8 protein-coding genes and 3 pseudogenes (2 of these 11 cut by a window edge) are annotated in these 57671 nt (G+C 74.6%); 10 read left to right on the top strand and 1 reads right to left on the bottom strand.

Annotation, left to right across the window (positions count from 1 at the left end; all coding sequences use genetic code 11):
- From J3R08_RS20660 to J3R08_RS20650, 3 genes are all read left to right on the top strand, one after another.
- Positions 1–5864 carry the 3' portion of a type I polyketide synthase gene (locus J3R08_RS20660; RefSeq protein ID WP_209962530.1) on the top strand. The gene continues 9022 nt to the left of window position 1, outside the view, so only the last 5864 of its 14886 coding nucleotides appear in the window; its start codon lies beyond the left edge, outside the window; its stop codon occupies positions 5862–5864.
- Positions 5865–5934: 70 nt separating this feature from the next.
- Positions 5935–7497: a bifunctional 3-(3-hydroxy-phenyl)propionate/3-hydroxycinnamic acid hydroxylase gene (locus J3R08_RS20655; protein WP_209962528.1), complete on the top strand. Its 1563-nt coding sequence runs from the start codon at positions 5935–5937 to the stop codon at positions 7495–7497.
- A gap of 29 nt (positions 7498–7526) precedes the next feature.
- A complete protein-coding gene (locus J3R08_RS20650) occupies positions 7527–8414 on the top strand; it encodes a class I SAM-dependent methyltransferase (RefSeq protein WP_043329884.1) in 888 nt (295 codons plus the stop codon).
- Positions 8415–8484: 70 nt separating this feature from the next.
- Here J3R08_RS20650 and J3R08_RS20645 read toward each other — a convergent pair whose 3' ends face one another.
- On the bottom strand, positions 8485–9246 hold the full coding sequence (locus tag J3R08_RS20645; RefSeq protein WP_043329886.1) for a thioesterase II family protein: 762 nt from the start codon (positions 9244–9246) through the stop codon (positions 8485–8487).
- Between the two features lie 285 nt (positions 9247–9531).
- Here J3R08_RS20645 and J3R08_RS20640 point away from each other — a divergent pair, with 285 nt between their 5' ends.
- The 7 genes and pseudogenes from J3R08_RS20640 to J3R08_RS20625 form a co-directional block, all read left to right on the top strand.
- Positions 9532–15093 (top strand): type I polyketide synthase, encoded by a 5562-nt coding sequence (locus tag J3R08_RS20640; RefSeq protein WP_209962526.1) that lies wholly within the window; start codon positions 9532–9534, stop codon positions 15091–15093.
- A gap of 44 nt (positions 15094–15137) precedes the next feature.
- Positions 15138–20324 (top strand): annotated as a pseudogene (locus J3R08_RS32870) (SDR family NAD(P)-dependent oxidoreductase); the annotation flags it as partial.
- A gap of 147 nt (positions 20325–20471) precedes the next feature.
- Positions 20472–23984 (top strand): annotated as a pseudogene (locus tag J3R08_RS32865) (type I polyketide synthase); the annotation flags it as partial.
- A 115-nt stretch (positions 23985–24099) separates the two neighbouring features.
- Positions 24100–24405 (top strand): annotated as a pseudogene (locus J3R08_RS32505) (KR domain-containing protein); the annotation flags it as partial.
- Complete coding sequence (locus J3R08_RS32500; RefSeq protein WP_374102412.1) at positions 24400–34404, top strand: type I polyketide synthase; 10005 nt, start codon at positions 24400–24402, stop codon at positions 34402–34404. The pseudogene J3R08_RS32505 and the gene J3R08_RS32500, both read left to right, overlap by 6 nt.
- Positions 34405–34646: 242 nt before the next feature.
- Entirely contained in the window at positions 34647–35495 is an 849-nt protein-coding gene (locus J3R08_RS20630) for a metallophosphoesterase (RefSeq protein ID WP_043331321.1), read from the top strand.
- A 325-nt stretch (positions 35496–35820) separates the two neighbouring features.
- Positions 35821–57671, top strand: the 5' portion of a protein-coding gene (locus J3R08_RS20625) for a type I polyketide synthase (protein WP_209962523.1). It continues 718 nt past the right edge of the window; 21851 of the gene's 22569 nt are visible here — the first part of the coding sequence; the start codon lies at positions 35821–35823; the stop codon falls past the right edge of the window.

Here is a 57671-nt window from a genome sequence, read left to right as displayed (position 1 = left end):
TGGTGGCGCTGCACCTGGCCGTCCAGGCGCTGCGCCAGGGCGACTGCGACCTGGCGCTGGCCGGTGGGGTGTCGGTGATGTCCACCCCGGCCGGGCTGACCGGCTTCAGCCGCCAGCGCGGTCTCGCCGCCGACGGGCGGTGCAAGGCGTTCGCCGAGGACGCCGACGGCTTCGGCATGTCCGAGGGCGTCGGGATGCTGGTGGTGGAGCGGCTCTCCGAGGCCCGCCGCCGGGGCCACCCCGTGCTGGCCGTCGTGCGCGGCTCGGCGGTCAACTCCGACGGCGCGTCGAACGGGCTGACCGCCCCGAACGGGCCGTCGCAGGAACGGGTCATCAAGGCCGCGCTGGGCGCCGCCGGGCTGAGTGCCGCCGACGTGGACGTGGTGGAGGCGCACGGCACCGGCACGTCGCTCGGCGATCCCATCGAGGCGGAGGCGATCCTCGCCACGTACGGGCAGCGCCCGGCCGGCGCCGCGCCGGTGCTGCTCGGCTCGGTCAAGTCCAACCTCGGGCACACCCAGGCCGCAGCCGGCGTCGCCGGCGTGCTCAAGATGGTCCTCGCCATGCGGCACGGGCGGCTGCCCCGCACCCTGCACGCCGAGCGCCGCAGCTCGCGGATCGACTGGGACTCGGGAGCGGTGCAGCTGCTCACCGAGGCCCGCCCGTGGCCGGCGGAGGACCGGCCGGTGCGCGCCGGCGTCTCGTCGTTCGGCATCAGCGGCACCAACGCCCACGTGATCGTCGAGTCGGTCGCCGAGGCGCCGCCGGAGGCCGCCGAATCCGAGCCGCCGCAGGAGCGCGCGTTGCCGTGGCTGCTGTCGGCGCGTACCCCGCAGGCGCTCGCCGGCCAGGCGCGGCGGCTGCGGGAGCACCTCGCCGCCCGCCCCGACCAGCGGCCCCTCGACGTGGCGTGGTCACTGGCCACCAGCCGGGGCACCTTCGACTCCCGAGCGGTGCTGGTGGCCGCGTCCGCGCAGCGGGTCGCCGACGCCCTCGACGCGCTGGTCGAGGGCCGGCCCGACCCGGCGGTCACGCGCGGCGAGGCGCGGCCCACCGGCCGGTGCGTCTTCGTCTTCCCCGGGCAGGGCTCCCAGTGGCTCGGCATGGGGTTGGACCTGCTCGACCAGGCCCCCGTGTTCGCCGAACGCATGGCGGCCTGCGACGCGGCGCTGCGGCCGTACCTGGACTGGTCACTGCTGGACGTGCTGCGCCAGGCGCCGGGCGCGCCCGGCCTCGACGAGGTCGACGTCGTGCAGCCCGCCCTGTTCGCGATGATGGTGTCGCTGGCCGAGCTGTGGCGCTCGTACGGCGTGCAGCCGGCCGCCGTGGTCGGCCACTCCCAGGGCGAGATCGCCGCCGCCTGCGTCGCCGGGGTGCTCTCCCTGCCCGACGCGGCCCGGGTGGTGGCGCTGCGCAGCCGCGCGCTACGGGCTCTGGCCGGGCACGGGGCGATGGCCTCCGTCGCGCTGCCGGCCGACACGGTCCGTGATCGGATCGCCCGCTTCGGTGAGCGGATCTCGGTCGCCGCCGTGAACGGGCCGGCCGCCGTCGTGGTCTCCGGCGAGCCGGAGGCGGTCGAGGAACTGCTCGCCGAGCTGGCCGGCGAGCAGGCCCGGGTGCGGCGCATCGCCGTCGACTACGCCTCCCACTCCGCCCAGGTGGAACGCATCCGCGACGAGCTGGCCGAGGTGCTGGCCGGCATCGCCCCCGGCCCGGCCGCCGTGCCGCTGTTCTCCACCACCGACCTGCGCTGGCTCGACGGCGAGGAGATGGGGCCCGACTACTGGTACCGCAACCTGCGCCGGCCCGTCGAGCTGGAACGGGCGATCCGCGCGCTGGCCGCCGAGGGCCACGACGCGTACGTCGAGTGCAGCCCCCACCCGGTGCTCACCGTCGGCGTGGAGGAGACCCTCGCCGACCACGACGGCGATGCCGTGGTGGTCGGCTCGGTGCAACGCGACCAGGGCGGCCGGGAGCGGTTCCTGCTCTCCCTGGCCCAGCTCCACGTGTCCGGGATCGCGGTGGACTGGCGGCCCGCACTGGCCGGCGGCCGGCGCGTCGACCTGCCCACGTACGCGTTCGCCCACCGCCGCTACTGGCCCCGGCCGGTCTCCGGCCCCGGCGACGTCGGCGCCGCCGGTCTGGACGCCGCCGGTCATCCGCTGCTCGGCGCGTCGGTCGTGCTGGCCGAGACGAGGGGCCACCTGTTCACCGGGCGGCTGTCGGCCGACGCGCAGCCGTGGCTGGCCGACCACCGGGTCACCGGCAGCGTGCTGGTGCCCGGCACCGGCCTGGTGGAGTTCTGCCTGCGCGCCGGCGACGAGGTCGGCCACCCGTTCCTCGACGAGCTGGTCATCGAGGCCCCGCTGACCCTGCCCGCCGACGGCGCGACGCAGGTGCAGGTGGCGGTCGGCGCGGGCGCCGGCGACGGACGCCGCCCGGTGACCGTGCACTCCCGGCCCGCCGACGCGCCGGCGGGACAGCCGTGGACCCGGCACGCCAGCGCCACCCTCCGCGCCGACCAGCCCGCGGTGTCGCCGCAGCTCACCGCCTGGCCGCCGCCCGACACCCGGCCCGTCGACCTGACCGGCTTCTACGCCGGCCTGGAAGCCGACGGGTACGCGTACGGGCCGGCGTTCCAGGGCCTGCGCGCGGTGTGGACCGGCGGCGACGAGGTCTACGCCGAGGTGGAGCTGCCGGCGGCCCAGCGGGTCGACGCCGACCGGTACGGCCTGCACCCCGCCCTGTTCGACGCCGCCCTGCACGCCGCGCACTTCGGCGGTCTCGCCGGGGCCGGGGCCGGCCAGCTCCTGCTGCCGTTCGCCTGGAACGGCGTCAGCCTGCACGCCACCGGGGCCACCGCCCTGCGGGTACGGCTGACCCGGGTCGGGCCGCACGCCATCGCGCTGACCGTCGCCGATCCGACCGGCGCCCCGGTGGCCGAGGTGGCCGCCCTGACGATGCGCCCGATCTCCACCACCGAGCTGGCCGTCACCGACGACCGGGCCACCCGCGACGCCCTGTTCCGCGTCGACTGGACGCCGCTGCCGCCCGTCGAGACGGCCACCCCGGTCGACGCCGTGGCCGTCGCCCCCGGCCTGGACGGGTTCCCGCTGCACCACGGGCTGGACGGGCTCGCCGACGCGGTGGACGCCGGACTGGCCCTGCCCGGGGCGGTGCTCGTGCCGCTCGGCGCGCACCCCGCGCAGCCCACCCCCCGCGCGGCGCGCCATGCCGCCGTGCAGGCCCTCGACCTGGTCCGGCGCTGGCTCACCGAGCCCCGCTGGGCGGCGTCGCGGCTGCTGCTGGTGACCCGGGGCGCGGTGGCCGTGCACCACGCCGGCGAGGTGACCGACCCGGCCGCCGCGGCGGCGTGGGGCCTGGTGCGCTCCGCCCAGTCGGAGAACCCGGGCCAGATCGTCGTCGTCGACGTCGACGGCGACGGGATCGGCCCGGACGAGGTGGCCGCCCTCCTGGCGGCGGACGAGCCGCAGGCCGCGATCCGGGTCGGCGCGGCGTACGTGCCGCGGCTGGCGCGGGCCGGGTCGGCCGGCGAGCTGCCCGCACCGCCCGCCGCCGCGTGGCGGCTGGACGCGCCGGTGCGCGGCAGCCTGGAGAACCTCACCCTGGTCGCCACCGACGCCGCCGACGCCGCGCTCGGCCCCCGCGAGGTCCGGGTCCGCGTCCGCGCCGCCGGCCTCAACTTCCGCGACGTGCTCAACGCGCTCGGCCTCTACCCGGGCGACGCGGGCCCGCTCGGCGGCGAGGGCGCCGGCGAGGTCGTCGAGGTCGGCGCCGAGGTGACCGACCTGCGCCCCGGCGACCGCGTCTTCGGTGTCTTCGTGGGCTGCTTCGGACCCGTCGCGGTCACCGACCGCCGCCTGCTGGCCCCGATGCCGGCCGGCTGGTCGTACGTCGAGGCCGCGTCCGTGCCGGTGGTCTTCCTGACCGCGTACCACGGGCTGGTCAATCTGGCCGGGCTCACCCGGGGCGAGTCGGTGCTGGTGCACGCGGCGGCCGGCGGTGTCGGCATGGCCGCCGTGCAGCTCGCCCGCCACCTCGGGGCCGAGGTGTACGCCACCGCCAGCCCCGCCAAGTGGGACGCCCTGCGCGCGCTCGGTCTCGACGAGGAGCACCTGGCCTCGTCCCGGACCCTCGACTTCGAGACCCGCTTCACCGACGCCACCGGCGGCCGGGGCGTGGACGTCGTGCTGGACTCGCTGGCCCGCGAGTTCGTCGACGCCTCGCTGCGGCTGCTGCCGCGCGGCGGGCGGTTCGTGGAGATGGGCAAGACCGACATCCGCGACGCCGCCCGCGTCGCCGTCGACCATCCGGGGGTGGCCTACACCGCCTTCGACCTGACCCTGCAGGAGCCCGACGAGGTGCAGCGCATGCTGGTCGTTCTGCTGGGGCTCTTCGAACGGGGGACGCTCACCCCGCTGCCCACCCAGGTGTGGGACGTCCGCCAGGCGCCGGAGGCGTTCCGGCACGTCAGCCAGGCCCGGCACGTCGGCAAGGTGGTGCTCACCATGCCCCGGGCGTGGAACCCCGACGGCACGGTGCTGCTGACCGGCGGCACCGGGACCCTGGGCCGGCTGGTCGCCCGGCGGTTGGTCGAGACGCACGGCGTACGGCGGCTGCTGCTGGTCAGCCGCCGCGGCGAGCGGGCCCCCGGCGCGACCGAGGCGCTCGACGAACTGCGGGCCCTGGGGGCCGAGGCCACGGTGGTGGCGGCCGACATGTCCGACCGCGACAACCTCGCCGGGGTGCTGGCGGCGGTACCGGAGCGGCACCCGTTGACCGCCGTCGTGCACCTCGCCGGGGTGCTCGACGACGGGGTGGTCACCGCCCTCACCCCGCAGCGCGTCGACACGGTCTTCGCGCCGAAGCTCGACGCCGCGTGGCACCTGCACGAGCTCACCCGCCACCTCGACCTCGCCGGGTTCGTGCTCTTCTCCTCCGGCGCCGGAGTCTTCGGCGTCCCCGGTCAGGCCAACTACGCGGCGGCCAACGCGTTCCTCGACGCGCTCGCCCTGGCCCGCCGTGCGCAGGGGCTGCCGGGCCGGTCGTTCGCCTGGGGGCTGTGGGAGCAGGCCAGCGAGATGACCGCCAAGCTGGACCGGACCGATCCCCGGATCACCGCCCGTGACGGGCAGCTCGCCATCCCGTCCGAGCTGGGGATGGCCCTGTTCGACGCGGGCCTGCGGCTGGCCGAGCCGGTGCTGGTGCCGACGAGGATCGACGTCGCCGCGCTCGGCGAGCGGGCCGAGCGGCCCCCGGCGCTGCTGCGCGGGCTGCTGCGCCGGGAGCGGCCGACGGCGCGGGCGGCCACCCCGGCCGGCGGCGGGCGCACGCTCGCCGACGAGCTGGCGGCGCTGGACGGGCCCGAGCGCCACACCCTCGTGGTCGACCTGGTACGCGAGCAGGCGGCGAGCGTGCTCGGGCACGGCAGCCGGGTGGCGGTGGCCCCGGGCCGGGCGTTCAGCCAGATCGGCTTCGACTCGCTGACCGCCGTCGAGCTGCGCAACCGGCTGACCACGGCCACCGGCCTGCGCCTGCCGGCCACGCTGATCTTCGACTACCCGGATCCGAACGAGCTGGCCACGTACCTGGTGTCCGAGCTGGCGCCGGACACCGGACCGGCGGCCCCGCCGGTCCTCGCGGACCTGGAGAACCTGGAGCGCTCGCTGACCGAGGCCACTGTGGAACCGGAGCTGCACGACCAGATCGGGTCGCGCCTGGAGGTGCTGATCGCCAAGTGGCGGACGATGCGCGCCGGCACGGGCGGCGATCCCGACCTCGATCTCGAACTGGCCAGCGACGACGACCTGTTCGACCTCATCGACTCCGAACTCGGCATCTGATGGCCGTCCGGCCGCCCCGCCCGCCGCAAGCCGACCCCGTGTCCGACCGACCCCTGAGGAACCGATACCGATGCTGACGACCGACGTCCTGATCGTGGGCTACGGCCCCGTCGGTGAGATGCTCACGATCCTGCTGGCGCAGCGAGGGCTCACCGTCACGGCGGTCGAGCGGTGGGCCACTCCCTACAACTTCCCCCGCGCGGTGTCGTACGACGGGGAGGCGAGCCGTGTCCTGGCCGCCGCCGGCGTCGCCGACCGCCTCGGGCCGGTGGTGGAGTCGTCCGGCGAGTACACCTTCAAGAACGGCTTCGGCCGGACCCTGCTGCACGTCAAGGTCACCGGCAACGGCCCGATGGGCTGGCCCGACTCGGTCTCGTTCTACCAGCCGGGACTGGAGGCGCTGCTCGCCGAGCGGGGCGCGGAGCTGCCGGGTGTCACGGTGCTGCGCCCGTACCAGGTGACGGGCCTGGCCGAGCACGACGACCGGGTCGAGGTGACCATCGCCGGCCCGGACGGCGAGGAGGTCCGCGCGGCCCGCTGGGTCATCGGCTGCGACGGGGCCAACAGCTTCGTGCGGGAGCACCTGGGCAGCGGCGTCACCGACCTCGGCTTCACGTACGACTGGCTGGTCTGCGACGTGGTCCCGCACGAGGCCCGCGAGTTCAAGCCGAACAACCTGCAGGTCTGCGACCCGGCGCGGCCCCGCACGGCCGTGTCGGCCGGCCCGGGGCACCGGCGGTGGGAGTTCATGCGGGTGCCGGGGGAGAGCCGCGAGGAGTTCGAGAGCGCCGCCAACGTGTGGCGGCTGCTCGGCCTCTTCGACATCACCCCCGACAACGCCACCCTGGAGCGGTACGGCGTCTACACCACCCAGGCATGCTCGGCCGGGCGCTGGCGTTCCGGGCGGATCCTGCTCGCCGGCGACGCGGCGCACGTGATGCCGCCGTTCATGGGGCAGGGGATGAGTTCGGGCTTCCGCGACGCCCTCAACCTCGCCTGGAAGCTCGACCTGGTGCACCGCGGCCTCGCCGACGAGGCCCTGCTGGACACCTACCAGGAGGAGCGCTGCGCGCACGTGCAGCACGCCATCCGGATGTCCATGGACTCGGGCACGGTGATCTGCGAGACCGACCGCGCCGCCGCGGCCGGCCGCGACGCCGCGATGCTCGCCGAGCTGCGCCGGCGTACCGCCCGCCCGCGCACCCGGTCCCTGCTGGAGCCCCTGTCCGGCGGGATCCTGCACAGCGGCTGCGAGGCCGCCGGCGCCCCGATGCCGCAGGGCCGCGTCGAGGTCGACGGCCGCGCCGGGCTCTTCGACGAGGTCGTCGGCACCGGCTTCGTCCTGCTCTGCGCCGAGGACCCCGACGACCTGCTCGACGCCGACGCCCGGGCCTTCCTGGACACGCTCGGCACGCGGGTCGTCCGGATCGTTCCCGCCGGCGCGCCCGTACCCGGATCCGGCGCCGCGCCGACGGCCTTCGACCTCGACGACGTGTACCTGCCCCACCTCAAGCGGTACGACGCGGTGGCGGTGCTCGTCCGGCCCGACTTCTACGTCTTCGGCACCGCCGCCGACCCGGCCGTCGTGCCCGCGCTCGTCGAGGATCTGCGCCGGCAGATCCGGCGCGGCTGATCGGCATCCACCCACCGGAAGGAACCGACATGTTCGAGAACCTGAAGATCGCCGGCCGGGCGATCCGCACGGTCTTCACCGCCGACCCCATCACCCGGGTCCGGCGCTTCTACGAGATCCAGTCACCCGACGTGGAGTTCGCGGCCCGCCGTACCCACTACATGAACGTGGGCTACTGGTCCGACGGGGTCACCGACATCGACACGGCCGCCGACGCGCTGGCCGACAAGCTGGCCGACGCCGCCGGGCTCAAGCCGGACGACACCGTGCTCGACGTCGGCTTCGGCTACGGGGACCAGGACTTCAAGTGGCTGCGGGAGCGCCAGGTCGCCAAGGTGTACGGCCTGAACATCACCCCGCACCACGTCGAGGCGGCACAGCGCCGGGCGCAGGAGGAGGGGCTCGCCGACCGGACCGACTTCCGGCTCGGCAGCGCCACCGAACTGCCCTTCGAGGACAACACCTTCGACCGGGTCGTCGCCCTGGAGTCCGCCTTCCACTTCTACCCGCGCAGCGCGTTCTTCGCCGAGGCGCTGCGGGTGCTGCGCCCGGGCGGCGTGCTCGCCACGGCCGACATCATCCCGGTCAGCGGCGACGTCGTTCGCGCCGCCATCCAGTCCGGCCCGCTGAGTTTCGTCAAGTTCAGCATCCCGAAGGAGAACTGGCACGACCGGGACACGTACCGGCAGCAGTTGGTCGAGGCCGGCTTCGCCAACCCGGAGGTCCGCTCGATCAAGGAGCAGACCTGGGAGGGCTGGCGGGCGTACATGGCCGAGCGGACCAACGACCCCGCGTTCCGGGCCGTCGTCAAGCCGGCCGTCCGCAAGAGCATGGCGGCCCACTGGAAGAACCAGGACCTCATGAAGCGTGAGCTGGCGCAGATGGACTACGTGATCGCGGTCGGCCACAAGCGGTGACACCGCGCACGGACGAGGGGCCCGCCGACCGGTCGTGACGACCGGCGGACGGGCCCCTCGTCCGGTGGGATCAGACCGCCGGCGCCGCGCTCAGTGCCGTCGAGATGGCCCGCAGGATCGCCGGCTGGTGCTCGGCGAGGAAGAAGTGCCCGCCCGGGTAGACCTTCAGGTCGAACGCCGCGGTGGTGTGGTCCGACCACGCCCGGGCCTCCTCGACAGTCGTCTTCGGGTCGTCGTCACCGGTGAGGACGGTGATCGGGCAGCTCAGCGGCGGCCCCGGCCGGTAGGTGTACCGCTCGGCGGCCCGGTAGTCGTTGCGGATCGCCGGCAACGCGGCGCGCAGCATCTCCGGATCCCCGAGGACGGCGGAGTTGGTGCCGCTCAGCTTCCGGACGTCGGCCAGCAGCCCCTCGTCGTCGAGCAGGTGCACCGTCTCGTGCCGTGACTTCGACGGCGCCCGGCGCCCGGAGGCGAACAGGTGCGCGACGCTGCCGCCGTCCTGCTCGATGAGCCGGGCGAGTTCGAAGCCGAGGCTGGCCCCCATGCTGTGCCCGAAGATGGCCAGCGGCTCGTCCCGCCAGGGCCGCAGCACGGTGAACACCTCGCGCGCGAGGTCGTGGATGTCGCCGATGCACTTCTCGTGGCGCCGGTCCTGCCGTCCCGGGTACTGGATCGACAGCACCTCCACGGCGGGGGAGAGAGCGCGGGACACCGGGAAGTAGAAGCTTGCCGACCCGCCGGCGTGGGGCAGGCACACCAACCGCCTCGCGCCGCCCGGAGCGGGGTGGAAGCGTCGCACCCACAAGCCGTTGTCGGTATCTGGCGTCGTCATCCTCTGGTGGTCCTTCCGGCGGCTGCGGTTGCCGACCGGATCGGCGCGGACCCGGTCGAGGCGACGCTAGTGCGACGGGTCGGGACCGGACACCCCTAGCTGGTCGGTTGCCTGGTTAGGGGTTGTCCGCGCTCGCGCGCAACCAATAACTTCTCCCGGCAGATGGGGATCTGCGTGGCTCTCGGCCGAGCGAGCCGAACGACAGATACAGGTGTCGCCTGAGACTTCTGCGCATTCGTACCGTCGCTTACGTCGAGTCTCCGCCGTGAATCGCGATGGGCTGGGTTGATGGACACCGAAGAGAAGCTCCGGGAGTACCTGAAGAGAGTCACCGCCGACCTGCGGCGGACCCGGCAACGGCTCCGGGACGTCGAGGCCGACGCGCAGCAGCCCATCGCGATCGTCGGCATCGGCTGCCGGTTCCCCGGCGGGGTGCGCACCGCCGAGGAACTGTGGGATCTCGTCGCGTCCGGCGGTGACGCGATCGCCTCCTTCCCCACCGACCGCGGCTGGGATCTCGACGCGCTCTACGACCCGGAGCGGTCCCGGCCGGGCACCTCCTCGGTCCGGGAGGGCGGATTCGTGGCCGACGCCGCCGAGTTCGACCCTCGGCTGTTCGGGGTCTCGCCGCGCGAGGCCCTCGCCATGGACCCGCAGCAGCGGCTGCTGCTGCAGACCTCGTGGGAGGCCGTCGAGACGGCGGGGATCGACCCCACAAGCCTGAAGGGCGCCCGGGTCGGGGTCTTCGCCGGCATGACCCACAGCGGGTACGCCCACCCGCCGGAGACCCCGCCGGCGGGCGTGGAGGACTACCTCGGTCTCGGCAACGCGGGCAGCATCGCCTCGGGCCGGGTGGCGTACTCGTTCGGGTTCGAGGGGCCGGCGGTGACTGTGGACACGGCGTGTTCGTCGTCGCTTGTGGCGTTGCACCTGGCGGTGCAGGCGCTGCGGTCGGGGGAGTGCGATCTCGCGCTGGCCGGTGGCGTGACGGTGATGCCCACTCCCGCGGTGTTCGTCGACTTCACCCGGCAGGGCAACCTGTCCCCGGTGGCCCGGTGCCGGGCGTTCGCCGACGCGGCCGACGGCACGGCGCTCGCCGAGGGCGTCGGTGTGCTGCTGGTGCAGCGCTTGTCGGACGCGCGACGCGACGGGCGTCGGGTCCTGGCGGTGGTGCGGGGTTCGGCGGTGAACCAGGACGGCGCGTCGAATGGTTTGACGGCGCCGAACGGTCCGTCGCAGCAGCGGGTGATCCGGCAGGCGCTCGCCAACGCCCGGCTGGGCGTCGCCGACGTGGACGTGGTGGAGGCGCACGGTACGGGTACGACGTTGGGTGATCCGATCGAGGCGCAGGCGCTGCTCGCCACGTACGGGCAGGGCCGGGATGTGCCGTTGTTGCTCGGGTCGGTGAAGTCGAACATCGGTCACACGCAGGCGGCTGCGGGGGTGGCTGGGATCATCAAGATGATCTTGGCGATGCGGTACGGGACCGTGCCGGCGACGCTGCATGTGGATGTGCCGTCGTCGCATGTGGATTGGTCGTCGGGTGCGGTGGAGCTGGTGACCCAGGCGCGCGAGTGGCCGGGCGTCGAGCGCCCTCGGCGGGCGGGTGTGTCGTCGTTCGGCATCTCGGGGACCAATGCGCACGTGGTCCTGGAACAGCCGGAGGCCGAAGCCGATCCCGAGCCCGTCGCGGCGCCGGTGGGTGTGCCGGTGCCGTGGGTGGTGTCGGGGCGTTCGGAGCGTGCTCTGGTGGGGCAGGCGTCGAGGTTGGCGTCGTTCGTGCCGGGATCTGGCGTGTCGTCGTGGGACGTGTCGTGGTCGTTGGTGACGTTGCGGGCTGCGTTGGAGCATCGCGCGGTGGTGTGGGGCTCGGACGTGGACGAGCTGGTGGCCGGGCTGTCGGCTGTTGCCGAGGGCCGGTCTGCGGGTGTGGTGTCGGCGGGTCGTCGGGCGGTGTTGTTCACGGGTCAGGGTTCGCAGCGTGTGGGTATGGGCCGGGAGTTGTACGAGGCGTTCCCGGTGTTCGCGGCGTCGTTCGACGAAGTGTGCGCGGAGATTGATCCGCGTCTGCCGCGTGCGTTGCGCGAGGTGGTGTTCGCGGAGCCGGGTTCGGAGACTGCGGCTCTGGTGGATCAGACGGTGTTCGCGCAGGCGGGGTTGTTCGCGGTGGAGGTGGCGTTGTGGGAGTTGCTCGCGTCGTGGGGTGTGCGGGCGGATTTCCTGGCGGGTCATTCGATCGGTGAGGTGACGGCCGCGTACGTGTCGGGGATGTTGTCGCTGTCGGATGCCTGTTCCCTGGTGGCGGCGCGGGGTCGGTTGATGCAGGCGTTGCCGGCCGGTGGCGTGATGGCGGCGGTCGGTGCGTCGGAGGAGGCTGTCGCCGAGCTGCTCGGTGCGTCGGGCGTGGCGGTGGACGTGGCGGCGGTGAACGGTCCGGCGTCGGTGGTGGTGTCGGGTGCCGTCGGCGAGGTGGCTTCGGTGGTGGCGGCCTGCCGTGAGCGGGGTTGGCGGGTCAAGGAACTGGCGGTCAGTCACGCGTTCCATTCGCGGTTGATGGATCCGATGCTGGACGAGTTCGCGTCGGTGGTGGCGGGGCTGGACTGGCAGCCGCCGCGGGTGCCGGTGGTGTCGAACGTGACCGGCGCGGTCGCGGACGCGGCGGAGCTGACCGACCCGGGCTACTGGGTGCGGCACGTACGCCAGCCGGTGCGGTTCGCCGACGCGGTGCGCACCCTCCACCAGCAGGACGTCACCCAGTTCCTGGAGGTCGGCCCCGACGCCGTACTCACCGCCATGGCGCAGGACTGCGTCGAGGCGGCCGGCGAGGTCCGGTTCACCGCCACGATGCGCGCCGGGCACTCCGAGGCCGACACGCTGCGCACCGCCCTCGCCGAGTGGTACGTCACCGGCGGCCACGTCGACTGGACCGGATACCTCGCCGCCCTGGACGGGTCCGGCCCCGAGCGGGCAGCCGAGGCACGCCCCCGCGCCATCGCCCTGCCCACGTACGCCTTCGACCAGCAGCGCTACTGGCTCAATGCCAGCGCGGGGGTCGAGACGGCGCCCGGGCTCGGTGTCCGCCCCGTCGACCACGCGCTGCTCGGCGCCGCCGTACGCGTCGCCGACGACGACGTACGGGTCTTCGGCACCGAACTCTCCGTACTGACACACCCGTGGCTCGCCGAACACGTCGTCTGGGACTCGGTGGTGGTGCCCGGCGCCGCCCTGGTCGAGATGGTCCTGCACGCGGGCGCGCAGGTCGGCTGCGACACCCTCGACGAGCTGACCCTCCAGGCCCCGCTGGCGCTCGCCGAGGACGGCACCCGGGCGGTGCAGGTGAAACTGGGCGCGGCGGATGAGGACGGTCGCCGTACGGTCGCCATCCACTCCCGCGCCGCCGCCGACCCGGACGGCGAGTGGGACCGCCACGCGGCGGGCGTCCTCGCCCCCGCCGTACCGCAGCCCGACCGGTCCGATCCGGCGCCGTGGCCGCCCAGCGCCGCCACCGCCGTCGCGGTCGACGGGATCTACACCGAGCTGTCCCGTCTGGGCGTCGAATACGGCCCCCTCTTCCGTGGCCTGCGCGCCGTCTGGCGCACCGGCGACGAGGTGTGCGCCGAGGTGGCGGTGCCCGACGGCACCGAGGTCGCCGGCTTCAGCCTGCATCCCGCCCTGCTGGACGCTGCGCTGCACGTCGTCGGCCTGCTCGACTCCGACGCGGAGGATGCCTCCGGCGTACGCCTGCCCTTCGCCTGGACCGGCGTCACCCTCTCGGCGGTCGGCGCGACCGCGCTGCGGGTACGCGCCCGGCGCAGCGGCGGCGGCGTGGCCCTGACCCTGACCGACCCGGCCGGCGCCCCCGTCGCCCGGATCGACTCCCTGGTCTCCCGCCCCGTCACCGCCGACCAGGTGCGCGGCGGTGACTCCGCAGCCGACCCGCTGTACGCCGTCAACTGGCAGAGCGTGCGGCCGGGTACCCCGGCGACCGTCCGGGTGGTGCTCCTCGGCGACGCGCCGTCCGACCTGTCCGAGATCGCCAGGTACAGGCTCGCCGAGCTGGCGGAGGCGGTCGACTCCGGCCGGATCGACCCGGAACTGGTGCTGCTCGCCGCGTACACCGACGACGAGGACGCCCCGGTTCCCGCCGCGACGCGGAGCCGGCTCACGGCGGTGCTGGCCGCCGTCCAGGGCTGGCTCGCCGACGACCGGCTGGCACAGCGGCGGCTGGTCGTGCTGACCCGCGGGGCCGTCGCCGCCGGCGACACCTGTCGTACGGGCGACCTGCCCGGCGCGGCGGTCTGGGGCCTGCTGCGCTCGGCCCAGGCGGAGCACCCCGACCGCTTCGTGCTCGTGGACCTCGACGAGGCGCGGCAGCCGGAGTCCTGCACCGTGGACCTGGTGGCCCGTGCGGTCGCCACCGGCGAACCCCAACTGGCGGTCCGGGACGAGCAGGTGCTGGCGCCCCGGCTCGCGCCAGCCGTCCTCGACCCGGCGCCGGCCACCGCCCTCGACCCCGACGGGACGGTCCTGGTCACCGGGGCCACCGGCGCCCTCGGCGGTCTGCTGGCCCGGCACCTGGTCAGTACGCACAAGGTGCGCCACCTGCTGCTGGTCAGCCGCCGCGGAACCGACGCCCCCGGCGCGGCGGAGCTGCTCGCCGAGCTGACCGCGCTGGGTGCGCAGGCCCGCCTGGTCGCCGCCGACGTGGCGGACCGGGACCGCCTGGCCGCGGTGCTGGCCGACGTTCCCGCCGAGCACCCGCTCACCGGCGTGGTGCACGCCGCCGGCGTCCTCGACGACACGGTGATCTCGGCGCTGACCCCCGGCCGGCTGTCAGCCGTTCTCTCCGCCAAGGCCGACGCCGCCTGGCACCTGCACGAGCTGACCCGATCGCGGCCGCTGGCGATGTTCGTCCTCTTCTCGTCCGTCGCCGGTGTCCTCGGCGGCCCCGGGCAGGGCAACTACGCCGCCGCGAACGCGTTCCTCGACGGCCTCGCCGGGCACCGGCACGCCTGCGGCCTCGCCGCCACGTCCCTGTCCTGGGGCCTCTGGGCCGCGGACAGCGGGATGACGGGCGCACTCGACGCCGCCGGGCGGCAGCGGATGAGCCGCAACGGCCTCAGCCCGCTCGGCACCGGCCAGGCGTTGCGCCTCTTCGACGCCGGCCTGCACGGTGGACGCCCCCACCTGGTGCCGGCGCTGCTCGACCTCGCCGCGCTGCGCCGCCAGGCCGACGCCGGCCAGCTCCCGGCGCCGCTGCGCGGCCTGGTCCGGGCCCGGCGGCGCGTCGTCGACGGCGGCGGCGACGGCGGCCCGTCCTTCGCGCAGCGCCTCGCCGGCACGCCCGAGGCCGAACGCGGCCGGCTGGTGGAGGACCTGGTCAAGGCGCAGGTCATCGAGGTACTCGGCTACCCGCCGGCCACCGTCGTGCCGTCCGGGCAGACGTTCACCGGCCTCGGCTTCGACTCGCTGACAGCCGTGGAGCTGCGCAACCGGCTGACCGCCCTCACCGGCATCCGGCTGCCGGCGAGCCTCATCTTCGACTGCCCCACGCCCGCCGCCCTCGCCGACTTCCTGCTGGTCGACGCCGCCCCGCCGAAGCCCGAACCGGGCCTGCTCGCCGAGCTGGACCGGCTGGAGGCCGCGTTCGCCGCGACCGCGCCGGAGGAACTGGAGCGGCTGGCCGCCGACGACGAGACGCGTACCGCCGTGGCGGTCCGCCTCCGGGCGCTGGTCACCCGGTGGAGCGACACCACCGACCGGCCCGACGACGTCGGCCAGGCGCTCGACGACGCCTCGGACGACGAGCTGTTCGACTTCATCGACCAGAAGTTCGGCCGATCCTGACCACGAGTCCGCCGCTTGCCCCTTAGCGACAGGTGATCAACCCGATGGCGAACGAAGCCAAGCTCCGCGAGTACCTCAAGCGCGTCACCGCTGACCTGCACGAGACCAGCGAGCGCCTGCGGGCCGTCGACGAGCAGAATCACGAGCCGATCGCGATCGTGGCGATGGGCTGCCGCTACCCGGGCGGGGTGCGGACTCCGGAGGCGCTGTGGCGGCTGGTCGAGTCCGGCGTCGACGCCGTCACACCCTTCCCGGCGGACCGGGGCTGGGACGTGGAGAGCCTCTACGACCCCGATCCCGAGGCGCACGGCAAGTCGTACACCCGCGAGGGCGGCTTCCTGCACGACGCCGGCGAGTTCGACGGCGGCTTCTTCGGCATCTCGCCCCGCGAGGCGCTGGCCATGGACCCGCAGCAGCGCCTCCTGCTGGAGGTCGCCTGGGAGACGGTCGAGCGGGCCGGCATCGCCGCGGACTCGCTCAAGGGCAGCCGCACCGGCGTCTTCACCGGCGTCATGTACCACGACTACGTCTCCCGGCTCAACGGCGTGCCGCAGGAGGTCGAGGCGTTCGTCGGCACGGGCAACCACGGCAGCGTCGTCTCCGGCCGGATCGCGTACACGTTCGGCTTCGAGGGCCCGGCCGTCACCGTCGACACCGCCTGCTCGTCCTCACTGGTGGCGCTGCACCTCGCCGTCCAGGCCCTGCGTTCCGGCGAGTGCACCCTCGCGCTGGCCGGCGGTGTCACCGTCATGTCCAGCCCCGACACGTTCGTCGGCTTCAGCCGCCAGCGTGGCCTGTCCCCGGACGGGCGGTGCAAGTCCTTCGCGGCCACCGCCGACGGCACCGGCTGGAGCGAGGGCGCCGGGCTGCTGCTGCTGGAGCGGCTCTCCGACGCGCAGCGCAACGGCCACCGGGTGCTCGCCGTCGTGCGCGGCAGCGCGGTCAACTCCGACGGCGCCTCCAACGGCCTCACCGCTCCGCACGGCCCGTCGCAGCAACGCGTGATCCGCCAGGCCCTCGCCAACGCCCGGCTCGCCCCGGCCGACGTGGACGCCGTCGAGGCCCACGGCACCGGCACCCGCCTCGGTGATCCCATCGAGGCGCAGGCCCTGCTCGCCACGTACGGCCGGGACCGGGCCGACGACCAGCCCCTGTGGCTCGGGTCGATCAAGTCGAACCTCGGGCACACCCAGGCCGCGGCCGGCGTCGCCGGCGTCATCAAGATGGTCATGGCGATGCGTCACGGCGTCCTGCCGCGCACCCTGCACGTCGACGAGCCGTCCCCGCACGTCGACTGGTCGGCCGGCGCGGTGAGCCTGCTCCGCGAGCCGCGCCCGTGGCCGCGTGCGACGAGGCCCATGCGCGCGGGCGTCTCCTCGTTCGGTGTCAGCGGCACCAACGCCCACGTCATCGTCGAGGCCGCCCCGCCCGCGCCGCAGCCGGCCACCGACGCCGTCACCGGCCCCGACCCGCTGCCGTGGGTCGTCTCCGCGCGCAGCGCCGCAGCGCTCGGCGCCCAGGCCGACCGGCTGCGCTCCTGGCTCGCCGAGCACCCCGACGCCGCGCCGGCCGCCGTGGGCCGGGCCCTGGCCACCGGCCGGTCCGTCCTGGAACACCGGGCGGTGCTGCTCGGCGCCGACCGGGACGAACTGCTCGCCGGGCTCGGCGCGCTGGCCGACGGGGTCCCGGCCGCGTCCGTGCGGCGCGGGGTCGCCAGTCCCACCCGCGTCGCCGTGCTCTGCACCGGCCAGGGCGCCCAGCGCGTCGGCATGGGCCAGCGGTTGTACGCCGCCTTCCCGGCCTTCGCCGACGCCTTCGACGCCGCCTGCGCGGAGCTGGACAGGCACCTCGACCGGCCGCTGCGCGGCGTGCTCGACGGCCCCGCCGACGTGCTCGACCGTACCGGGTACGCCCAGGCGGCGCTCTTCGCCGTCGAGGTCGCCGCCTACCGGCTCGTCGAGTCCTGGGGTGTCGTGCCGGACTTCGTGGCCGGGCACTCGGTCGGCGAGGTGGCCGCCGCGCACATCGCCGGCGTGCTGTCGCTGCCCGACGCCGCCCGCCTGGTGGCCGCCCGGGGCACCCTGATGCAGGCGCTGCCCACCGGTGGCGCCATGGTGTCGATCCGCGCCACCGAGGCGGAGGTCCGCGCGCACCTGGCCACCGTCGGCGGGACGCCCGGCGCCGGGCTGGCCGCCGTCAACGGCCCGGAGTCCGTCGTCGTCTCCGGCGACGAGGACGCCGTGCTGGCGGTCGCCGCACACTTCGCAGCCCTCGGCCGCAGCACCAGGCGGCTGCGGGTCAGCCACGCGTTCCACTCCGCCCGCATGGACCCGATGCTCGACGCGTTCGGCGACGTGCTCGGGCAACTGACCTTCGCCGCGCCCCGCATCCCCGTGGTCTCCACCGTGACCGGAGCGGTGCTCGACCCCGACGAGGTGTGTTCCCCGGCGTACTGGCTGCGCAACGTCCGCGACACGGTCCGCTTCGACGCCGCCGTGACCACGCTGCGTGAGCTGGGTGTCGGCGCGTACGTCGAGGTGGGCCCGGGCGGAGTGCTCTGCGCGCTCACCCAGGAGATCGTCGGCGCGGACCAGGCGGTCTGCGCCCCCGTGCTGCGCGCCGAGCACGACGAGGCGACCACCGCCCTGGCCGCCGCGGCCACCGTGTGGGCCAGGGGCGTGCCGGTGAACTGGACGGCCCTGTTCGCCGGCCCGCCCGTGCCGGTCGACCTGCCCACGTACGCGTTCCAGCGCGAACGCTACTGGCTGCTGCCCCTGCCGCAGCCCGCCGACGTGACCGCCGCCGGGCTGACCCCGACCGGCCACCCGCTGCTCGGCGCGGTGTTCCGCTCGGCCGACGGCGACGAGGTGACGCTCACCGGCAGGTTGTCCGTGGAGACCCAGCCCTGGCTGGCCGAGCACGCCCTGCGCGACGTCGTGCTCCTGCCCGGCACCGGGTTCGTGGAACTGGCGATGCGGGCCGGCGCGGAGGTCGGCGCCGAACGGCTCGCCGAGCTGACCCTCCAGGCGCCGCTGGTGCTGCCCGAGACCGGCGGCGTCGACGTGCAGGTCGCCGCCGAACGCACCGGCGGCGGAGCGTGGCAGCTCACCGTCCACGCCCGCCGCGCCGGCACCGACGACATCTGGGTACGGCACGCCACCGGCCTGCTCACCGAGGAGCCGGATGAGGACACCGGCGTGCTGGCGCAGTGGCCGCCGAGCGACGCCACCTCCCTGGACGTGTCGGAGCTGGCCGGGCGGGCGGCACGGGCCGGGTTCGCGTACGGCCCGGCCTTCTCCGGGCTGCGTGCCGCCTGGCGCGTCGGCGCGGACGTGTACGCCGAGGTGGCGCTGCCCGAGCCGGCGGCCGGCGACGCCGGTGGGTACGGGCTGCACCCGGCGTTGCTCGATGCCGCCGTGCAGGCGGTCGGGCTGGGCATCGTCGACCCCGGCGAGGCCCGGATGCCGTTCGCCTGGTCCGACGTGACGCTGTCCGCCCACGGCGCCGACACGCTGCGGGTGCGGTTGACCCCCACCGGTCCGGACACGGTGTCCATGCTGGTCGCCGACGCCACCGGGGCGCCGGTCGCCCGGGTCGGCTCCCTGGTGCTGCGGCCCCTGCCGGCGGGGGAGCTCACCGCCGGCGGGTCCGCGTGGCGGCGCTCGCTGTTCCGCCTCGACTGGCTCCGGCACCCCGTCGCCGGGGGCGCTGCCGACGGCACGACCTGGGCGGTGCTCGGCGAACGTCCCGCCCCGCTGCCGTCCGGCCCGCCCGCCGCCCGGTACGCCGACCTCGACGCGCTCTGCGACGCCGGGGTACCCGACGCCGTGCTGTACCCGGTGGCCGGCGCGACCGGCCCCGGCGCCGTCCACGACCTGCTCGCCGAGGTCCTCGCCGTGCTCCAGGGCTGGCTCGCCGCCGAACCGCACACCGGCGACTCCCGGCTGGTGGTCCTCACCGGCGGCGCCGTCGCCGTGGACGACGACGCGGAGGTCACCGACCTGGCCGGCGCCGCCGTGTGGGGCCTGCTCCGCTCCGCCCAGGCCGAGCACCCCGGCCGCTTCCTCGTCGTCGACGTCGACGACGAGGAGAACTGCGCGGCCGTCCTCGCCGGCCTGCTGTCGGCCGACGAGCCGCAGGCGGCGGTACGCGACGGGGCGCTCCGCGTGCCCCGGCTCGTCGCCGCCCCGGAACCCGACGCGCCGGCGCCGGCGCTGGACCCGGAGGGCACGGTGCTGGTCACCGGCGGCACCGGTGCCCTCGGCGCACTGACCGCCCGCCACCTGGTCACCCGGTACGGGGCCCGGCACCTGCTGCTCACCAGCCGGCGCGGCGCCGACGCCGACGGCGCAGCCGACCTGGTCGCCGCCCTCGCCGACCTGGGCGCCACCGCGACTGTCGAGGCGTGCGACGCCGCCGACCGGGCCGCCCTCGCCGCGCTGCTGGACCGGATCGACCCGGCGCACCCGCTGACCGGCGTGGTGCACACCGCCGGCGTGCTGGCCGACCGCACCCTGACCTCGCTCACCCCCGAGACGCTCGGCGACGTGCTGCGGCCGAAGGTGGACGCCGCCGCGAACCTGCACGAGCTGACCGCCGCCGGCCGCCTCGCGCTCTTCGTCACGTACTCCTCGGCGGCGGGCGTGACGGGCAGCCCCGGTCAGGCCAACTACGCGGCGGCCAGCGCCTTCCTGGACGCGCTCGCCCACCGGCGACGGGCCGCGGGCCTGCCGGCGCACTCGCTGGCCTGGGGCCCGTGGGCGGAGTCGGGCGGCGGCATGACCGCCGGCCTCGACCGCGCCGACACCGACCGGCTGGCCCGGGCCGGCGTACGGCCGCTTCCCGCGGCGGACGGCCTCGCGCTCCTCGACGCCGCCCTGCTCACCGGCCTGCCCGCGACGGTGCCGATGGCGCTGGACGGGCCGGCGCTGCGCGCCCAGGCCGAGGCGGGCACCCTGCCGTCGGTCCTGCGCGGCCTGGTCCGGGCGCCCCGGCGCCGCGCCGCGCGGTCCGGTCCGGCGGAGACCGCCGCGCTGACCGGGCGGCTCGCCGGCCTCGACCGCGAGGAGCGCGCCGCGGCCCTGCTGCGGCTCGTCCTCGACCAGGTCGCGACGGTCCTGGGGTACGCCGACGCCGCCGCCGTCGAGGCCGGGCGTCCGTTCACCGAGCTCGGTTTCGACTCGCTCACCGCCGTCGAACTGCGCAACCGGCTGGGCGCGGTCACCGGCCTGCGCCTGCCCGCGACGCTGGTCTTCGACCACCCGACCCCGCTCGCCCTCGCCGACCACCTGGACGCCGAGACCGCAACGGACGCCGGCACCCGGGCGGCTCCGGTAGCCGCCGTCGCGGCGCTCGACGAGCCGATCGCGATCGTCGGCATGAGCTGCCGCTACCCCGGCGGCGTACGCAGCCCCGAGCAACTGTGGGACCTCCTCGTCTCCGGTGGCGACGGCATCACCGGCTTCCCCGCCGACCGCGGCTGGGACGTCGACGACCTGTACGACCCGTCCGGCGCGCGCCGGGGCAGCAGCTACGCCCGCGAGGGCGGCTTCCTGGCCGACGCCGCCGACTTCGACGCCGACCTGTTCAAGATCTCGCCGCACGAGGCCCTCGCCATGGACCCGCAGCAGCGGCTGCTGCTGGAGACCTCGTGGGAGGCCATCGAGGACGCCCGGATCGACCCGCTCGCGCTGCGTGGCCGCCCCGTCGGCGTGTTCGCCGGCATGATGTACCACAACCACGCCGCAGGGCTGGCCGACGTCCCCGAGACCCTCGACGGCTACCTCGGCGTCGGCACGGCCAGCAGCGTGTTGTCGGGTCGGGTGGCGTACTCGTTCGGGTTCGAGGGCCCGGCGGTGACTGTGGACACGGCGTGTTCGTCGTCGCTTGTGGCGTTGCACCTGGCGGTGCAGGCGCTGCGGTCGGGGGAGTGCGACCTGGCGCTGGCCGGCGGCGTCACGGTGATGGCGACGCCCGAGACGTTCATCGACTTCTCCCGGCAGCGGGGCATGGCCCCCGACGGCCGCTGCAAGTCGTTCTCCGACGCGGCGGACGGCACGGGCTGGTCCGAGGGCGTCGGGGTGCTGCTGGTGCAGCGGCTGTCGGACGCGCGGCGTGACGGGCGCCGGGTCCTCGCGGTCGTGCGGGGCACGGCCGTCAACCAGGACGGCGCGTCGAACGGGTTGACGGCGCCGAACGGCCCGTCGCAGCAGCGGGTGATCCGGCAGGCCCTCGCGAACGCCCGGCTGGGCGTCGCCGACGTCGACGTCGTGGAGGCGCACGGCACGGGCACGACGCTGGGCGACCCCATCGAGGCCCAGGCGCTGCTCGCCACGTACGGGCAGGACCGCGACGACCGGGACGCGCTGCTGCTGGGGTCGGTGAAGTCGAACATCGGTCACACGCAGGCGGCTGCGGGGGTGGCGGGTGTCATCAAGATGATCTTGGCGATGCGGTACGGGGTGGTGCCGGCGTCGTTGCACGTGGATGTGCCCTCGTCGCATGTGGACTGGTCGTCGGGTGCGGTGGAGTTGGTGACGGCCTCGCGTGAGTGGCCGGGCGTGGAGCGTCCCCGGCGGGCGGGTGTGTCGTCGTTCGGCATCTCGGGGACGAACGCGCACGTGATCATCGAGCAGGCGGAGCCGGAGCACGCCGCGGGGTCTGCCGCGCCGGTCGGGTTGCCGGTGCCGTGGGTGGTGTCGGGGCGTTCGAAGCGGGGTCTGGTGGGTCAGGCGGCGCGGTTGGCGTCGTTCGTGCGGGAACGGTCCGGCCTTGCGGTGGCGGACGTGTCGTGGTCGTTGGCGACGACTCGGGCTGCGTTGGAGCACCGCGCGGTGGTGTGGGGTTCGTCGGTGGACGAGTTGGTTGCTGGTCTGTCGGCGGTGGCTGAGGGCCGGTCTGCGGGTGTGGTGTCGGCGGGTCGTCGGGCGGTGTTGTTCACGGGTCAGGGTTCGCAGCGTGTGGGTATGGGCCGGGAGTTGTACGAGGCGTTTCCGGTGTTCGCGGCGTCGTTCGACGAGGTGTGCGCCCGTTTTGATGGTTTGTTGCCGCGTGCGTTGCGGGAGGTCGTGTTCGCCGAGGCGGGTACTTCCGATGCCGGCTTGGTGGATCAGACGGTGTTCGCGCAGGCGGGGTTGTTCGCGGTTGAGGTGGCGTTGTGGGAGTTGCTCGCGTCGTGGGGTGTGCGGGCTGATTTCCTGGCGGGTCATTCGATTGGTGAGGTGACGGCGGCGTACGTGTCGGGGATGTTGTCGTTGGCGGATGCCTGTTCCCTGGTGGCGGCGCGGGGTCGGTTGATGCAGGCTCTGCCGTCGGGTGGGGTGATGGCGGCGGTCGGTGCGTCGGAGGAGGCTGTCGCCGAGCTGCTCGGCGCGTCGGGCGCGGCCGTGGACATCGCGGCGGTCAACGGCCCCGCGTCGGTGGTCGTCTCGGGCGCGGCCGATGAGGTGGCTTCGGTGGTGGGGGCCTGCTGTGAGCGGGGTTGGCGGGTCAAGGAACTGGCGGTCAGTCACGCGTTCCATTCGCGGTTGATGGATCCGATGCTGGAGGAGTTCCGGTCGGTGGTGGCGGGGCTGGACTGGCGGGTGCCGCGGATCCCGATCGTGTCGAACGTGACCGGCGCGGTCGCGGAGCCGCTGGAGCTGGTGGATCCGGAGTACTGGGTGCGGCATGTGCGGCAGCCGGTGCGGTTCGCCGACGGGGTGGCGGCGTTGCGGGCACAGGGGGTGGACACGTTCCTGGAGGTGGGCCCGGACGCGACGTTGACGGCGATGGTGGCGGAGATCGTCGCGGATGCCGGGGTGCGGCGGGTTCCGGCGTCGCGGCGGGACCAGTCGGAGCTCGCTGCGGTGACGGCGGCCTTGGGGCAGTTGTGGGTGGCGGGTGTGCCGGTCGACTGGGCTGCCTACCACGGTCAGACCGGCGCCCGGCCGGGCGTGGTCGACCTGCCCACGTACGCCTTCGACCATCGACGTTACTGGATCAATGCGACGACGCGGTCCTACCGTCCCCCCGCCGCCCGGCGTACCGCCGCCGACGAGGACTTCTGGCGGGCGATCGAGGCGGAGGACCTGACGACCCTCGCCGAGAGCCTGGCCGTCGACGCCGACGCCCCCCTCGCGGACGTGCTGCCGGCGCTGTCCACCTGGCGACGCCGCCGGGACGCCGAGGCGGCCCTCGACTCCTGGCGCTACCGGGTGGCCTGGCAGCCGCTCACGCACGACGCCGCCCGCGCCGAGGCGACCGACTTCCTGCTCGTCGTACCGGCCGGCGCCGACGCGGCCGTGACGGACTGGGCCGCCGCCCTCGGCGCCGCCGGCGGGCGGATCGTCGAGGTCGACGCCACGTGCGACCGCAAGCGCCTCGCCCACGACCTCGCCGAGGCGTCGACCGGCCGCGACGGGGACGTGCTGCCCGTACTCTCCCTGCTGGCCCTCGACACCCGGCCGTACGCCGGGGCCGCCTCCGTGCCGACGGGCCTCGCCGCCACGGTCGCGCTCGCGCAGGCCCTCGGCGACGCCGGGATCACCGCCCGGCTCTGGATCGCCACCCGCGGCGCGGTCTCCGTCGGATCCCGCGACCGGCACGTCGACCCCGTGCAGGCCATGGCGTGGGGCTTCGGCAGCGTGCTGCGCGCCGAGCACCCGCACCGGTGGGGCGGGCTCGTCGACCTCCCCGAGCAGCCCGACCAGAGCGTCGTGCGGATGCTCCGGACGCTGATCGCCGGCACCGGCCGGGAGGACGAGATCGCCCTGCGCGGCACCGGCGGCCACGCCCGCCGGCTCGTTCGTGCGACGTACGGCGACACCGGTGCGCGCGGTTCCTGGACGCCGCGCGGCACGGTGCTGATCACCGGCGGCACCGGGGCACTCGGGGGACACGTCGCCCGCGCGCTGGCCGCCGACGGAGCCGAACACCTCCTCCTGGTCAGCCGGCGGGGGTGGCGAGGCGCCCGGCGCGACCGCCCTCGCCGAGGAACTCGCCGGGCTCGGCACCCGGGTAACCCTCGCGTCCTGCGACGTGGCCGACCGGGCCGCGCTCGCGACGCTGCTCGACTCGATCCCCGCCGAGCTTCCGCTGAGCGCGGTCGTGCACACCGCCGCCGCCCTCGACGACAACGTCGTCGACGCCGTGAGTGTCGACCAGCTGGCCACCGCCCTGCGGGCGAAGGTCGACGCCGCGCGCAACCTGGACGAGCTGACCCGGGGCAGCGACCTCTCCGCCTTCGTCCTCTTCTCCTCCCTCGCCGGCCTCATGGGCGCCGCCGGCCAGGCCACGTACGCGCCCGGCAACGCGTTCCTCGACGCCCTGGCGCAGCGCCGCCGCGCCGAGGGACTGCCGGCGACCTCGCTCGCCTGGGGCCTGTGGGCCGACGGCGGGGTGAGCGCGGGCGACTTCGAACAGCGGCTCAGCCGTACCGGTTTCGGCGCGATGGCGCCGGAGACAGCCGTGCGCGCCTTCAGCCGTGCGCTGGACCGCGACGAGACGTACCTCGTCGTGGCCGACATCGACTGGGCCCGGGTGGCCGCCACCGGTCCGCGGCGCGCCCACCCGCTGGTCCGCGACCTGCTGGCCGAGGCTGGCGCGGCGGTGCCCGCCGACGCCCCGGTGCCGGCGGCCGACCTGCGCCTGCGCCTGTCGGGAATGCCCGGCGCGGAGCAGTTGCGCGTCCTCGGTGAGCTGGTACGCGCCGAGGTCGCCGCCGTGCTCGGCCACGAGTCCGTCGAGCGGGTGGCGCCGGACCGGGCGTTCCAGGATCTCGGTTTCACCTCGCTGGCAGCTGTCGAGCTGCGCAACCGGCTCGACGCGGCGACCGGCCTCGCGCTGCCGACCACGCTCGCCTTCGACTACCCGAACTCGGCGGCTCTGGCCGGCCACATCCACGCCGAGCTGCTCGGCGGGCAGGCGCTGCCCGTCCCCGCCGCCACCGGCCCCGTCGTGGGCGACGACCCGATCGTCATCGTCGGCATGGGCTGCCGTTTCCCGGCCGGAGCCGAGTCCCCGGAGGGGCTCTGGGACCTGCTGACGGCCGGTGCCGACGCGATGTCGGACTTCCCGGCCAACCGGCACTGGGACCTGGAGTCGCTGACCGGCACCGACTCCTACGTCTCGCGCGGTGCCTTCCTGGCCGACGCGGGTGGCTTCGACGCGGAGTTCTTCGGCATCTCGCCGCGGGAGGCGCTCGCCATGGACCCGCAGCAGCGGCTGCTGCTGGAGGTCTCCTGGGAGGCGTTCGAAGACGCCCGGATCGAACCGCTCGCGCTGCGCGGCAGCCGCGTCGGGGTGTTCGCCGGCACCAACGGCCAGGACTACGAGACCGTCGTGCGCGAGGCCGGTGAGTCGCTCGCCGGGTACGGCGCGACGGGTGCCTCCGCGAGCGTGTTGTCGGGTCGGGTGGCGTACTCGTTCGGGTTCGAGGGGCCGGCGGTGACTGTGGACACGGCGTGTTCGTCGTCGCTTGTGGCGTTGCATCTGGCGGCGCAGGCGCTGCGGTCCGGCGAGTGTGACCTCGCGCTGGCCGGCGGCGTCACGGTGATGTCCACCCCGGGCGCCTTCATCGAGTTCTCCCGCCAGGGTGGGCTGTCGGCGGACGGCCGCTGCAAGGCCTTCGCCGAGTCTGCGGACGGCACCGCGTGGGGCGAGGGTGTCGGTGTGCTGGTGGTGCAGCGGTTGTCGGATGCGCGGCGTGACGGGCGTCGGGTGCTGGCGGTGGTGCGGGGTTCGGCGGTGAATCAGGATGGTGCGTCGAATGGTTTGACGGCGCCGAATGGTCCGTCGCAGCAGCGGGTGATCCGGCAGGCGCTGGCGAGTGCGGGTTTGTCGGCGGCTGATGTGGATGTGGTGGAGGCGCACGGTACGGGTACGTCGTTGGGTGATCCGATCGAGGCGCAGGCGTTGTTGGCGACGTACGGGCAGGGCCGGGATGTGCCGTTGTTGTTGGGGTCGGTGAAGTCGAACATCGGTCACACGCAGGCGGCTGCGGGGGTGGCTGGGATCATCAAGATGATCTTGGCGATGCGGTACGGGGCCGTGCCGGCGACGCTGCACGTGGATGTGCCGTCGTCGCATGTGGACTGGTCGTCTGGCGCGGTCGAGTTGGTAACGGCCTCGCGTGAGTGGCCGGGCGTGGAGCGTCCCCGGCGGGCGGGTGTGTCGTCGTTCGGCATCTCGGGCACGAATGCGCACGTGATTTTGGAGCAGCCGGAGCCCGAGGCCGTCCCCGAGGTCGCGGCGGAGCCGGAGTCTGCCCCGGCTTCTGCCGGGGGCGCTTCCGTGGCTTTGCCGGTGCCGTGGGTGGTGTCGGGGCGTTCGGAGCGGGGTCTGTCGGGTCAGGCCGGGCGGTTGGCGTCGTTCGTGCGGGGTCGGTCTGACCTGTCGGTGGCTGATGTGTCGTGGTCGTTGGCGACGACTCGGGCGGCGTTGGAGTATCGGGCGGTGGTGTGGGGCTCGGACGTGGACGAGCTGGTGGTGGGTCTGTCGGCGGTGGCTGAGGGCCGGTCTGCGGGTGTGGTGTCGGCGGGTCGTCGGGCGGTGTTGTTCACGGGTCAGGGTTCGCAGCGTGTGGGTATGGGCCGGGAGTTGTACGAGGCGTTCCCGGTGTTCGCGCAGGCCTTCGACGTGGTGTGTGCGGGGTTTGAGGGTTTGTTGCCGCGTGCGTTGCGGGATGTGGTGTTCGCGCAGGCGGGGTCGGATGAGGCTGCCCTGGTGGATCAGACCGTCTTTGCCCAGGCTGGTCTGTTCGCGGTCGAGGTGGCGTTGTGGGAGTTGCTCGCGTCGTGGGGTGTGCGGGCGGATTTCCTGGCGGGTCATTCGATCGGTGAGGTGACGGCCGCGTACGTGTCGGGGATGTTGTCGCTGTCGGATGCCTGTTCCCTGGTGGCGGCGCGGGGTCGGTTGATGCAGGCTCTGCCGTCGGGTGGGGTGATGGCAGCGGTGGGCGCGGCGGAGGAGGCTGTCGCTGAGCTGCTCGGCGCGTCGGGCGCGGCCGTGGACATCGCGGCGGTGAACGGCCCCGCGTCGGTGGTCGTCTCGGGCGCGGCCGATGAGGTGGCTTCGGTGGTGGGGGCCTGCCGTGAGCGGGGTTGGCGGGTCAAGGAACTGGCGGTGAGTCACGCGTTCCACTCGCGGTTGATGGATCCGATGCTGGACGAGTTCCGGTCGGTGGTGGCGGGGCTGGACTGGCGGGTGCCGCGGGTGCCGATCGTGTCGAACGTGACCGGCGCGGTCGCGGAGCCGCTGGAGCTGGTGGATCCGGAGTACTGGGTGCGGCACGTGCGGCAGCCGGTGCGGTTCGCCGACGGGGTGGCTGCTCTGCGGGGGCAGGGGGTGGACACGTTCCTGGAGGTCGGCCCGGATGCGACGTTGACGGCGATGGTGGCGGAGATCGTCGCGGATGCCGGGGTGCGGCGGGTTCCGGTGTCGCGGCGGGATCAGCCGGAGGTCGGCGTGTTGACGTCGGCGCTGGGGCAGTTGTGGGTGGCGGGTGTGCCGGTCGACTGGGCTGCCTACCACGGTCAGACCGGCGCCCGGCCGGGCGTGGTCGACCTGCCCACGTACGCCTTCGACCACACCTGGTACTGGCCCGAGGCGGCGCCCGCGGCCCGCCGGGACGTGCACGGCGAAGCTCTCGACGGGCGGTTCTGGGCGGCCGTGGAGTCCGGCGACCCCGACCTGGTCGGCGGCGAGCTGGGTGTCGGCGCCGACGAACCGTTCAGCGCGGTCCTGCCGAAGCTCGCGCAGTGGCGGCGGGCCGCACAGCAGCGGTCGACGGTGGACGCCTGGCGCTACCGCGTGGTGTGGCGGCGCCAGGACGTGACCGGAAACGAGAACCTGACCGGCTCCTGGCTGGTGCTGATGGTGCCCGGCCAGGAGGACCACCCGTTGCTGGCCGGGCTGGCGGAGCGGGGCGCCGAGATGATCCCCGTGGTGCTGGACGAGCTGGACCGGGACGGGATCGCGCGTCGGCTGTCCGCCGCCTCGGCGGCCGCAGGACCGGTCGCCGGGATGATCTCGCTGATGTCGCTGGCCGGCGCCGGTGTCGTCGAGGCACTGGCGGTCGCGCAGGCGCTTGCAGTCACTGAGGTCGAGGGTCGGCTGTGGTGGTTGACCAGCGGTGCCGTCTCCGTGGACGACTCCGAGCCTCTGACCGACCTGGACGGTTCTGCGGTGTGGGGTTTGGGTCGGGTGGTGGGTTTGGAGGTGCCGTTGCGGTGGGGTGGTTTGGTGGATTTGCCGGGTGTGTTGGGTGGGGGTGTGTGGGGTTGGTTGTGTGGGGTGTTGTTGTCGGGGGTTGAGGATCAGGTGGCGTTGCGGTCGTCGGGTGTGTTTGTGCGGCGGTTGGTGCGTGCGGGTTGTCCGGCGGGTGCGGGTGCGGGTGCTGGTGGTGGTGGTTTTCGGTTGTCGGGGACGGTGTTGGTGACGGGTGGTACGGGGGCGTTGGGTGCGCGGGTGGCGTTGTGGGCGGTGGGTGTGGGTGCGGAGCATGTGGTGTTGGTGAGTCGGCGTGGTGGTGGTGCGGCGGGTGTGGGTGAGTTGGTGGGGCGGTTGGAGGGTTTGGGTGTGCGGGTGTCGGTGGTGGGTTGTGATGTGGCGGATCGTGGTGCGGTGGCGGGGTTGTTGGGGGATTTGGTGGGTCGGGGTGAGCGGTTGCGGGCGGTGGTGCATGCGGCTGGTGTGGCGCAGTTGACGCCGTTGGGTGAGGTGGGTGTGGGTGAGGTGGAGGAGGTGTTGCGGGCGAAGGTTGGTGGTGCGGTGGTGTTGGATGAGTTGACTGCTGGTTTGGATTTGGATGCGTTTGTAGTGTTTTCGTCGATTGCGGGGGTGTGGGGTTCTGCGGGTCAGGTGGGGTATGCGGCGGCGAATGCGTTTGTGGATGGGTTGGTGGTGTCGCGGCGTGGGCGTGGGTTGGTGGGGACGTCGGTGGCGTGGGGGCCGTGGGCTGAGGCGGGTATGGCGGTGGGGGTGGCGGGGGAGCAGTTGAGTCGGCGTGGTTTGCCGGGGATGGCTCCGGAGTTGGCGGTGGCGGCGTTGCAGCGGGCGCTGGATGGTGGTGAGGGGCAGGTGGTGGTGGCGGATGTGCGGTGGGATCGGTTTGTGCCGTCGTTCACGGCGTTGCGTCCGTCCCGGTTGTTCACCGACATCCCCGAAGCACAGGCGGCGATCGAGGCGGCGTCCCGAGCCGAGACCGGCCCCACCGACCGGGCCTCCGCACTGCGCGAGCGGCTCGCGGCCCTGACGTCGCCGGAGGTCGAGGCGTCCCTGCTGGACCTCGTACGCTCCCAGGTCGCCACGGTGCTCGGCCACGCCACCGTGGAGGCGGTGCGGCCGGACCGGGCGTTCCAGCGTCTCGGCTTCGACTCGCTCACCGCAGTCGAGCTGCGCAACCGGCTGACCGCCGAAACCGGCCTCGCATTGCCCTCCACCCTCGTCTTCGACCACCCGACGCCGGCCGCCCTGGTCGCCTTCATCCGGGAGACCGTGCTCGGAGCATCGGGCGACGCGCCGGCCGACCGCAGGGTCGCCACCGTCGACGACGACCCGATCGTGATCGTCGGCATGGGCTGCCGCCTCCCGGGTGGCGTCGCGTCCCCGGAAGAACTGTGGCAACTGCTCGCCACCGGACGCGACGGCATCTCCGAGTTCCCCCTCGACCGGGGCTGGGACAGCTTCCTCAGCAGCGGCCTGTCCGACACGTCCTTCGCCCGCAGGGGCGGCTTCGTCTACGACGCCGGCGAGTTCGACGCCGAGTTCTTCGGCATCTCGCCGCGGGAGGCGCTCGCCATGGACCCGCAGCAGCGGCTGCTGCTGGAGACCTCGTGGGAGGCAGTCGAGTCGGCGGGCATCGACCCGACCACCCTGCGGGGCGGCGCGGTCGGCGTCTTCGCCGGGGCCAGCTTCCAGGGGTACGCCAGCGGGTCGGTCGGTCGGGCCCAGGAGGTCGGCGGCCACCTGCTCACCGGCAACGCGACAAGCGTGTTGTCGGGCCGGGTGGCGTACTCGTTCGGCTTCGAGGGGCCGGCGGTGACTGTGGACACGGCGTGTTCGTCGTCGCTTGTGGCGTTGCATCTGGCGGCGCAGGCGCTGCGGTCCGGCGAGTGTGACCTCGCCCTGGCCGGCGGCGTCACCGTGATGGCCTCACCGGGCACGTTCGCCGAGTTCTCGATCCAGGGCGGCCTGTCCGCCGACGGCCGCTGCAAGTCGTTCTCGGACGCCGCGGACGGCACGGGTTGGTCCGAGGGTGTCGGGGTGCTGGTGGTGCAGCGGTTGTCGGATGCGCGGCGTGACGGGCGTCGGGTGCTGGCGGTGGTGCGGGGTTCGGCGGTGAATCAGGATGGTGCGTCGAATGGTTTGACGGCGCCGAATGGTCCGTCGCAGCAGCGGGTGATCCGGCAGGCGCTGGCGAGTGCGGGTTTGTCGGCGGCTGATGTGGATGTGGTGGAGGCGCACGGTACGGGTACGTCGTTGGGTGATCCGATCGAGGCGCAGGCGTTGTTGGCGACGTACGGGCAGGGCCGGGATGTGCCGTTGTTGTTGGGGTCGGTGAAGTCGAACATCGGTCACACGCAGGCGGCTGCGGGGGTGGCTGGGATCATCAAGATGATCTTGGCGATGCGGCACGGGACCGTGCCGGCGACGCTGCACGTGGATGTGCCCTCGTCGCATGTGGACTGGTCGTCGGGTGCGGTGGAGCTGGTGACCCGGGCGCGCGAGTGGCCGGGTGCGGGCCGCGCACGCAGGGCTGCCGTGTCGTCGTTCGGGATCTCCGGCACGAACGCGCACGTGATCATCGAGCAGGCGGAGCCGGAGCACGCCGCGGGGTCTGCCGCGCCCGTCGGGGTGCCGGTGCCGTGGGTGCTGTCGGGGCGTTCGAAGCGGGGTCTGGTGGGTCAGGCGGCGCGGTTGGCGTCGTTCGTGCGGGAACGGTCCGGCCTTGCGGTGGCGGACGTGTCGTGGTCGTTGGCGACGACTCGGGCTGCGTTGGAGCACCGCGCGGTGGTGTGGGGTTCGTCGGTGGACGAGTTGGTTGCTGGTCTGTCGGCGGTGGCTGAGGGCCGGTCTGCGGGTGTGGTGTCGGCGGGTCGTCGGGCGGTGTTGTTCACGGGTCAGGGTTCGCAGCGTGTGGGTATGGGCCGGGAGTTGTACGAGGCGTTCCCGGTGTTCGCGGCGTCGTTCGACGAAGTGTGCGCGGAGATTGATCCGCGTCTGCCGCGTGCGTTGCGCGAGGTGGTGTTCGCGGAGCCGGGTTCGGAGACTGCGGCTCTGGTGGATCAGACGGTGTTCGCGCAGGCGGGGTTGTTCGCGGTGGAGGTGGCGTTGTGGGAGTTGCTCGCGTCGTGGGGTGTGCGGGCGGATTTCCTGGCGGGTCATTCGATCGGTGAGGTGACGGCCGCGTACGTGTCGGGGATGTTGTCGCTGTCGGATGCCTGTTCCCTGGTGGCGGCGCGGGGTCGGTTGATGCAGGCGTTGCCGGCCGGTGGCGTGATGGCGGCGGTCGGTGCGTCGGAGGAGGCTGTCGCCGAGCTGCTCGGTGCGTCGGGCGTGGCGGTGGACGTGGCGGCGGTGAACGGTCCGGCGTCGGTGGTGGTGTCGGGTGCCGTCGGCGAGGTGGCTTCGGTGGTGGCGGCCTGCCGTGAGCGGGGTTGGCGGGTCAAGGAACTGGCGGTCAGTCACGCGTTCCATTCGCGGTTGATGGATCCGATGCTGGACGAGTTCGCGTCGGTGGTGGCGGGGCTGGACTGGCAGCCGCCGCGGGTGCCGGTGGTGTCGAACGTGACCGGCGCGGTCGCGGACGCGGCGGAGCTGACCGACCCGGGCTACTGGGTGCGGCACGTGCGGCAGCCGGTGCGCTTCGCCGACGGGGTGGCGACGTTGCGGGCACAGGGGGTGGACACCTTCCTGGAGATCGGCCCGGACGCGGTCCTCACCGCCATGGCCGCCGAGGCGGACACCGCCGACGACGTGCGGTACGTCGCCACGCTGCGCCGCAGCCAGCCCGACGTCACCACCCTCACCACTGCAGCCGGGCAGCTCTGGGCCGCCGGCGTGGCCGTCGACTGGGCGGCGTACCTCGGCCAGACCGGAACCCGGCCGCGCGCGGTGGAACTGCCCACCTACGCCTTCGACAGGCAGCGCTACTGGCTGGAGGACCCCCAGCCCGGCTCGGCTCCGGAGCGGGCCGACGCCCCGTCCGACGAGCAGTTCTGGGCGGCGGTCGAGTCCGGGGACCTCGGCGTGCTGGGCGAGGATCTCGCCGTGGGCGCGGACGAGCCGTCCACGGCGCTGCTGCCCAAGCTCGCCCGGTGGCGGCGGGCGACGCAGCAGCGGGCGGTCGTCGACTCCTGGCGGTACCGGGCGACGTGGCGTACGGCCGCCGTGCCGGACTCCGCGACGTTGGCGGGAACCTGGCTGCTGCTGATGGCGCCCGGGCAGGAGGACCACCCGGTGGCCGCGGCGCTGGCTGCCCGGGCCGACCGGGCGGTCCCGGTGCTGATCCCGGCCGGCGCCGACCGCGACCGGGTGGCGCGGCTGCTGCTGGAGGCGATGAGCTCCGACGCCCGGGACGCCCACGTGGTGTCCCTGCTGTCGCTGGCCGAGCCGCGGGAGGCGTCCCCGGTTCCGGCCGCCGCCGAGGTGTCGACGGCGCTGGCTGTGGTGCAGGCGCTGACCGACGTCGGTGGGTCGGGCCGGTTGTGGTGGCTGACGCGCGGGGCGGTGTCGGTCGGCGACTCGGACGAGCTGGCGGATGTCGCGGGTTCTGCGGTGTGGGGTTTGGGTCGGGTGGTGGGTTTGGAGGTGCCGTTGCGGTGGGGTGGTTTGGTGGATTTGCCGGGTGTGTTGGGTGGGGGTGTGTGGGGTTGGTTGTGTGGGGTGTTGTTGTCGGGGGTTGAGGATCAGGTGGCGTTGCGGTCGTCGGGTGTGTTTGTGCGGCGGTTGGTGCGTGCGGGTTGTCCGGCGGGTGCGGGTGCGGGTGCTGGTGGTGGTGGTTTTCGGTTGTCGGGGACGGTGTTGGTGACGGGTGGTACGGGGGCGTTGGGTGCGCGGGTGGCGTTGTGGGCGGTGGGTGTGGGTGCGGAGCATGTGGTGTTGGTGAGTCGGCGTGGTGGTGGTGCGGCGGGTGTGGGTGAGTTGGTGGGGCGGTTGGAGGGTTTGGGTGTGCGGGTGTCGGTGGTGGGTTGTGATGTGGCGGATCGTGGTGCGGTGGCGGGGTTGTTGGGGGATTTGGTGGGTCGGGGTGAGCGGTTGCGGGCGGTGGTGCATGCGGCTGGTGTGGCGCAGTTGACGCCGTTGGGTGAGGTGGGTGTGGGTGAGGTGGAGGAGGTGTTGCGGGCGAAGGTTGGTGGTGCGGTGGTGTTGGATGAGTTGACTGCTGGTTTGGATTTGGATGCGTTTGTAGTGTTTTCGTCGATTGCGGGGGTGTGGGGTTCTGCGGGTCAGGTGGGGTATGCGGCGGCGAATGCGTTTGTGGATGGGTTGGTGGTGTCGCGGCGTGGGCGTGGGTTGGTGGGGACGTCGGTGGCGTGGGGGCCGTGGGCTGAGGCGGGTATGGCGGTGGGGGTGGCGGGGGAGCAGTTGAGTCGGCGTGGTTTGCCGGGGATGGCTCCGGAGTTGGCGGTGGCGGCGTTGCAGGGGGCGCTGGATGGTGGTGAGGGGCAGGTGGTGGTGGCGGATGTGCGGTGGGATCGGTTTGTGCCGTCGTTCACGGCGTTGCGTCCGTCCCGGTTGTTCACCGACATCCCCGAAGCAGCACAGCCCGCACCGGCCGAGGAGGCGCCGAAGGGCGAGGACCGCGGCGCGGCGTCGGCGCTGCGCGAGCGGCTCGCCGCCGCCTCCGGGCCGGAGCGCGACCGCATCCTGCTCGACCTGGTCCGCGGCACCGCCGCGGCGGTGCTGGGACACGCCACGCCGAGCGGGATCAGGCCCGCCCGCGGCTTCCTCGAACTGGGCTTCGACTCGCTCACCGCAGTCGAGCTGCGCAACCGGCTGACCGCCGCAACGGGCATCGGACTGCCCGCCACCCTCGTCTTCGACCATCCCACCCCGAACGCGCTCGCCGGTCACCTGCGGGCCGAGTTGGCGCCCGAGCAGCCGGCGTTGCCGATCGTGGCCGAGATCGAACGCCTCGACAAGCTCCTCGGCGGGCTGCCGGGCGACCAGGTCGACGACGCGGTCGTCGGTCGGCTGGAGGACCTGCTGACCCGGTGGCGGGGCCGACCCGCCGCCACCGCATCGGCGCCGGCCGCCGCAGAGGAGTTGGAGTCGGCCAGCCGGGACGAGCTCTTCGACATCATCCAGCGGGAGTTCGGCAAGTCCTGAGCGGACACTGCCCGACCCGGGCGGGACGGGCCGGGGAAAGGGGCACCCGATGGCGCCGGACGCCTGGCCGGCGCCGTCGGGCAGGCGCGCCCTTAGGGGTCCACGAAGCCTGTCTAGGGGTGTGCCGGTGTGGATCCGGCTCCGTAGGGTCGGAGCACGCCAGGCCGTCTCGCCCTGCCCACCGGCAGCCGAGCGGTACGGATGTGGGTGCGTGCGGTACCCCGGATGGACGGGAGGTCCGCATGGCCGGATCCGGCTTGCCTCAACTGCTCGCCATCAGCGACCTGCACGTGGTGCACGCGGAGAACAAGGCCATCGTCGAGCGGCTGCGGCCGGAGCGCGACGGCGACTGGCTCGTCGTCGCCGGCGACGTCGGGGAGTTCGTCGGCGACATCGAGTGGGCGCTGGGACTCCTCAGCCGCCGCTTCGCCAAGGTCATCTGGGCCCCCGGCAACCACGAGCTGTGGACTCCCCGCGAGGACCCGATCCAGCTGCGGGGGGACGCGCGCTACCAGCACCTGGTGGAGCTGTGCCGGGGGCTCGGGGTGGTGACTCCGGAGGACCCGTACCCCGTCTGGGACCCGCAGGGCGACGACCCGGTCCTGATCGCGCCGCTGTTCCTGCTCTACGACTACACCTTCCGGCCCCCGGGGACGTACACGAAGGAGCAGGCCCTGGCACGGGCCCACGAGGTCGGCGTGGTCTGCACCGACGAGATCCTGCTGCACCCGGACCCGTACCCGACGCGGGACGCCTGGTGCCGGGCGCGGCTGGCCCTGACGGAGCGCCGGCTCACCGCCGAGCGCGGCGGGCTGCCCACCGTCCTGGTCAACCACTTCCCGCTCGTACGCGAGCCCACCCGGATCCTGCGGTACCCGGAGTTCGCCCAGTGGTGCGGCACCGAGACCACTGCCGACTGGCACGTCCGCTTCGACGCCCGCGTCGCCGTCTACGGTCACCTGCACATCCCGCGCACCACCTGGTACGACGGGGTCCGGTTCGAAGAGGTCTCGGTCGGCTACCCGCGGGAGTGGCGCCGCCGGTCGACGCCCCCCGGCCGGCTGCGCCGCATCCTGCCGTCGGCCGCCTGAATGGCCCTCGTGGCGCTGGTCACCGCCGCTCCCGGAGCCTGCCGGGACGCCGCCCGCGGGCCGGTCGATCAGGGGTTCTCTAGGGGTTGGGCGGGTGTTGGGCGCTCAGTACCGTCCAGTCACGGTGGCGGGCGTGTGTCGGCGGGACTGTCCGGCGTGGCGGGCGCCTGAGCAGGCACGACGACCGGAATCAGGAACAGGTGTGGGTTTCGTGAGCCGAACGGCCGCGTCTGCACCCACCTGTGCACGAAGCCGGCCCGCCGGCGGTGGTGTGGTCAACGAATCGGCAGATTCCGATCGATAGCAAGCTCTGGGCGGGTGGGTCATGGCGGACGAAGACAAGCTCCTCGAACACCTGAAGTGGGTGACCTCCGAGCTCCGCCTGGCGCGTCGGCGCCTGACCGAGCTGGAGGACGAGGACGCCGAGCCGATCGCGATCGTCGGCATGGCCTGCCGTTTCCCCGGTGGCGTCGCCTCACCTGAAGACCTCTGGGACGTCGTCGCCGGCGGGGTGGACGCCACCGGCGCGTTCCCCGACGACCGGGGCTGGGACCTCGACCGGCTCTACGACCCCGACCCCGACCACCCCGGCACCACGTACAGCAACCGGGGTGGCTTCCTGCGCGACGCGGGTCTGTTCGACCCGACCCTGTTCGGGATCTCGCCGCGCGAGGCGCTGGCCATGGACCCGCAGCAGCGCCTCCTGCTCGAGGTGACCTGGGAGGTCTTCGAGCGGGCCGGCATCGACGCCGCGTCGGTGCGGGGCAGCCGTACCGGGGTGTTCGTCGGCACCGCGGGGCAGGACTACACGTCCGTGCTGCGGCAACTGCCCGAGGGCACGGAGGGCTACGTCCTCACCGGCACCGCCGCGAGCGTCATGTCCGGCCGGCTGGCGTACTCCTTCGGGCTGGAGGGGCCGGCCGTCACCATCGACACCGCCTGCTCCTCGTCGCTGGTCGCCCTGCACCTCGCCGGTCAGGCCCTGCGCGACGGTGAGTGCTCCCTCGCCGTGGCCGGCGGCGTCACAGTGCTGGCCACGCCGGGCGCCTTCGTCGAGTTCTCCCGCCAGCGGGGGCTCGCCTCCGACGGGCGGTGCAAGGCGTTCTCCGCCGACGCCGACGGGACCGGCTGGTCCGAGGGCGTCGCCATGTTGCTCGTCGAGAAGCTCTCCGACGCCCGGCGCAACGGGCACCCCGTCCTGGCGGTGATCCGGGGCAGCGCCGTCAACCAGGACGGCGCCAGCAGCGGGCTGACCGCCCCCAACGGCCCCGCGCAGCAGCGGGTGATCCGGCAGGCGCTGGAGAACGCCCGGCTCAGTCCGTCCGACGTGGACGCCGTCGAGGCGCACGGCACGGGCACCCGGCTCGGCGACCCGATCGAGGCGCAGGCGCTGCTGGCCACGTACGGGCAGGGCCGCCCCGCCGACCGCCCGCTGTGGCTGGGCTCGCTGAAGTCGAACATCGGCCACCCGCAGGCCGCGGCCGGCGCCGGCGGCGTCATCAAGATGGTGATGGCGATGCGGCACGGCGTGCTGCCGCCCACCCTGCACGTGGACCGGCCCTCACCGCACGTCGACTGGTCGACCGGCGCCGTGGCCCTGCTCGACGAGGCGCGCCCGTGGGCCGGCGGCGAGCACGTCCGCAGGGCGGGCGTGTCGTCCTTCGGCATGAGCGGCACGAACGCCCACCTGATCCTGGAGCAGTCGCCGACCCCCGACCCGGCCGGCGACCGCGCCACCCCGTCCCGCCGTCCCGCCGTCGTGCCCATGCTGCTCTCCGCCGCGCAGCCGGCCGCGCTCGCCGCGCAGGCGGACCGGCTGGCCCGTTGGCTCAGCGACGACGAGAAGCCGCGCCCGCTCGATGTCGCCTGGTCGTCGGTGGTGTCCCGCTCGACGCTCGACCGGCGTGCGGTGGTGCTCGCCGGGGACCGTGCGGGCCTGCTGACGGGCCTGGAGTCCCTGGCGGCGGGCGCGCCGTCGGGCACCGTGGTCACGGGCCAGGCCGGGGACCGCGGTCCGCTGGCGGTGCTCTTCTCCGGCCAGGGCGCGCAGCGCACCGGCATGGGCCGCGAGCTGTACGCCGAGTTCCCCGTCTTCGCCGCCGCCCTCGACGAGGCGTGCGGGCATCTCGACCGGGTGCTGCCGCGCCCGCTCAAGGAGGTGCTGTTCGCGCCGGAGGGCTCCGCCGAGGCGGAGCTGCTGGACCAGACCGCGTTCACCCAGGCCGGGCTCTTCGCCGTCGAGGTGGCGCTGTTCCGCCTCGTGGAGTCGTTCGGCGTGGTGCCGGACTTCGTGGGCGGGCACTCGATCGGTGAGATCGCCGCCGCGCACGTGGCCGGGGTGCTGTCCCTCCAGGACGCCTGCCTGCTGGTGGCGGCGCGGGGCCGGCTCATGCAGTCGCTGCCCGACGGCGGCGGCATGCTCGCCGTGGCCGCCGACGAGGCGGCCGTGACGGAGTCGATCGCCGGGCTGACCGACCGGGTCGGCGTCGCGGCCGTCAACGGCCCGACCTCCGTCGTGGTCTCCGGCGCCGTCGACGCCCTCGACGAGGTGGACCGCGTCTGGCGCGACCGGGGTGTGCGAACCCGCCGGTTGGCCGTCAGTCACGCGTTCCACAGCCCGCTGATGGAGCCGGTGCTGGAGCGCTTCCGCGGCATCGTCGAGCGGCTGGACCTCGCCGCCCCCACGCTGCCGATCGTGTCGAACCTGACCGGTGCGCTCGCCGACGCCGACGAGATCCGCACCGCCGACTACTGGGTACGGCACGTCCGCGAGGCGGTCCGCTACGCCGACGGGCTCGCCGCGCTGCGCGCCGCCGGGGTCGACACCTTCCTGGAGGTCGGCCCGCAGAGCGTACTGACCGCGATGACGCCCGACGTGCTGCCCGACGACGACGTGCTCGCCGTCGCAGCCCAGCGCCGGGACCGGCCCGAGGCGCAGGCGCTGCTGCACGCCCTCGCCGAGCTGCACGTGCACGGGTTGCCGGTGTCCTGGCGGGAGTGGTTCGCCGACACCGGCGCCGCCCGGGTCGACCTGCCCACGTACGCCTTCCAGCGGGAGCGGTTCTGGCCCGAGGTGCTGCCGTGGCGGGTCGGCGACGTGTCGGGCGCCGGCCTCGGCGTCGCGGGGCACCCGCTGCTCGGCGCGGCGGTGCGGCTCGCCGGCGACGACGAGGTGGTGCTGACCGGCCGGCTGTCGACGTCGACGCACCCGTGGCTGGCCGACCACGTGGTCGGCGGCAACGTGGTGGTGCCGGGCACCGCCCTGGTGGAGCTGGCGGTGCGCGCCGGCGACGAGGTGGGCGCGTCGCGGGTACGGGAGCTGACCGTGGCGGCGCCGCTGGTGCTGCCCGACTCCGGGGCGGTACGCGTGCAGGTGCGCGTCGGCGCTGCCGACGACGCCGCCGTCCGGACGGTGTCCGTGTACTCCCAGCCCGAGGAGGACGACGACACCGACTGGGTGCGGCACGCCGACGGCCTGCTCGAACCGGTGTCGGCCGACGAGCCGGGGCTCGGCGAGTGGCCGCCGGCGGGCGCGACCGAGGTGGACCTGACCGGCTGGTATCCGGCGCTGGCCGAGCACGGCCTGTCGTACGGGCCGGTGTTCCAGGGCGTACGGCGGGCCTGGACGGCCGACGGTGGGGCGTACGCCGAGGTGACGCTGCCGGACGGGGCGGCCGGCGAGGCGGGCGCGTTCGGGGTGCACCCGGCGCTGCTGGACGCCGCGCTGCACCCGGTGGCGCTGCTGCTCGAGGCCGAGGCCACGGGCGGGCCGCGCGTGCCGTTCGCGTTCGAGGGCGTGCAGGTGCACGCCTCGGGCGCCCGGACGCTGCGGGTGCGGCTGACCCGGGACGGCTCCGGGGTGCGGCTGGTCGCCTGCGACGGCTCGGGCGCGCCGGTGGTCTCGGTGGACTCGCTGGTGCTGCGGGAGATGACCGCGACGGCGACCCGGGGCGGTGCCGCCCGGTCGCTGTACGAGGTGACCTGGCAGGCCGAGCAGATCGAGAGCGTCGACGACCTTCCGGGGTGGGCAATGCTGGGCCGGCCGGCACCGGACGCGCTGCCGGAGGTGCCGGTCTTCGCGGACGTGGCGACCCTGGCGGCGGACGGGGCCACGGCCCGGCAGGTGCTGCTGACGGTGCCCGCCGGCGATCCCGGCGTCCCCGTGCCGGAGGCCGTGCGGGCGGCCACCAGCGGTGTGCTGGACGTGCTGCGGTCCTGGCTCGCCGCCGAGCCGCTGGCCGACACGAAGCTCGTGGTGGTGACCCGGGGCGCGGTGGCCAGCGGGGACGACGACCAGGTCACCGACCTCGCCGCCGCCGCCGTCTGGGGCCTGCTGCGCTCGGCGCAGTCGGAGCACCCGGGGCGGATCGTCGTCGCCGACGTCGAGGGCGAACTGACCCCCGCGACCCTCGCCGTGCTGGCCGGGGCCGCCGTCGACCCGTCGGTCTCCGGCGGCCAGCTCGCGGTGCGCGGCGAGCGCACCCTCGTGCCGAGGCTGGCGCGGCCGGTGGGCGACGAACTGACCCCGCCGCCCGGCCCGTGGCACCTCGCCCCCGTCACCGGCGGCACCCTGGACGGGATCGCGCCGGTGCCGGCCACGCCCGCGGAGCTGGGCGAGGATCAGGTGCGCATCGCGGTGCGCGCGGCCGGCGTGAACTTCCGCGACGTGCTGATCGGCCTGGGCATGTACCCGGATCCGGCGGCCGTGATGGGCAGCGAGGGCGCGGGCGTCGTGGTCGAGGTCGGCCCCGGCGTGACCGACCTGGCCCCCGGCGACCGGGTGATGGGCATGTTCGAACTCGGGTTCAGCCCGCAGGCCGTCGCCCATCGCCGGCGCATCGCCAAGATGCCCGCCGGCTGGTCCTTCACCCAGGCGGCGTCCGTCCCCCTGGTCTTCCTGACGGCCTACTACGCGCTGCGGGACCTCGCCGGGCTGCGGTCCGGCGAGTCGGTGCTGATCCACAACGGCGCCGGTGGCGTCGGCATGGCCGCCATCCAGCTCGCCCACCACCTCGGCGCCACCGTCCACGCGACGGCGAGCCCCGGCAAGTGGGGTGTGCTGCGGGGCCTCGGGGTTGCCGGGGAGCGGATCGCGTCGTCGCGGACCACCGAGTTCGAGCAGACCTTCGGCGCGGCCACCGGCGGTGCCGGGGTGGACGTGGTGCTCGACGCGTTGGCCGGTGAGTTCGTGGACGCGTCGCTGCGGCTGCTGCCGCGCGGTGGCCGGTTCGTGGAGATGGGCAAGGCCGACGTACGCGACCCGGAGGCGGTCGCCGCCGACCACCCGGGCGTGGCGTACCGCGCGTTCGACCTGAACGAGGCGGGCAGCACCCGCATCGGCGAGATGCTCACCGAGATCCTCGACCTCTTCGCGTGGGGCGCGCTGCGTCCGCTGCCCGTACGGGTGTGGGACGTGCGTCAGGCCCGGCAGGCGCTGCGGCACGTCAGCCAGGCCCGCCACGTCGGCAAGGTGGTGCTGCGCATCCCCGCGCCCGCCGACCCCGACGGCACCGTGCTGCTCACCGGCGCGGCCGGAACCCTGGCCGGCGTACTCGCGCGGCACCTCGTCGCCACCGGGCAGGCCCGCCGCCTGCTGCTGGCCTCCCGCCGCGCACCCGGCCGGGACGACGCGTACGCCACCCTGGTCCGGGAACTGACCGACGCGGGCGCCGACGTCACCGCCGCGGCCGTCGACGTCAGCGACCCCGCGCAGGTCACCGAGCTGGTCGCCGGGATCGACCCGGCGTACCCGCTGACGGCCGTGGTGCACACCGCCGGGGTGATCGCCGACGCGACCATCGGTTCGCTGGACGAGTCCGCCTTGCGTACGGTGCTGGCACCGAAGGTGGACGCCGGGTGGGCGTTGCACGAGGCGACCGCGCACCTGGACCTGTCGGCGTTCGTGCTGTTCTCGTCGGTGGCGGCCACTCTCGGTTCGCCGGGGCAGGGCAACTACGCGGCGGCGAACGCGTTCCTCGACGCCCTCGCGCAGCACCGCCGGCAGCAGGGGCTGCCCGCCACCAGCCTCGCCTGGGGCATGTGGGCCACCGACAGCACGATGACCGCCCACCTCGACGGCGACGACCAGCAGCGGCTGCGGCGCGTCGGGATGAGCCGGCTCTCCCCGGCCGAGGGCGTCGAACTCTTCGACGCCGCCCTGCCGGCGGCCCGGCCGGTGCTCGTCGCGGCCCGCCTCCACGTCACCGGCGAGGCGAGCGGCGTACCGCCGCTGATGCGGCACCTGCTGCGCGGCGGCGGCCGGCGCCGCACCGCCACCGATCGGCCGAGTGCCGGGGCGTCGTGGCGGGAGCGGCTCGACGGCCTGTCCGAGGCGGACGCCCGGCAGGCGCTCGTCGACCTGGTCTGCGGCCAGGCCGCCACGGTGCTGGGGCACGCCTCGGCACAGGCGGTCCCCGCCGCCCGCGCCTTCAAGGACCTGGGCTTCGACTCGCTGACCTCGGTGGAACTGCGCAACCGCCTCGGTGCGGCCACCGGGCTGCGGCTGACCGCCACGCTGGCCTTCGACCATCCCACCCCGGCCCGGCTGGCCGAGCACCTGTTCGCGCAGCTCGGCCCGGCCACGGGAGCCGGCGCCACCGTCCGTACGGTCGTCACCGCCGACGCCGACGAGCCGATCGCCATCATCGGCATGGCCTGCCGCTACCCCGGCGGCGTCGCCACCCCCGAGCAGCTGTGGCAGCTCGTCACCTCCGGTGCCGACGCCATCGGCGAGTTCCCGGCGGACCGCGGCTGGGACCTCGACCGGCTGTACGGCACGGACGGCGACCAGGCCGGCGGCACCGTCACCCACCAGGGCGGCTTCCTCTACGACGCGGCCGACTTCGACGCCGGCTTCTTCAACATCAGCCCCCGTGAGGCCCTCGCCATGGACCCGCAGCAGCGGCTGCTGCTGGAGACCGCGTGGGAGAGCTTCGAGTACGCCCGCATCGACCCCGCCACCCTCAGCGGCACCGCCACCGGCGTCTTCGTCGGCGCCGCCTCATCCGGCTACGCCACCAGCGGACGCGACGACCTGGACGGCCTCGAGGGGCACCTGCTGACCGGCACGGCGGGCAGCGTCGCCTCCGGGCGGGTCGCCTACATGTTCGGCCTCGAAGGCCCGGCGGTCACCGTCGACACCGCCTGCTCCTCGTCGCTGGTGGCGCTGCACCTCGCCGCCCAGGCGCTGCGCGGCGGCGAGTGCGACATGGCCCTGGCCGGCGGGGTGGCGCTGATGGCTCAGCCCGGCATGTTCTCCGAGTTCTCCCGGCAGGGCGGCCTCGCCCCGGACGGGCGGTGCAAGGCGTTCGCCGCCGGCGCGGACGGCACCGGCTGGTCCGAGGGCGTCGGCATGCTGCTCGTGGAGCGCCTCTCCGACGCCCGGCGCAACGGGCACCGGGTGCTCGCCGTGCTGCGCGGCTCCGCCGTGAACCAGGACGGCGCGTCCAACGGGCTGACCGCGCCGAACGGCCCGTCGCAGCAGCGGGTCATCCGCCAGGCCCTGGAGAACGCGCGGCTCGCCCCGGCCGACGTGGACGCGGTCGAGGCGCACGGCACCGGCACCGTCCTCGGCGACCCGATCGAGGCGCAGGCGGTGCTGGCCACCTACGGCCAGGACCGTGCCGCCGGCGAGCCGCTCTGGCTCGGCTCGATCAAGTCGAACATCGGCCACTCCCAGGCGGCGGCCGGGGTGGCCGGCGTGATCAAGATGGTGCTGGCGATGCGGCACGGCGTGCTGCCGCCGACCCTGCACGTGGACGAGCCCTCGCCCCACGTCGACTGGAGTGCCGGGGCCGTCGCCCTGCTCACCGAGGCCCGGCCGTGGCCCGCCGTCGACCGGCCCCGCCGGGCCGCCGTGTCGTCGTTCGGCATCAGCGGCACCAACGCGCACACCGTCATCGAGCAGGCACCCGGCGAGCCGGCCCCGACGCCCGTGCCGGCGGGGCACGTTCCCGGCCTGGTCGGGCCCGCCGCCGTACCCCTGCCGGTCTCCGGCAGAAGCCCCCGCGCGCTCCGGGCACAGGCTGCCCGCCTCGGCGAACGGCTCGCCGGCGACGCCGACCTCGACCCGCGGGACCTCGGCTTCTCCCTGGCCACCCAGCGGGCGCACCACCCGTACCGCGCGGTCGTCGTGGCCACCGGCCGGGACGACGCGCTCGCCCGGCTGGCCGCCCTCGCCGACGGCGACACCTCCCCGGCGGGCGTGGACGCCGCGTCGAAGGTCGTCTTCGTCTTCCCCGGCCAGGGCTCCCAGTGGACTTCGATGGCGCTGGACCTGATGGAGACCTCGCCGGTCTTCCGGCAGCGGATGGACGAGTGCGCCGAGGAGCTGTCCCGGCTGGTCGACTGGAACCTGGGGGACGTGCTGCGGCAGGCGCCCGGCGCGCCGCCCCTGGACCGGGTGGACGTGGTCCAGCCCGCGCTCTTCTCCGTCATGGTGTCCCTCGCGCATCTCTGGCGCGCGTGCGGCGTCGAACCGGCCGCCGTCATCGGGCATTCGCAGGGGGAACTCGCCGCGGCCTGCGTCGCCGGCGCGTTGACCCTCGCCGAAGCCGCGCGGCTCGTCGTGGCGCGCAGCCACGGCCTGCTGTCGATCGCGGGTCGCGGCGGCATGGTCTCCGTGCCGCTCCCGGCCGCCGACACCGAGCGGCTCATCGCGCCGTGGCGGGGCAGCCTCTCCGTCGCCGCCCTCAACGGCGCCGCCGTGACAGTGGTCGCCGGCGACTCGGCGTCGGTCGCCGAACTGCTCGCGCACTGTGCCGAGCGCGACGTCCGCGCCCGGCAGATCGCCGTCGACTTCGCGGCGCACAGCGGCCACGTCGACCCGATCCGCGACGAGGTGATCGCCCGGTTCGGCACCGTGGACCCCCGCTCCAGCACCGTGCCCTTCCACTCCACAGTCACCGGCGAGCCGATCGACACCGCCGGGCTCGACGCCGACTACTGGTACCGCAACCTGCGGGAGCCGGTCCGGCTCGCGCCGGTCGTGGACCAGCTGATCGAGCGGGGCTTCCGGACGTTCGTCGAGGTCAGCCCGCACCCCGTACTCAAGATCGCCGTGCAGGACGCGCTCGACCGGAAGGCCGACGGCGGCGTGGTGGTGGGCTCGCTGCGCCGCGACGGGCACGGGCCGCGTCAGCTACTGGCCAACCTCGGCGAGCTGCACGTCGCCGGCGTGCCCGTCGACTGGTCGCGCGTCTTCGCCGGCTCCGGCGCCACCCCTGTCGACCTGCCCACGTACGCCTTCCAGCGGGACCGGTTCTGGCCGGTGCTCGACCGCTCCGCCACCGGCGACGTGTCGGGCGCGGGGCTGGGCGCGGCCGGGCACGGGCTGCTCGGCGCGGCGGTGCGCCTCGCCGGCGACGACGAGGTCGTGCTGACCGGCCGGCTGTCGGCGTCCACGCACCCGTGGCTCGCCGACCACGTGGTCGGCGGCGCCGTGGTGCTGCCGGGCACGGCCCTCGTCGAGCTCGCGGTGCGCGCCGGCGACGAGGTCGGCGCCTCCCGGGTGCGGGAACTGACCGTCGCCGCGCCGCTGGTGCTGCCGAACCCGGGCGCGATCCGCGTGCAGGTGCGCGTCGGCGCCGCCGACGGCTCCGGAACCCGGAGCGTGGCGGTGCACTCGCAGCCCGACGGCGACCCCGAGGGCCCCTGGACGCGGCACGCCGACGGTCTGCTGGAGCAGGCCACCGACGAGCCGGCGCTGGGCTCCTGGCCGCCGGCCGGAGGCACCGAGGTGGACCTCGCCGGCTGGTACCCGGCGCTCGCGGAGCGCGGCCTGGCCTACGGACCGGCGTTCCGGGGCCTGCGGCGGCTGTGGACCGCCGGCGACGAGGCGTACGCCGAGGTGACCCTGCCGGACGAGGCGGCCGGCGACGCCGGCGGCTTCGCCGTGCACCCGGCGCTGCTGGACGCCGCCCTGCACCCCGTCGGGCTGCTGCTGGCCGAGCGCTCCGGCGGACCGCGCGTGCCGTTCGCGTTCGAGGGCGTGCAGGTGCACGCCTCCGGCGCCCGGACGCTGCGGGTTCGGCTGACCCGTGTGGGCTCGCGCGTGCGGCTGGTGGCCGGGGACGAGTCCGGCGTGCCCGTGGTGTCGGTCGAGTCGCTCGCCCTGCGGGAGATGACCGACGCCACCGGTGCGGAGGCCGCGGAGCGGTCGATGTTCGAGGTGACGTGGCAGGCCGAGACGGTCACCCCGGTGCGGGACGTCTCCGGCTGGATGCTGCTCGGCGACGGACCCGCCCCGGCGGACCTCGTCACGCCGGTGTTCCCGACCGTCGGCGAGCTGACCGCGGCGGTCTCGGCCGGTACGGTCGAGGCGCCCCGCGCGCTCGTGGTCCCCGTGCCCGCCGGCACCCCGGACGGCGACCTGCCCGACGAAGTCTGTACGGCCACCGCCCGCGTCCTGGCCGTGCTGCACTCCTGGCTGGACAGTGAGGCGCTGGCCGACACCACGCTCGTCGTGCTGACCCGGGCGGCGGTGGCCGCCACCCCGGCGGACGCGGTGCGGGACCTGCCCGGCGCTGCGGTCTGGGGTCTGCTGCGCTCGGCGCAGTCCGAGCACCCGGGGCGGATCGTCCTCGCCGACGTCGACGGGGACCTCACCCCGGCCACCCTCGCCGTGCTCGCCGCCGTCGCCGAGAACCCCTCGCCGACCGGCGGCCAGGTGGCCGTACGCGGCAACGAGGTGCGCACGCCCCGCCTGGGCCGGCCCGCCGGCCAGGCCGCCGACGAACTCGTCCCGCCGGACGGACTGTGGCGGGTCGGGGCGGTCAGCCCCGGCACCCTCGACGGCGTCGGCATGGTGCCCGCCGCCTCCGCCGCCCTGGACACGGGCCAGGTGCGCATCGCGGTGCGCGCGGCCGGCGTGAACTTCCGCGACGTGCTGATCGGCCTGGGCATGTACCCGGATCCGGCGGCCGTGATGGGCAGCGAGGGCGCGGGCGTCGTGGTCGAGGTCGGCCCCGGCGTGACCGACCTGGCCCCCGGCGACCGCGTGCTCGGCATGTTCGAGCCGGCCTTCGCCCCCGAGGTGATCGCCACCCGCGACCTCGTGGCGAAGATCCCCGCCGGCTGGTCGTTCGCGCAGGCCGCCTCCGTGCCGGTGGTGTTCCTGACCGCGTACTACGCGCTGCGGGACCTCGCCGGGCTGCGGTCCGGCGAGTCGGTGCTGATCCACAACGGCGCCGGTGGCGTCGGCATGGCCGCCATCCAGCTCGCCCGGCACTGGGGCGCGACGGTCCACGCCACCGCCAGCCCCGGCAAGTGGGGCGTGCTGCGGGAACTCGGGGTGGCCGAGGAGCGGATCGCGTCGTCGCGGACCACCGAGTTCGAGCAGACCTTCGGCGCGGCCACCGGCGGGGCCGGCGTCGACGTGGTGCTCGACGCCCTCGCCGGTGAGTTCGTGGACGCGTCGCTGCGGCTGCTGCCGCGCGGTGGCCGGTTCGTGGAGATGGGCAAGGCCGACGTACGCGACGCCGAAACCGTCGCCGCCGACCACCCGGGCGTCACCTACCGCGCGTTCGACCTCAACGAGGCCGGGCACCGGCGCATCGGGGAGATGCTCACCGAGCTGCTCGACCTGTTCGCACGCGGCGCGCTGCGCCCGCTGCCGCTACGGGCGTGGGACGTGCGCCAGGCCCGGCAGGCGCTGCGCCACATCAGCCAGGCCCGGCACATCGGCAAGGTCGTCCTGCGGGTGCCCGCCCCCGCCGACCCGGACGGCACCGTGCTCGTCACCGGCGCCGGCGGCGCCCTCGCCGGCGTGTTCGCCCGGCACCTCGTCGCCACCGGCCAGGCCCGGCACCTGCTGCTGGCCTCCCGCCGTGGCCCCGAGCACTACCGGGAGCTGGTCGACGAGCTGACCCGCGCGGGCGCCCGGGTCACCGCCGGCACCGCCGACGTGACCGACCCCGCGCAGGTGACCCGGCTGCTGGAACTGGTGGACCCGGCGCACCCGCTGACCGCCGTGGTGCACACCGCCGGGGTGATCGCCGACGCGACCATCGGTTCGCTGGACGAGTCCGCCCTGCGTACGGTGCTGGCGCCGAAGGTGGACGCCGGGTGGGCGTTGCACGAGGCGACCGCGCACCTGGACCTGTCGGCGTTCGTGCTGTTCTCGTCGGTGGCGGCCACTCTCGGTTCGCCGGGGCAGGGCAACTACGCGGCGGCGAACGCGTTCCTCGACGCCCTCGCCCGGCACCGGCGTGAGCAGGGGCTGCCCGCCACCAGCCTCGCCTGGGGGCTGTGGGCGACCAGCAGCGCCATGACCGCCCACCTGGGCGGCAACGAGCACCGCAAGGCGATCCGCGCCACCAGCGCCCCGTTGACCGACCGGCAGGGCGTGGCGCTGTACGAGCTGGCGCGACAACGCGGCGCGGCGCACCTCGTCCTCATGAACCTGCCGCCGGCGTCGCGGGCGACCGGCCAGAACGTGCCCAGCCTGCTGCGGGACGTGGTCCGTGCGGGAGGCCCGGCCCGGCGCGCGGTGGGTCGCGGCCTCGCGGACACCGCCTCCGTACGCGACCGGCTGGCGACGCTCGGCCCGGCGGAGCGGCGCTCCCACCTGCTCGACCTGGTGGCCGCCGGCGTGGCGGCAGTGCTCGGGCACCGCTCGGCGGAGACCGTCGACGCCCAGCGAGCCTTCAAGGAGCTGGGCTTCGACTCGCTCACCTCGGTGGAGCTGCGCAACCGGCTCTCCGCCGCCACCGGCCTGCGGCTGCCCGCCACCGTGGCGTTCGACTACCCGACCCCGGTGGTGCTCGCCGAGTTCCTGGACCGGGAGCTCGGCGGCGCGGCAGTCGTGGACCGGCCCGCCGCGGTCGGCACCGCCGCCGCCCTCGACGAACCGATCGCCATCATCGGCATGGCCTGCCGGTTCCCCGGCGACGTGCAGACCCCCGAGCAGCTCTGGGACGTGGTCACCGCCGGCACCGACGTCATCTCGCCCTTCCCCACCGACCGGGGCTGGAACCTCGACGACCTGCGCGCCGGCGGCCAGGACCCGGACGCCGTACCACGGCAGGGTGGCTTCCTCCACGACGCCGCCCAGTTCGACGCCGCCTTCTTCGGGATCTCGCCCCGCGAGGCCCTGGCGATGGACCCACAGCAGCGGCTGCTGCTGGAGACCTCCTGGGAGGCCTTCGAGCGGGCCGGGATCGACCCCCACTCGGCGCGGGGCAGCAGCACCGGCGTCTACGTCGGCCTGATCTACCACGACTACGCCTCCCAGGCCGCCGGCGGCACCGACGAACTGGACGGCCACGTCGGCAACGGCAGCGCCGGCAGCGTCGCCTCCGGCCGCATCTCGTACCTGTTCGGCCTGGAGGGCCCTGCCGTCACCGTCGACACCGCCTGCTCGTCGTCGCTGGTGGCGCTGCACCTGGCCACCCAGGCGCTGCGGCAGGACGAGTGCCGCCTCGCCCTCGCCGGCGGGGTGAGCGTCATGTCCACCCCCGGCATGCTCACCGAGTTCTCCCGGCAGCGCGGCCTGTCGCCCGACGGGCGGTGCAAGGCGTTCGGCGCCGGCGCCGACGGCACCGGTTTCGCCGAGGGCGTCGGCATGCTCCTGCTGGAGCGCCTCTCCGACGCGCAGCGCAACGGTCACCGCGTGCTCGCCGTCGTGCGTGGCAGCGCCGTCAACCAGGACGGCGCCAGCAGCGGTCTGACCGCGCCGAACGGCCCCGCCCAGCAGCGGGTGATCCGGCAGGCGCTCGCCAACGCCCGGCTCGCCACCACCGATGTGGACGCCGTCGAAGCGCACGGCACCGGCACCGCCCTCGGCGACCCGATCGAGGCGCAGGCGCTGCTGGCCACGTACGGTCAGGGCCGACCGCAGGACCGTCCGCTGTGGCTGGGGTCGGTCAAGTCGAACATCGGCCACGCCCAGGCGGCGGCCGGCGTCGCCGGTGTGATCAAGATGGTGCTGGCGATGCGGCACGGCGTGCTGCCGCCGACCCTGCACGCCGAGAAGCCGTCCCCGCACATCGACTGGACGGCCGGGTCGGTCGCGCTGCTCACCGAGGCCCGGCCGTGGCCCGCCGTCGACCGGCCCCGCCGCGCGGCGGTGTCGTCGTTCGGCATCAGCGGCACCAACGCGCACACCATCGTCGAGCAGGCCCCCGAGCCCGCCCCGGCGCAGGCCGCCCCCGCCACGGGCGTCCCGGGCGACCTCGTCGCCTGCGTCCTGTCGGCCCGCGACGCCGCCGCCCTGCACGAGCAGGCGCGCCGGCTGCGGACCCTGGTCGACGGCGAGCCGGACCTGACCATCGCCGACGTGGGCCGGGCCCTCGCCACCGCCCGCAGCGCCTTCGAGCACCGCGCCGTGCTGCTGCCCGCCGACCGCGCCGGGCTGCTCGCCGCCCTCGGTGCGCTGGCCGACGACGAGCCCTCGGCCGCCGTCGTGCGGGGGATCGCCCGCAGCGGCCGCACCGCCTTCCTCTTCTCCGGCCAGGGCGCGCAGCGCCCCGGCATGGGTCGCGGGTTGTACGAGGCGTTCCCGGTGTTCGCTGCCGCGTTGGACGAGGTGTGCGGTCACCTGGATCCGTTGTTGCCGCGTCCGTTGCGGGAGGTGCTGTTCGCGTCGGAGGGCACGCCCGGGGCGGAGCTGCTGGATCAGACGGTGTTCACCCAGGCGGGCCTGTTCGCCGTCGAGGTGGCCCTGTTCCGGCTGATCGAGTCGTTCGGTGTGGTGCCGGACCTGGTGGCCGGGCACTCCATCGGCGAGATCGCGGCGGCGCACGTGGCGGGCGTGCTCTCCCTGGCTGACGCGTGCGCGCTGGTCGCGGCGCGGGGCAGGCTCATGCAGGCCCTGCCGGCGGGCGGCGGCATGCTCGCCGTGGCCGCCGACGAGGCCGCGGTGGCCGAGTCGATCGTCCCGTTCGCCGACCGGGTCGGCGTCGCCGCCGTGAACGGCCCCACCGCCGTGGTGGTCTCCGGCGCCGCCGAGGCCCTCGACGAGGTGGAGCGGGCCTGGAAGGACCGGGGTATGCGTACGCGCCGGCTCACCGTCAGCCACGCGTTCCACAGCCCGCTCATGGAGCCGATGCTGACCGAGTTCCGGCAGACGCTCGACGGACTGACGTTCCACTGGCCCGTCCTGCCGATCGTGTCGAACCTGACCGGGCAGGTCGCCGACCCCGACGAGATCGGCACCCCCGACTACTGGGTCCGCCACGTACGCGAGACCGTCCGCTTCGCCGACGGGGTCGCGAGCCTGCGCGAGCGCAACGTCCGTACCTTCCTCGAACTGGGCCCCGACGCGGTGCTCGCCGGCATGGTGGGCGCCTGCCTGCCGGACGACGACGCGGCGGCGGTCGTGGCGACCCTGCGCCCCGGCCGACCGGAGCCGGCGTCGCTGGTCCACGCGCTTGCGGAGCTGTACGCGCACGGCACGCCGATCACCTGGACCGCCCTCCTGCCGGCCGGAACCCGCCCGGTCGACCTTCCGACGTACCCGTTCCAGCGGCAGCGCTTCTGGCCGGCCGTGGGCCGGCTGCGCGCCGGCGACGTCAGCGGCGCCGGCCTCGGCGTGGCCGAGCACGGTCTGCTCGGCGCGGCCGTGGACCTGGCCGGCGACGACGAGATCGTGCTGACCGGCCGGATCTCCCCGACCACCCACCCCTGGCTGGCCGACCACGTCGTCTCCGGCGTGCCGCTGGTCCCGGGCACGGCCCTCGTGGAGCTTGCCGTCCGCGCCGGCGACGAGGCGGACCTGCCGCGGCTGCGTGACCTGACGGTGCTCGTGCCGCTGGTGCTCCCCGAGTCCGGCGCCGTACGGATCCAGGTGCGGGTGTCCGCGTCGGATTCGCCGCAGCGCCCCGTCGCCGTCTACTCCCGCCCCGACGACGACCCCGAGGCGGGCTGGACCCGGCACGCGGAGGGCGTGCTGGAACCGGCCACGGCCGACGAACCGCAGCCGACCGCCTGGCCGCCCGCCGGCGCCACCGAGGTGGACCTGACCGGCTGGTACCCGGCGCTCCTCGAACACGGCCTGTCGTACGGGCCGGCGTTCCAGGGGCTGCGCCGGGTGTGGACCGGCGAGGACGACGTCTTCGCCGAGGTGGTCCTGCCGGACGACGCGGCGGCGGAGGCGGCTCGCTTCGGCGTGCACCCGGCGCTGCTGGACGCCGCCCTGCACCCGATCGGGCTGCTGCCCGGCGCCGAGGAGACGGGCGGGCCGCGCGTGCCCTTCGCCTTCGAGGGCGTACAGGTGCACGCCTCCGGCGCGAGGCTGCTGCGGGTGCGGTTGACCCGCAACGGCTCCGCGGTGCGGCTGACCGCCCGCGACGAGGCGGGCGCGCCGGTGGTGTCGGTGGACTCCCTCGTCCTGCGGGAGCTGACCGGGGTGGCCGCCCCGAACGCGGCGTCGCGCTCCCTGTTCGAGGTGGCCTGGCAGGCCGAGGAGGCCGACCCGGTCGACGACGCGTCGGGCTGGGCGGTGCTGGGCGGGCCGGCCCTGCCGGGCGTCCCCGGTGGCCCCTCCGCCGAGACGATCCGGCAGCTGCGCGCCGCCATCGACGCCGGCATCGCCCCGCCGCGCCTGCTGCTCTTCACGCCGGCCGCGTCGCCCGCCGACGACGGCGACCCGGCGGAGGCCGTACGCACTGTCACCGCCGACGTGCTGGGCCTGGTGCAGGAGTGGCTGGCCGTCGACGCGCTGGCCGACTCGAAGCTCGTGGTGGTGACCCGGGGCGCGCTGGCCGTCCGCGACGGGGACCGGGTGAGCGACCTGGCCGCCGCGGCCGTGTGGGGCCTGCTGCGCTCCGCGCAGTCCGAGCACCCCGGTCGCATCGTCCTGGCCGACGTCGACGACGCGATCAACCCCGGCACGCTGGGCGTCCTGGCCCGCTTCGCCGCGGACCCGGCCGGCGGTCAGGTCGCGGTGCGTGCGGGCGCGGTGTTCGTGCCGCGTCTGGTGCGTGCGGTCGCTGCGGTGTCGGTGGAGACGCCGGTTGTGGGTGACGGTGCGGTGCTGGTGACCGGTGGTACGGGTGCGCTCGGGGCGTTGGTGGCGGAGCATCTGGTGTCGGCGCATGGTGTGCGGTCGCTGGTGCTGGTGTCGCGTCGTGGTCCGACGGCTGCGGGTGCGGGTGCGTTGTCGGAGCGGTTGTCGGCGCTGGGTGCGTCGGTGCGGGTCGTTGCCTGCGACGTGACCGACCGGGAGCAGGTCGGCGCACTGGTGGCGGAGGTCGTTGCCGGGGGTCGGCTGGCGGGTGTGGTGCATACCGCTGGTGTCCTGGATGACGGGGTGATCGAGCGGGTCACCGAGGAGCGTCTGGCAAGGGTGTTGGCGCCGAAGGTGTCGGCGGGTTGGTGGTTGCACGAGGCGACGGCGGGTCTTGGTCTCGACTTGTTCGTGGTGTTCTCGTCGGTGGCGGGTGTGCTGGGTTCGCCGGGTCAGTCGGCGTACGCGGCGGGTAACGCGTTCCTGGACGGGTTGGCGGTGTGGCGGCGGCAGCTCGGGTTGCCGGCGGTCAGCCTGGCGTGGGGGATGTGGGACACCGCAGGCATGGCCGCGTCGATCGGCGGCAACGACCGGGCCCGTACGGCACGCGCCGGACTCCGACCGATGAACGCCCGCACCGGCCTGGAACTCTTCGACGCCGCCGTGGGGGCACAGCGGGCGGCGCTGGTGCCGGCCGCGATCGACGTACCCGCGCTGCGGGCGGCAGCAGCCGGCGAGGTCGTACCGCCGATGCTGCGCAACCTGGTCGACGTGGCGACGACCCGCCGCCGTGCCGGCCAGGGCGCCCCCGGCGGCTGGGCCGACCGCCTCACCGGCCTCAGCGCAGAGGACGGCCTCGCGCAGGTCGACCAGCTGATCCGGGGCCTGGTCGCGCAGGTCCTCGGGCACGGCGGCGCCGAGGCGGTGCCGGCCGACCGGGCGTTCAAGGACCTGGGCTTCGACTCGCTGACCGCCGTCGAGCTGCGCAACCGGGTGAACGGCGCGACCGGCCTGCGCCTCACCTCGACCCTGGTGTTCGACCACCCGTCCCCGCAGGTCCTGGCGGCCCACGTGTACGCGGAACTCGCCGGCACCCGGCCCGGCGCCGTCACGACCGACGAGGCGGCGACCGGCGACGCCGACGAGGCGATCGCGATCGTCGGCATGGCCTGCCGCTACCCCGGCGGGGTGGAGTCTCCCGACGAGCTGTGGAAGCTGGTCAGCACCGGTGGGGAGGGCATCGGGGAGTTCCCGGCCGACCGGGGCTGGGACCTGGAGTCGCTGTACGACCCGGACCCCGACCACGCCGGCACCTCGTACACCCGCCACGGCGGCTTCCTGTACGGCGCGGCGGAGTTCGACCCCGGCTTCTTCGGTGTCTCGCCGCGCGAGGCCCTCGCCATGGACCCGCAGCACCGGCTGCTGCTGGAGGCGTCCTGGGAGACGTTCGAGTCGGCGGGCCTGGACCCGTCCGGCCTGCGGGGCAGCCGGACCGGTGTCTTCGCGGGCGTCATCTACCACGACTACTCGACGCGCCTGATGGAGACGCCCGAGGTCGAGGGCTACATCGGCACCGGCAACTCGGGCAGCGTGCTGTCCGGTCGGGTCGCGTACACCTTCGGCCTCGAAGGCCCGGCGGTCACTGTCGACACGGCGTGCTCGTCGTCGCTGGTCGCGCTGCACCTCGCGGTGCAGGCGTTGCGGTCGGGTGAGTGTGATCTGGCGCTCGCCGGTGGTGTGACGGTGATGGCCACGCCCGGCACGTTCGTGGAGTTCTCGCGGCAGCGTGGCCTGTCGGCCGACGGCCGGTGTAGGTCGTTCGCGGCGTCGGCCGACGGCACGGGCTGGTCCGAGGGTGTGGGTGTGCTGCTGGTGCAACGGCTCTCCGACGCGCAGCGGGAGGGCCGGCGGATCCTGGCGGTGGTGCGGGGCAGCGCCGTGAACCAGGACGGTGCGTCGAACGGCTTGACGGCGCCCAACGGCCCGTCGCAGCAGCGGGTGATCCGGCAGGCGCTGGCGAACGCCCGGCTCACCACCGCCGATGTGGACGTGGTGGAGGCGCACGGTACGGGTACGACGCTGGGTGACCCGATCGAGGCGCAGGCGTTGTTGGCGACGTACGGGCAGGAGCGTCCGCAGGATCGGCCGCTGCTGCTCGGGTCGGTGAAGTCGAACATCGGGCATGCGCAGGCGGCTGCGGGTGTGGCTGGTGTGATCAAGATGGTGTTGGCGATGCGGCACGGCGTCGTCCCGGCGACGCTGCATGTGGATGAGGCGTCCCCGCACGTCGATTGGACGGCCGGGGCGGTCGCTCTGGCGACCGAGGCGGTGCCGTGGCCGCGGGTGGGTCGGCCGCGTCGGGCGGGGGTGTCGTCGTTCGGGATTTCCGGCACGAATGCGCACGTGATCATCGAGCAGCCGCCCGCCGAGGTGGTTGAGGGGGAGGTCGTCGTCCGCGAGGTGCCGGTGGTGCCGGTGCTGCTGTCGGCCCGCGACGCCGCGGCACTCGCCGGCCAGGCGGGCCGGTGGGCGCGGTGGCTCGCCGTGGACGAGGCCCCACGCGGCGTGGATGTGGCCTGGTCGTCGGTGGCGTCGCGGTCGGCGTTGGAGCACCGGGCGGTGGTGTCCGGGGCGAGCCGGGACGAGCTGCTGGCGGGTCTCGCGGCAGTGGCGGCCGGCGAGCCGTCGGGGGCCGTCGTGACCGGTTCTGCCGCCGCGCGCGGCCAGTTGGCGCTGTTGTTCTCGGGTCAGGGTGCGCAGCGTGCGGGGATGGGTCGGGAGTTGTCGGCCCTGTTCCCGGTGTTCGCCGTCGCGTTGGACGAGGTGTGTGGGCACCTGGATCCGTTGTTGCCGCGTCCGTTGCGGGAGGTGCTGTTCGCGTCGTCGGGGTCCGCCGAGGCGGAGTTGCTGGATCAGACGGTGTTCACGCAGGCGGGGTTGTTCGCGGTCGAGGTGGCGTTGTTCCGTCTGGTGGAGTCGTTCGGGATCGTTCCCGATGTGGTGGCTGGTCATTCGATCGGTGAGGTGACGGCGGCGCATGTCGCGGGCGTGTTGTCCCTGGCGGATGCGTGTCAGTTGGTGGCGGCGCGGGGCCGGTTGATGCAGGCGCTGCCGACCGGTGGCGGGATGCTGGCCGTGGCGGCCGACGAGGCTGCGGTGGCGGAGTCTCTCGCGGGGCTGACCGGCAGGGTTGGTATCGCGGCGGTTAACGGGCCTGCCGCTGTGGTGGTGTCGGGTGCCGTTGACGCGTTGGATGAGGTGGAGCGGGTTTGGCGGGGTCGGGGGGTGCGTACCCGTCGGCTCGCGGTGAGCCATGCGTTCCACAGTCCGTTGATGGAGCCGATGCTCGCCGATTTCCGGGCCGTTCTCGACGGGTTGGAGTTCGCCGCGCCGTTGTTGCCGGTCGTGTCGAACGTGACCGGGGCCCTGGCCGGCGACGAGATCCGTACGCCGGAGTATTGGGTGCGGCACGTGCGCGAGGCGGTGCGCTACGCCGACGGGATCGCCGCTTTGCGGGCTGCTGGTGTGGACACGTTCCTGGAGGTCGGGCCGCAGAGCGTCCTGACCGCGATGACCGGCGACGTGCTGCCTGATGACGAGGCCGTGCTGGCGGTGGCTGTGCAGCGCCGTGACCGTTCGGAGGCGCAGGCGTTGCTGCACGCCCTGGCCGAGTTGCACGTGCACGGGATGCCGGTGACCTGGGCACAGTGGTTCGCCGAGACCGGCGCGCGGCGGGTGGACCTGCCCACGTACGCCTTCCAGCGGGAGCGGTACTGGCCCGAGCCGGCGAACCGGCCGCGGCAGACGGCGACCGACGGCGGCGACGCCGACTTCTGGAAGGCCGTCGAACGCGGCGACCTGAGCGCCCTCGCCGCCCAGTTCGGCGACGACGGCGCCGCCCTGGACGCCCTCACCCCGGCGCTGCCGGTCCTGTCGACCTGGCACCGGGCGCGCACGCGGCGGGCCGTCCTGGACGCATGGTCGTACCGCGTCGGATGGAAGCGCGCCGACATCACCGCCGGCCCGGCGCGGCCCGGCTCGTGGCTGCTCGTGACGGCGCAGGACGACCTGGCGGACGGCACCCGGGCGGAGGCGGTCACCAAGGCCCTCGCCGAGGTCGGCGCCGACGTGGTCCGGCTCACCGTCGACCCGGCCGGCACCGACCGGGCGGGCCTCGCCCGGCGGCTGGGCGACGCGCTGGCCGACGGTCCCTTCACCGGCGTGCTCTCCCTGCTCGGCCTCCGCGACCAGCCGCACCCCGCCCACCCGGCCGTGCCGGTCGGGACGGCCGCCACGCTGCTGCTGCTCCAGGCGCTGCACGACACCGGGGCGACGACCCGGCTGTGGTGCCTGACGCAGGGCGCGGTCAGCACCGGCGACGGGGACACCGTGCACGCCGCCGTCCAGAGCGGGCTCTGGGGCCTGGGGCTCGTGGCGGGCCTGGAACACCCCCACCTGTGGGGCGGGCTGGTGGATCTGCCCGAGCAGGCCGACGCGACGGCCTGGGACCGGCTGGCGCGGGTGGTGACCGGCGCCGGCGACGAGGACCAGCTTGCCGTACGCCCCTCCGGGGTGTTCGTCCGTCGCCTGGTCCGCTCGGCGCCCGCCGCCCCCGACACGGCGCAGCGGTGGCGGCCGTCCGGCACCGTGCTCGTCACCGGCGGCACGGGCGCGCTGGGCGCGCACGTGGCCCGCTGGGCGGCGGCCAACGGGGCGGAGCACGTCGTGCTGACCAGCCGCCGCGGCGGGGACGCCCCGGGGGCCGTGGAGCTGCGCGAGGAGCTGATCGCCCAGAGCGTACGAGCGTCGGTCGTCGCTTGCGACGTCGCCGATCGCGACCAGGTGGCGGAGCTGCTTGCCCGCCTCGACGAGGATCCGGCGCCGCTGACGGCCGTGGTGCACGCGGCGGGCGCCGGCGAGTCCGGGCTGATCGCCGACACCGACCTGGCCGCGTTCGCGGGCGTGCTCGACGGCAAGGTGGCCGGCGCGCTGCACCTGGACGCCCTGCTCGGCGACCGGCCGCTGGACGCGTTCGTGCTCTTCTCCTCCATCGCCGGGGTGTGGGGCAGCGGCGGGCAGTCCGCGTACGCCGCCGGCAACGCCTTCCTGGACGCGCTCGCCGAGCAGCGGCGCGGCCGGGGCCTGGCGGCGACGTCCGTGGCCTGGGGACCGTGGGCCGACGGCGGCATGGCCACCGGCGAAGCCCAGCAGATGCTGGCCCGGCGCGGCCT

The organism is Micromonospora sp. HB375 (assembly GCF_017872985.1).
GTDB classification, from domain to species: Bacteria; Actinomycetota; Actinomycetes; order Mycobacteriales; family Micromonosporaceae; genus Micromonospora; species Micromonospora chalcea.
Note: the sequence above shows the minus strand (reverse complement) of the source record. Positions and strands in the feature narration are given on the sequence as shown.

Excerpts from the sequence above, each read along its gene's own strand:
- J3R08_RS20645 (WP_043329886.1), bottom strand. The coding sequence starts at position 9,246 with ATGACGACGCCAGATACCGACAACGGCTTGTGGGTGCGACGCTTCCAC.
- J3R08_RS20630 (WP_043331321.1), top strand. The coding sequence starts at position 34,647 with ATGGCCGGATCCGGCTTGCCTCAACTGCTCGCCATCAGCGACCTGCAC.
- J3R08_RS20650 (WP_043329884.1), top strand. The coding sequence starts at position 7,527 with ATGTTCGAGAACCTGAAGATCGCCGGCCGGGCGATCCGCACGGTCTTC.
- J3R08_RS20655 (WP_209962528.1), top strand. The coding sequence starts at position 5,935 with ATGCTGACGACCGACGTCCTGATCGTGGGCTACGGCCCCGTCGGTGAG.